This window comes from Palleronia aestuarii (assembly GCF_003253995.1).
GTDB lineage: Bacteria > Pseudomonadota > Alphaproteobacteria > Rhodobacterales > Rhodobacteraceae > Palleronia > Palleronia aestuarii.
Window position 1 is genome coordinate 57,672 of sequence record NZ_QKZL01000010.1, and the last position, 55,366, is coordinate 113,037.

Genomic DNA, 55,366 nt, shown 5'->3' on the forward strand with positions numbered 1-55,366 from the left:
CCCCCCGCCCGCGCCCCAGGGGACGATCATCTGGATCGGGCGGTCGGGATAATCCTGCGCATAGGCGGCACCGGCAACGAGGCTGAACCCCGTTGCGATCGCGGCGAAACGGTTCGGCATGTCTTCTCCTCCCAGGTAGACGTGCGGGGGCTGTCACGGCCCCATCCGATGCCGCGAGCTTAGGTCATGTCGAATCCGAGATCAACGTTTGGTATACCAGACGGATGGAGCACCGCCGCGTCGGATCGGGGAAATCGCGACGCGGCGGCGGGGTCGCGGCGAGCGTTATTCGCCCACGACCGTGATGCGGCCATCGGTCATCGGCGTGTAGGGCGTGTTCGCCGAAAGATACTCCGCCGTCACGTCGGCGAGGTCGGGCCCGAAATCGTAGGCGTTCTGGGCATCGACGAACATCTCGTAGCCATCGCCGCCGTTGCGCACGTAATTGTTGGATACCACGCCGTAGGTCGTGGCGGTTTCGATCGGCTGGCCGCCCACCATGACGTCGCTGATCCGCGAACCCGGCTTCGCCGACGGATCGACGGTATAGCTCATGCCCGCGACCTGCGCGAAGCGCCCGCCTTCCTCCTCCATCTGGCTCGCTCCGTTCTCGAGCGCGTCGAGAAGGGTCTGTCCGCTCACCTCGAAGGTCGACAGCGTGTTCTGGAAGGGCAACACGGTCAGCACTTCCCCCATCGTGACCTCGCCCGCGTCGATGGAGGCGCGGATGCCGCCGCCGTTCTGCAGCGCGATCTCGATACCCTGATCCGCGACCCGGTCGAGCATGGCGTCGGCGATCAGGACGCCCATGGTGCATTCCCGCGCCCGGCAGACGGTGCGGTCGCCGTCGACCGCCTCCGCGGCCTCTCCGATCACCTCGTTGCGGATCTCGTCGAGCGGCTCGGCGGCCATGCTGATCCGCTCGACGGTTGCGGCGTCCTCCTCGACGGAGGCGTCGAGCAGGATCGGGGCCCCCTGTGCCTCCGTCAATTTGCCGTCATCGTCGAAGGTCACGTCGAGTTCGCCCAGGTACTTACCGTAGCCGTAGGCCTGCACGATGGCGGTCTCGTTCACCATCGTCGGATAGGGACCTTCCGCACCCTCCATGTCGCCCAGAAGCGTGTGGGAATGCCCCCCGACGATGATGTCGACACCGCTCGTCGCCTGCGCGATCCGTTCGTCGGCCTGGTAGCCCGAATGCGACAGGAGAACGATCTTGTTCACGCCCTCCCCGGTCAGACGGTCGACCTCGGCCTGCACCGCCTCCGAAGGATCGGTGAAGACGATGTTCGGTCCCGGCGAGGCCAGTTCTTCGTTGTTCTGCGGCGTGAGCCCGATGATGCCGATCCGCTCCCCATTCTTCTCGAGGATCACCGATTTCTCGATGCCCTCCCGCAGCGCCTCTTCCCCGGTCAGATCCGCGTTCGCCATCAGAAGGGGCGCCTCGAGCGCCTCCGTGAAGGTCTCGAGCACGTCCGGCCCGTCGTCGAACTCGTGGTTGCCCACCGCCATCGCGTCGTAGCCCATGGCGTTCATCATCTCGGCGGCGAGCGCACCCTTGTAGTAGGTGTAGAAGAGCGAGCCCTGGAACTGGTCGCCCGCATCCACCAGAAGGGTGTTCTCGTGCCGCTCGATCGCATCCCGGATCGCCGTGACCAGTCTGGCGGAGCCGCCGAAGCACTCGCCCGCCTCGTTGTCCTCGGGCGCGCAGGACCCGTCGGAGCTCGTGATCGGCTCGAACCGCGCGTGGAAATCGTTCGTGTGAAGGATGGTGATCTGGTAATCGGCCGCGGCCCCTCCCGCCGTAAGGGCGAGAAACGCGGCGGAACTGGCAAGTCTCGAGATCATCGTCATTTCCTCAAAAGAAGTTCGGCGTCAGACTGCGCCGCACCCGGTGTGTTGTCAAAGCCCCGCGCGCCACGGAGGACTGGCGGCGTGATGCGAGGAATGCGATGAACGCGCCCATGATGATCTACAAGGTTCTCCGCCCGGCCGAATGGTCGGAGCTTCACGAGCGCGGCGAGAGTGCGGGCGCACCCGTGGACCGCTCCGACGGGTTCGTCCATTTCTCCACCGCCGAACAGCTTCCCGAAACCCTGTCGAAACATTTCGCGGGCGCGACGGGCCTGATCCTCCTCGCTTGCGAGGCGAACGATCTCGGCGACGATCTGAAATGGGAGCCGTCGCGCGGGGGCGCGCTGTTCCCGCATCTCTACCGCGCGCTCTCGATGCGGGACGTCCAGTGGCATACCGATCTGCCCCTGGAGGGCGGGCGGCACGTCCTGCCGGAGGAACTCGAATGAGCACCGTCGAGCGGATCGGGCTCGCGGCTCTCCGGCGGTTCGATCCCGAGCGGGCCCACGCGCTGGCGCTCCGCGGGTTGCGCGCGGGCCTCGTCCCCCTGCCCGGCCCGGTCACCTCCGACAGGCTCGCCGTGACGCTAGCCGGGCTCGCGCTCCCGAACCCCGTCGGCATGGCCGCGGGCTTCGACAAGAACGCCACCGCGCTCGATGCGCTCTCCCGCGCGGGGTTCGGCTTTCTCGAACTCGGCGCCGCCACGCCGCGCCCGCAGCCCGGCAATCCCGCGCCCCGTCTCTTCCGGCTCGCGGAGGATCGCGCGGCCATCAACCGCTTCGGCTTCAACAACGAGGGGGTCGATCGGATCGCGGCCCGTCTTGCCGCGACGCCGACCGCGATCCCGCGGGGCCTCAATCTCGGCGCGAACAAGGACAGTGCGGACCGTGCCGCGGATTTCGCCGAAGTCCTGCGCCGCGCCGCGCCACATCTCGACTTCGCGACGGTCAACGTCTCCTCACCCAATACCGAGCGCCTGCGCGATCTCCAGGGCGCGGCGGCGCTCGAGGCCCTCCTCGGTGGCGTGATGGAGGCCAATGCTGCGCTCGCGCGACCGTTGCCGGTCTTTCTCAAGATCGCCCCCGATCTCGACGGTGCGGCCCTCGCCGACTTGGTCGCGGTGGCGGAGAATGCCCGCGTCTCCGCGATCGTGGCCACGAACACGACCCTCGCGCGGGACGGGCTCCAAAGCGCTCATCGCGGCGAGGCAGGCGGACTTTCCGGTGCGCCGCTCTTCGAGCGGTCGACGAGAGTTCTCGCGCGGCTGTCGCGGCTGACGAGGATCCCGCTCGTCGGCGTGGGCGGGATCGGGTCGGCGGCGGACGCACTCGCCAAGATCCGCGCCGGAGCTTCCGCCGTGCAGCTCTACACGGGCATGGTCTATAACGGGCTCTCGCTCGCCGCCCGGATCGCGGAGGGGATGGATGCGGAGCTCGGCCGGTTGCGCGCGACGACCATCACGGAACTCGTCGGCACCGACCGCGCGGCATGGTCATGACACCGAACGTTCGAGCGGGCCGTAGCGCAGACCGAGCGTCGCGCCGCGGGCGACGAAGCTGACGAGAAGCGCCATCCACAGGCCGTGATTGCCGAAGCCCGGCACCAGGGCCAGCACCGCCACGACGTAGATCGCGGCCGAAAGCACCGTCATGTTGCGCATGTCGGCGGTGCGGGTGGCGCCAATGAAGATCCCGTCGAGCATCCAGGCCGCGGTACCAAGAATCGGCGCGGCGACCATGTAGGGCAGATAGTCGCGCGTCTCCGCCCGCACCCCAGGCGCCGTCGTCATGATATCGATGATCGTCGTTCCGAAGATCGCGAATACCAGCGCCAGCAGAACGCCCGTCGCCGCCCCCCAGAGGCTCGTGACGATCGCCGCGCGGCGGAAGAGGTCGCGCCGCCCCGCGCCCAGCGCGTTGCCCACCATCGCCTCCGCCGCGAAGGCGAAGCCGTCGAGCGCATAGGCCGTGACCTCGATGAATTGCAGCAGGATCTGGTTCGCGGCGAGGGGTACGTCGCCGAATCGCGCGCCGAGGAAGAGGAAACTCACGAAGACACCCTGGAGCGCCAGCGAGCGCAGCAGGATGTCGCTGTTGACGCTGGCGAAGCGCTTAAGCCGCGCGGGATCGGTCAGCCGGGACAGGTCGCGCCAGGCGGGCGTCGCGAAGGCCGCGCGGCAAAGCCAGAGCCCGAGCGCCAGGCCCGACCATTCGGCGATGAGAGTGGCCGTGGCCACCCCCTCGACCCCCCAGCCGAGACCGAGGACGAACCAGAGATCGAGCACGATGTTGACGCCGTTCATCCAGAGCTGGATCACCAGAACGCCGCGCGTCCGCTCCGCCGCGATGAGCCAGCCGGTGATCGCGTAGAGCCCGATGAGCGCCGGCGCCGACCAGACGCGGATGCCCATGTACCCGCGCGCCAGCTCCTCCACCTCCGCCGAGGCAGGCGATACGAGGAAGGCCAGCCGGAACAGGGGCCATTGCAGCACGATGATCGCGAGACCCGCAACCGCGGCAAGCCCGAGCGCGCGGCCGAGGATCGCGGCCCCTTCGTCGAGATCGCCCCGGCCGAGCGCCTGCGCCGCAAAACCCGTCGTCCCCATCCGCAGGAAGCCGAAGATCCAGTAGAGCGCGGTCAGGATGATCGCCCCGATCCCCACGGCTCCGATCGGCGCGGCCTCCCCGAGTTGTCCCACGACGCCGGTATCGACGACGCCTAGGATCGGCACGGTGGCGTTCGAGAGCACGATCGGCAGCGCGACCGCCAGGACCCGGCGATGCGTGATCGGGCGGGGCTCAGCCATCCGGCGCTTGCGGCATCAGGAAATGCCCCGTGGCCTGCGCGAAGAGCCGGTCGCGGTTGTCCTGCCAAGCTTCCACGTGGACACTGGCGTAGCGTCGGCCGGAGCGGTTGATCCGCGCACGCGCATAGGCATCGCGCGGCAGACCCGAGCGCAGGTAGTCCACGGTGAAATCGATCGTCTTCGGCATCCGCGGCATCCGGGTGGCATCAAGGGCCTGCGGATCGATGCGTTTGGCCTCGACCTCGCTCCAGAGGCGCGACCAGCTCAACTCGATGATCGCCGTCGTCTCGAGGAAGGCCGCCGTCACCCCGCCGTGCAGCGCTGGCAGGACCGGATTGCCGATCAGCATGTCGGAATAGGGAAGCGTCGCGGTCAGCTCGTCGCCACGCCTCTCGAAGCGGATGCCGAGGAAGGCAACGTAGGGGATCCCGCCGACGAGCTTCGCGAGCGCCGCGTCGCGACGCTCCTTGATCACCTGAACGGGTTCGGGGCGCGGCCTCATTCCGGCCGTTCCGCACGTTCGAGGGTGAAGGCACCCGTGGCACTCGCGACCGGGGTGTCGGCCTCTCCGTCATGGGCCTCCGCTCGCACGAAGGCGATGGAGCGGGTGACGTGGTAGCAGGTGGCCCGGGCACGTATCGACTTTCCCGGCGCGGCCGGTCGCATGTAGTCGATCCTGAGATCGAGGGTCGCGGTTCCGGCGGGCGCGCTTGCATGCGCCATCACCGCCGCACCGCTGCAGGTATCCATCAGGGTGGAAACCGCACCGCCGTGGATCACGCCCGTCGCGGGGTCGCCGACGAGGCGCGCATCATAGGGCATTACGATCTCGGCCTCGCCCGCCCCGATCGTCTCGAGGCTCAATCGAAGCGCCCGGGCATGGGGGATCGCCTCGATGAATTGCCGCGCGATCTCCGCCAATCGCTCCGTCATGCCTGGCTCCGGTTCTGTCACGGTCCTCTATCCCGTCGGAACCGGCGCCGGACAAGTCGAAAAGAGGAATCCAGCGCGCCCTGCCCGGATACCAGCGGCGTGCCTTCGAAGACGACCGGCGGGCGACCGCCGGGTCTCGAATTCTCGGCCCGGTCGTCGGACCCGGGAGGGAACCGGGGGCTTCGATCGTCGGTTGCACCCGCATCAGGAGTAAACGCAATGGACGACGTCAAAACCTTGGCAATCTTCGGCGCGGCCGGCACGACGGGAAAGCATCTCGTGAAGCAGGCCGTGGCGGCCGGACACCGCGTCCGTGCCTTCGAGCCGAATTGGCCGGGGAATGCCGACATGCCCGCCGGTGTGGAGAAGCGAACCGCCGACATCATGAAAGGCGGTTTCGCCGATGCGCTCGACGGATGCGACGCGGTCCTGTCTGCCATTGGACTGGGCATCGGTCCGAAGACCGCGATAGCACCGCCACCGATCTATACCGAAGGGGCGGTCAACCTCGTCCGGGAAATGCAGCGCGCGCAGGTGCGGCGCCTCGTCGTGATCTCCGCGAGCTTCGTGGCAAGCCGGCGTCGCGGGCCGTTGTGGTTCCAGATGACGAGCAGCGCGGCGCTCGACCGGGTGTTCACCCAGATGGCGGAGATGGAACGCATCTTGCGGGCGGCCGACGACATCGACTGGACCGCGGTGCGTCCCGGATGGCTGATGGAGGGCGAGCTCACCGCGGACTATGTCGTAACGCCGGATGTGATCCCACCAGACCTGATCCGCACGCGGCACGCCGATCTTGCCCATTTCATGCTCGATTGCGTCGTCAGGAACATGTGGGTGAACGCCACACCCGCCATCGCGCGTGCGGAGCCCAGATCGGCCAGCACGCCCGGGCGTCTCGTTTCGGAAGTGCTGAACTCCTGAGCTGAATTTGGCTCCGGTCCGTCCGGGGCGTAGAGACGGCCGGAAAGGATGCCGACATGACCGAGGCACGCGTGTCTTTCAAGGATATGTGCGCGCGGTTCGACGTGACTCCACGCACCCTTCGCTATTACGAGTACATCGAACTGATCGCGCCCGAGCGCGAAGGCCGCGCCCGGTTCTATGGACCGCGCGAGATCGCGCGCCTGACCCTGATCCTTCGGGGGCGGCGTTGGGGCTTCAGCCTCGAAGAGATCCGGCAATGGCTGGAAATCTACGATCAGCGCGGAACGGTGGCCCAGTTGCGCGAGACGCTGACCATGGCGGATCGCCAGATCGAGCACCTGCGATCGGAAGTCCGGCAGACAGAGCGTGCGATCGCCGAGTTGCAGGAGATGCGCGACGGCGTCGCAAAGCACCTCGAAGAACACGGGGACGGCGCGGATTAACACTCTGTAAACCGCATGGCGCGAACTTACGCTACGTTCCGCTGACGCGGACGTAAGGCCATATTGAAACGCGCCCGAATGCCTTGCATGTGCTAGCGGCGCCGCAGACCGAGGTTCGTATCATGTCAGACGAGGTGATGACCATCCGCCAGATGTGCGACAGGTTCGACGTCACACCACGTACCCTGCGCTTCTACGAAGCGAAGGAACTGCTCGCTCCCATCCGGGAGGGGCAAAAACGCCTTTTCACCCGGCGCGACCGCGCGCGCCTGACCCTCATTCTCCGGGGCAAGCGTTTCGGGTTTTCCCTGGAGGAGATCCGCCAGCTCCTAGATCTCTACGAAATCGACGACCAGCAGGAGACGCAGCTCACGAGGGCGGTCGAGGTCGCGCAACGGCGCCTTGCCGATCTGAAGCAGCGCAGAATGGACCTCGACGGTGCCATCGTCGATCTCGAGGGACAGATCGCCTGGGGCGCGGATGCGCTGGAGAAGTTGCGGGGAACCCGGGCGGCCTGACACGGCCCTCACAACACGGAGGAGAGACATGCCCCATTACCGCGCGCCCGTGGATGACACGCAATTCGTGCTCCACGATGTCCTGCGCATCGCGGATAGCGGCGTTCCCGGATACGAGGATCTCGATCGCGACACGACGCGAGCGGTTCTGGAGGAAGCCGGGAAGCTGGCCGGGGATGTTCTCGCGCCGCTCAATTCCATGGGCGATGCGGAGGGATGCCGGCTCGAGAACGGCGTCGTCCGGACGCCGGAGGGGTTCAAGGCAGCCTACGACATGATGCGTGAGGGCGGCTGGATCGGGCTCGACTGCGATCCGGAATACGGTGGGCAGGGCATGCCGCATCTGCTGAATTCCGCGGTGGGGGAATACTTCGTCTCCGCCAACATGGCGTTCAACATGTATCAAGGCCTGTCGCACGGGGCTTACAACGCGATCCACACGCACGGATCCGCGGCCCAGAAAGAGACCTATCTGCCGAAGCTCGTCGAGGGGAGCTGGTCGGGCACGATGAACCTGACGGAGCCGCAATGCGGCACCGATCTCGGCCTGATCCGGACGAAGGCGGAGCCGCAGGAGGACGGAACCTACCGCATCACTGGCCAGAAGATCTGGATCTCGGCGGGCGAGCATGACCTCACCGACAACATCATCCACCTCGTCCTCGCCCGTATCCCCGGCGGTCCGGACGGCGTAAAGGGTATTTCCCTTTTCATCGTGCCCAAGTTCCTGGTGGAGGAGGATGGCACCACTGGTGCCCGCAACGCGGTCTCCTGCGGCGGGCTCGAGGAAAAGATGGGCATCCACGGCAACGCGACCTGCGTGATGAATTACGATGGCGCGACGGGCTTTCTCATCGGCGAGGCCCACAAGGGGATGCGGGCGATGTTCACGATGATGAACGAAGCCCGCCTCGGCGTCGGGGTGCAGGGCTATGCCCAGGGGTCCGTGGCGTACCAGAACGCCCTCGCCTTCGCGCGCGACCGGCTCCAGGGACGCGACCTGACCGGGCCGCAGAACGCCTCCGGGCCGGCCGACCCGATCATCGTGCATCCCGATGTGCGTCGTAACCTGCTCGATCAAAAGAGTTTCGTCGAAGGCGCGCGTGCTTTCGCCCTATGGGGCGCGTTCCTCATCGACAGGGCCGCGCGCGCGGAGGATGCAGAGGCCGAAGCCCTCGTGTCGCTCCTTACTCCGGTGCTGAAGGGGTTCCTGACCGACAAGGGGTTCGAGACGACGGTCTTCGCGCAGCAGACGCTCGGCGGGTCCGGCTTCACCCGTGAATGGGGGCTCGAGCAATTCGTCCGCGATGCGCGGATCACGATGATCTACGAGGGGACGAACGGCGTACAGTCGCTCGACCTCGTGGGCCGCAAGCTCGGTCATGCGGGCGGCAAGACGATCATGGGGTTTCTCGATCTCGTGCGCGGTTTCATGGCGAGCCACCAAGACGATGCCGCGTTGAAGGAAGAGTTTCTCGACCCTCTCGATCAGGCCACGGCAGACCTTTCGACGGCCTGCACATACTTCATGCAGAACGGGATCAGGGAGCCGATGAACGCGCTCGCCGGGTCCTACGACTTCATGCACCTCTTCGGGCATGTCTGCCTGGGCTACATGTGGGCACAAATGGCGAAAGCCGCGCAGGACGCGCTCGCGAACGGCAGTTCCGACGCGGTCTTCCACGAGACGAAGCTGTCGACCGGTCGCTATTACATGTCCCGCCAGCTTCCGGCCACGGCCATGCATCTTGCGCGAATCGAGAGCGGGGCGGAGCCCGTGATGAGCCTCGACGCCGCGAACTTCTGACGCCCCGTGCCTGGGGAAGGAGAAGGCCCCCGATTGCAGTTTCCTCCGCCGGTCCGGCTCCCTATCGTGCCATCGGAACAGGATACGAAACGGAGACGGCATGACGATTGAACTCCATTGCTTCGGCGAATCGGGCAATGCCTACAAGGCGGCGCTCGCGATGGAACTCGCCGGGCTCGACTGGCGCCCGGTCTTCGTCGACTTCTTCAACGGCGAGACGCGAACGGAAGCCTGGCGCGACGAGGTCAACGGGATGGGCGAGGTTCCCGTTATGGTCGATGGCGACCTCCGCCTCACGCAATCGGGCGTCATCCAGGATTACGTGGCCGAGCGATCGGGGCGGTTCCGCGGTGCGCCGGGTGAATGGCGCGAGGTGCTGCGCTGGATGTTCTGGGACAACCACAAGCTCAGCTCCCAGGCGGGGATGACGCGGTTTCTCATGAACTTCCTGCCCGAGGAAAAGCGGCCGGCGGAGGTCATCGACTTCATGCAGGGGCGACTGCGGTCCACCTATCAGGTGCTCGATACCCATCTTGAGGGGCGGGACGTGATCGTGGGCCGCGACGTCACACTCGCCGATCTGAGCTGCTGCGGGTATCTTTTCTACGAGGAGCCGTTCGGCTTTGATCGCGCCGAATGGCCCGCGATCGACCGGTGGCTCGGCAACATCCAGTCCCTCGACGGCTGGAAGCATCCCTACGACCTGATGCCTCGGTCGCGGGAAGGAACATGACGGCCGGCGGACGCGCCGCCCGGAGAGGAGCGATACCATGCCAGACGCCTTCATCTACGATGCGGTCCGCACCCCGCGCGGCAAGGGCCGCAAGGACGGCGCGCTCCACGAGGTGACCTCGGTCCGGCTGAGCGCGTTGGTCCTCGACGCGATCAAGGCGCGCAATGCCCTCGAAGGCCACGCCGTGGAGGACGTGATCTGGGGCAACGCCACGCAGGTCGGCGAACAGGGGGGCTGCCTCGCGCGCACGGCCGTCCTCGCCTCCTCGCTCGACGAACGGATCCCCGGGCTCAGCATCAACCGCTTCTGCGCCTCCGGCCTAGAGGCGGTGAACCTCGCGGCCAATCAGGTGAAGGGCGGCGCCGGCGACGGGTACATCGCGGGCGGCGTGGAGATGATGGGCCGCGTGGCGATGGGCTCCGACGGGGCGGCCATCGCCGTCGATCCCTCCGTCGCGATGAAGACCTATTTCGTGCCGCAGGGCATTTCCGCCGACATCATCGCGACGGAATACGGCATCACCCGCGACGACGCGGATGCCTATGCGGTGGAGAGCCAGAAGCGTGCCGCACGGGCCTGGTCGGAGAACCGCTTCGCCCGCTCGGTCATCCCGGTGACGGACATGAACGGCGTCTCGATCCTCGAGCACGACGAGCACATGCGGCCCGAGACCGACATGCAGAGCCTCGGCGCGCTCAAACCCTCCTTCAAGGAAATGGGCGAGACGATGCCGGGCTTCGACCAGATCGCGCTGATGAAGTATCCGCATCTAGAAGCGATCTCCCACATCCACCACGCCGGCAATTCCTCGGGGATCGTGGACGGTGCCGCCGCGCTGCTCGTCGGGAGCGCGGAATACGGCGAGCGCATGGGGCTGAAGCCTCGGGCGCGGATCCGCGCCACCGCCCGAATCGGCACCGACCCGACCATCATGCTGACGGGCCCCGTCCCGGCGACGGAACGCGTGCTGGCGCAGGCAGGCATGGACATCTCCGATATTGATCTCTTCGAGGTCAACGAGGCCTTCGCCTCCGTCGTCCTGCGTTTCGCGCAGAGGTTCGATGTCCACGAGGATCGGCTCAACGTGAACGGTGGCGCGATCGCGATGGGACATCCGCTCGGCGCGTCGGGCGCGATCATCCTCGGCACGCTCCTCGACGAAATGGAGCGCAGCGATCGGCAGACCGGGCTCGCCACGCTCTGCGTCGCCTCCGGCATGGGCGCGGCCACGATCATCGAACGGGTCTAGCAGTCGATGCCGGCGGTACCGTTCCAGGAATGGCTCGATAAGGTCGGGGATTGCTATCTCACCGGCGATTTCGACGCCTATTGCAGCTGCTTCGAACTCCCGATCGCCTTCATCACGGATCAGGCCCTGACCATGATCGCCGACGAGACCTCGCTCAGATCGGGGTTCGACGCCTGGCGTCGAATGCTCGAAAGCCAGCGCATGACGCACATGATTCGCATCGCGCGCGATGTCCATGTCCTCAGCGGCAGCCTCATCTCCGGGGTCTACGTCACGCACCTCATGAAGGATGCGAACCGCATCTGTCCGGAGTTCAATTCTTCCGCGACCTTGAGGCTTGTCGACGGCGAATGGCGAGCCATGGGCGTCACCTGGGGTCTCTCGAATGCCTCGTTTCCGATCGTCGTGCCCCGCGTGAAGCCCTGAACGCGCCGGCGCCACGCACATGAAATTTCCGGAGGACAACATGGCCGACTTCACGATGACGACCGACGCGAACGGGATCGCGGTGATCTCCTGGGACGCCGAGGGACGCTCGATGAACGTGCTCACGCGGGAGGCGTTCGAGGTTGTCGAGGGCCTGATCGACGCGGCGCTTTCCGACGACGCGGTCAAGGGGATCGTCATCACCTCCGCCAAGAAGGAATTCGCGGGCGGAATGGATCTGGGCGTCCTGTCGCGGATCCGCGAGGAGGCGGGGGAAGATCCTGCGCAGGCGCTCTTCGAGTTCACGATGAATGGCCATCGCATCCTCCGCAAGCTCGAACGCGCCGGGATGGACGAGCGCAACCGCGGCGGCAAGCCCGTGGCCTGCGCGATCAACGGGACCTGCGCGGGCATCGGGACGGAGATCGCGCTGGCCTGCCACCGCCGGTTCATGACCGACGCGCCGCGCGCCCGGATCGGCCTACCCGAAATCCTCGTGGGCCTGTTCCCCGGAGCGGGCGGCACAACGCGCGTCAGCCGGATGCTGGGCATCATGGCAGCTGCCCCGATCCTGCTCGAGGGCAGGATGTTCGAGCCCGCGAAGGCACGTTCCGCAGGCCTCGTGGACGAGGTCGTCCCGGCGGATGAACTCGTCGAGCGGGCGAAGGCTTGGGTGCGTGAGGCAAGCGGCTCCGATATCGTCAAGCCCTGGGACGAGAAGGGATGGAAGATGCCCGGCGGCGCCCCCTACACTCCGCAAGGTTTCATGACCTTCGTGGGCGCGAACGCGATGGTGGGCGGTAAGACGAAGGGCGTCTATCCTGCGGCGAAGGCACTCCTCTCCGCGATCTACGAAGGCGCGCTCGTCCCCTTCGACACGGCGCTACGGATCGAGGCGCGGCATTTCACTTCCGTCCTTCTAAACCCCTCCTCGGCCGCGATGATCCGGTCGCTCTTCCTGAACAAGCAGGCGCTCGAGAAGGGCGCGAACCGCCCCGACGCCCCCGATCAGGCGGTCCACCGGCTTGGGGTCCTTGGCGCGGGGATGATGGGAGCCGGTATCGCCTATGTCGCGGCCAATACCGGCATCGAGGTCGTGCTCCTTGATCGCGAGCAGGCGGCGGCGGATCGCGGCAAGGCCCATGCCGAAGGGCTTCTCGATAAAGGGATCCAGCGTCGCAAGGTGACCGAAGAAAAGAAGGCGGAGGTACTCGGACGGATCACCGCCACGACCGACACCGCGGCGCTCGACGGATGCGATCTGATCGTCGAAGCGGTGTTCGAGGATCCCGCGATCAAGGCGGAAGTCACGCAGGCGGTCCAGGAGGCCGTCGGGGCAGAGGCCGTCTTCGCGACTAATACCTCGACGCTGCCCATCGGCGATCTCGCCCGTGCAAGCGCACGGCCCGACCGGTTCATCGGCATCCACTTCTTCAGCCCGGTCGACAAGATGATGCTCGTGGAGATCATCAAGGGCGCGGAGACGGGCGATGTCGCCGTGGCCAAGGCGCTCGATTTCGTCCGGCAAATTCGCAAGACGCCCATCGTCGTCAACGATGCCCGCTTTTTCTACGCCAATCGCTGCATCATCCCTTACATTAACGAGGGCGTCCGGATGGTCGCCGAGGGGGTCGCGCCGGCGCTCGTCGAGAACGCCGCGAAGCTTCTGGGATTTCCGCTCGGGCCGTTGCAACTCATCGACGAGACATCGATCGACCTCGGCGTGAAGATCGCCAAGGCCACGCGGGCCGCGATGGGAGACAATTATCCCGATGGGGCGGTCGACGACGTGCTCTTCTGGATGGCGGACGCGGGGCGTCTTGGCCGGAAGGCGCAAGCGGGCTTCTACGCCTACGATGAGGGCGGCAAGCGGCAGGGGCTCTGGGACGGTCTCGCCGAACGTTTCCCGCGCGCGCAGGAACAGCCCGACCTCTCCCGCGTGCAGCAGCGCCTAATGATGGCACAGGTGCTTGAGGCGGTCCGCGCCTTCGAGACGGGCGTGCTCGAAGACATTCGCGAAGGCGATGTGGGCGCGATCTTGGGCTGGGGCTTCGCACCCTGGTCCGGGGGCCCGTTCGGCTGGCTCGACATGATCGGCGCTCCGCGGGCCGTCGAGATTTGCGAGACGCTCGAGACGGAATTGGGCGAACGCTTCGCCTGCCCCGAAATCCTGCGCGGGATGGCCGCGTCAGACGGAACGTTCTACGAGCGGTTCGGCGACGGGGCCGCCGCGGCCTGATGCGGACGCCATGGCTGGCGCAGTCGTGCCTCTTCCCGCCGGGAGGGATTGCCGCCTCGCGCCGGGCCTGTCGCGAGGAACTTCGAGACCGTTGAAGTTGCGTACGCACCTCCCCGGATCATCGAGAAACCTTGACCCAGGAAGGTCGCGCGATATTCAACTTGCGGATGTAGCTCCTCAGGAAATGAGTCTCATCGCGGCGAGATGACGGTTCTCGAAGAATACGATCGCCTCGAAGCGCCGGCGATCTGGCGTCGGATGACGTCGCGGGAGGACCGGGATGTCGTCGTGTCCTTCGGTGAGGCGACGCTCGCCATCCTGGACGGGAAGGATCGTCCGCTCGCGCATTGGTCCCTGCCGGCGGTGATACGCCGCAATCCGGGTTCTCACCCCGCCCGGTTCGCGCCGGGGCTCGATGCGCGGGAGGAAATCGAGATTGACGACGAGCCGATGATCGAAGCGATTTCCCGCATCCAGCGTGCTCTGTCCCGCCGCGACCGGGCAACGTCTCGACGCCGTGGGGCATTCCTGTGGATGGCGGGGGCCGCCTTGTTCGCGGCAGCCCTATGGGCACCGGCAGCGATCGAACGCTCCGCGGCCTCCTCGATCCCACCTGCCGTCAGCGACGAGCTGGGAGTGAAGCTCACGAAGGTTCTGGCGGATCGGATCGGTCCGGTCTGCGCCGCGCCTCAAGCGCGTGGACCCCTTGCACGTCTGTCGCGCCGGGCGCTCGGACAGGCCGGCGACCGGATCGTGGTTCTTGGCGGATCGTTCGACAACGTCATCACCCTTCCCGGCGGCATCACCGTCATCAGTTCCGATCTCATCGAGCAGGAAGATGATCCCGAAGTGGTCGCGGGCCATATCCTTGCAGAACGGCTCCGCATTGCCCAAACCGACCCGATCGATGCTCTCATCGATCACGCGAGTATTTGGTCCGTCACGAGATTGCTCGCCACGGGCGAGACCTCCGACGCACTCATCCGCTCCTATGTCAACGATCTTCTGTCGTCGTCACCACCGCACGGTCCGATCCGACCGTTGCTCGATGCGTTCACCGATGCCGGCCTCGGTGCCGCACCCTACGCTCTCACGATCCTGAACCGCGACCAGACATACGCGACCACGCTCCTCGAAAGCGATCCGCCCAGTTCCGATCCCGCCCGACCGGTCCTGTCGGATCGTGACTGGGTCGCCCTGCAAAGTGTCTGCGAAGGATGACGCGGGATCAGATCGTGCCGAACATGCGGTCCCCCGCATCGCCGAGACCGGGCACGATGAAGCCCTTTTCGTTCAGCCGTTCGTCGAGCGCGGCGGTCACGATCGGCACGTCGGGATGCGCTTCCCGCATCCGCGCCACGCCCTCAGGGGCGGCAAGGAGGCAAAGAAAGCGGATGTCCCTTGCCCCAGCACGCTTCAGCCGTTCCACGGCGGCGGCAGAGGAATTGCCGGTGGCGAGCATCGGATCGACCGCGATCACCACCCGCTCGGCAAGTTCCGTCGGAACCTTGAAGTAGTATTCCACCGGCTCGAGCGTCGTCTCGTCGCGATAGAGTCCCACGAAGCCCACCCGGGCGGACGGGATGAGTTCGAGCATCCCGTCCAGCAGGCCGTTCCCCGCCCTCAGGATCGAGACGAGCGCGAGCTTGCGACCGGCGAGTGCAGGTGCGTCCATCGGCATGATCGGCGTCTCGATCCGCCGCGTCGTCATCGGCAGGTTCCGCGTCACCTCGTAGGCCAGAAGCTGGCTGATTTCCCGCAGGAGTTGCCGGAAAACGGCCGTCGGCGTCTCCCGGTCGCGCATGATCGTCAGTTTGTGGCGGACCAGCGGGTGATCCACGATCGTCAGGTGCTCGCTCATGCGGTGATCCTTTTCAACAGCTTCTCCCTCGTGGCGTCGTCGCAGAAGGCCGCCCGCGCGGATGTCCGGGCAATCTCCAAAAAGATTTCGTCGTCCCACTCGAACGCCTCGGCCAATTGGTCGTATTCACGTGCCATGTCCGTGTGGAAGAAGGGCGGATCGTCGGTGGAGATCGTGACGGGCACCCCCGCGGCACGCAGCCGCTCGACCGGATGCTCCCGGAACGAGCCGTAGATCCCGAGCGCGACGTTCGATCCCGGACAAACCTCGAGCGTGATCCCGTCCTCGGCCAGTCGGTCCACGAGCGCGGGATCCTCGATCGCGCGCACCCCATGCCCGATCCGCGCGACCCCCAGCGCGACCGCGTCCCGCACCGAACTCGGCCCCTCCCATTCGCCAGCATGGGCGGTCAGCCGAAGCCCTGCCTCTCGCGCCAAGTCGAACGACCATGCGAAGTCGCGCAAAGCCCCCATACGTTCGTCGCCGGCGATGCCGAAGCCGGTGACGAAATCCCCTGCCGTCTCAGCCGCGCAAAGCGCGGCCTGCCGCGCCTTTTCCGGACCGAAATGACGGATGCAGGTGACGATGCCGCGCATCGCGATCCCCTCCTCCCGATCCGCGGCCGCGGCGGCTTCCCGGATCGCGTGCAGGTATTCCCGCCATGCCGCCACATCGCGGCCGCCGCAGAAATCGGGCGAGAGGAACATCTCCGTATAGATCACCCCGTGCGCGGCGCTCTCCGACAGGACCACCCGCGTCAGCCGCGCGAAATCCTCCGGCGTTCTCAGGATCCCGGCCGCCGCCTCGTAGACCCGGAGGAACTCGCGGAAGCCCTTGTACGAATAGCGCCCGCGCTCGTCGAAGATCCGCGAAAGATCGACGCCCTTCTCCTGCGCGAGCCCCCGGATGAAGGCTGGCGGCGCCGCCCCCTCGAGATGGAGGTGCAGCTCGATCTTCGGCATGGCGGCGAGGGTCACAGAAAGCTCCTTCCCGGGCCTGCATTCGGGACGCCCAGATGTGCGGCCACGCTTGCCGCGACATCGGCGAAGGCGCAATGCCCGATCTCTCCCGTCCCGGCGCCCGTGACGAGGACGGGCACACGCTCGCGGGTATGATCGGTGCCGCGCCAGGTCGGATCGTTTCCGTGATCGGCGGTGATGACGAGAAGGTCGTCCGCCCGCAATCGACGCCACAGGTCCGGAAGCTTCGCGTCGAACCATTCGAGATGCCGCGCATAGCCCGCCGGATCGCGCCTGTGGCCGTAGACGCTGTCGAACTCGACGAAATTCGCGAAGATCAGGCCGCCATCGGACGCCGCCTCCATGCGCCCCGCCAGCGCGTCGAAGAGCTCCCGGTCCGTCCCCTTGGCGAATGTGTCGATGCCGCGGCCCGAGAAGATGTCGCGGATCTTGCCGATGGAATGGACGTCCCCACCGGCCTCGCTCACCCAGTCGCAGAGCGTCGGCGCGGGCGGCTCGATCGCGAAGTCCCGGCGGTTGGACGTCCGGATGAACGCGCCCTCCTCTCCCGTAAATGGCCGCGCGATGACGCGCCCGACCCTCATCGCGTGGAGTTCCGGCGCGAGTGTTGCGCAGAGATCGAGAAGCCGGTCGAGACCGAACACCTCTTCATGCGCCGCAATCTGGAACACGCTGTCGGTCGAGGTGTAGCAGATCGGCCAGCCCGTCCGCAGGTGCTCGGCCCCGAGCCGATCGACGATGAGCGTGCCCGATGCATGACAATCGCCGAGGATGCCGTCCGTCCCGGCACGTGCCGCGACCTTTGCCGACAGTTCCGGCGGGAAGGCCGGATCCCCGGCCGGAAAATAGGTCCAGTCCCACGGAACGGGGACGCCCGCGAGTTCCCAATGGCCCGAGGGCGTGTCCTTGCCGCGCGAGATTTCCTCCGCCGCACCCCAGAGCCCGTCCGGCACCGCGTCGAGGCCCGGTGCATCGAGGCCCGAGGCCAGCCGCACGGCCGCGCCGAGGCCCATGGCGTCGAGATTGGGCAGGCGGAGGGGCGCGTCGGACCCGGCAAGCGCCTCTGCGATATGGCCGACCGTGTTCGCGCCCCGATCGCCGAAATCTCCCGCATCGGGCGCCCCGCCGATACCGACGCTGTCGAGGACGACGAGGATCGCCCGGCTCACGCGACGCGCTCCAGAATGAGCGGCGGGGTCTCCATCGCCTCCATCCGGACCGTCAGGGCGGCACGCACCGTCTCTTCCGCCCGGTCCGCCTCCGCCTCGGTTCGCGCATGGATGCGGGCGAGCGGCACGCCGCGTGTGACTGGCGCCCCGAGCTGCGCCACGTCCGCAAGACCCACGGCGGGGTCGATCGCGTTCCCCTGGCGAAGCCGGCCACCACCCAGACGCAGGACGGCCTCACCGAGCCTGCGTCCGTCGACAGCGACGAGTGTCCCGTCCGTGGTGCTCGTCACGTCACGGATGACCGGAGCCGTGGGCAGGTCCGTGTCCCAGGTGGCAGCGAAATCGCGCGGGCCGCCGAATGTCGCAACCATGCGGGCGAACCGGTCCGCCGCCGCGCCGGATCGAAGCTTTTCGATCAACTCCTCCCGGACATCTGTCGTCATCCGGTGGGGCATCGCCAGAACGATGAGCTCCGCCCCGAGCGCCAGCGCGACCTCCTCGAGCGGGGTGCCCGTCGCCTGCCCGGTCAGCACCTCCATCACCGCGCGGATCTCGACGGCATTGCCGACGGACGGGGCGAGCGGGCCGTCCATCGCGGTCAGGAGTGCGGTGGCTGGACAACCCGCGGCACGGGACGTTTCTACAAGCGCGCGGCCAAGCGCTTCCGCCTCCTCGCGGGTCAGCATGAAGGCGCCTGTTCCGACCTTGACGTCGAGGACCAGCGCCTGGAGGCCCGCCGCGAGCTTCTTCGACAGGATCGAGGCGGTGATGAGGTCGATCTGATCGACCGTCGCCGTGATGTCGCGGATGGCGTAGAGGCGGCGATCGGCCGGTGCGATTTCCGCGTTCGCCGCGACGATAGCGCAGCCGACCTCCGCCACCACGCGCCGGAAGGCCGTGCCATCCTGTTCTGTCGAAAGGCCAGGGATCGCCTCGAGCTTGTCGAGCGTGCCGCCGGTATGGCCGAGGCCCCGGCCGGAGATCATCGGGACGTAGCATCCCGCCGCGGCGAGGAGCGGTGCGAGAACGAGGGAGACGGGATCGCCGATGCCGCCCGTCGAATGCTTGTCGAGGACCGGGCCCGGCACGTCCCAGCGGAGTGTCTCGCCGCTTTCCGCCATCGCCTGCGTCAACATCGCACGTCCCTCAGCCCCGAGCCCCGGCCCGCGGCAGACCCCCATTGCGAAGGCCCCGGCCTGCGCATCCGAAATGCTCCCGTCTGCGAGGCCGCGCGCGAATGCGGCGAGGGCGTCCGGACCGGGCGTCCGTCCCGCGCGCAGGTCGCCCAGAAGCTCGATCACGTCCCGGACGACGCCATGTGGCCTGTCCCGAATGCGCCGGGAAGGAGCGCCGCGACGCGTGTGACGAGCGTGGCGCCGCCCGTCGTGGCGAGCGTCACGGTCACGTCGCCGTCGGCGAACTCGGCGAGCTTCTGCCGGCATCCGCCGCAGGGCGGAACGGGGTCGGGGGAATCGGCGATCACCGCGACCTCCCGTATCCGCGTCTCTCCCGCGGCGATCATCGCGGCGATGGCACCGGCCTCGGCACAGGTCCCCTCAGGGTAGGCCACGTTCTCCACATTGCAGCCGACATAGATCGCGCCCCCTGCACCGAGGATCGCCGCACCGACCTGGAAGCCGGAATAGGGAGCGTATGCACGCTCGCGAACCGCGCGGGCCGCATCGAGAAGGTCGTCCGTCATGGGACGCATGGTGATCCCCCTCGGGACGCCATGCAAGCGGAACCCTCGCGACGAGGCGGGCATTGTCCAGAAGGCAATGCGGGAGGAGTGACATGGCCAACGATACCGAACCGAAGACGAAGGGCGATCCCATGGCCGCGGCGGAACTTCCGATCGGGGGCGCCGTGGTGACCGGCGACAGTCCCTCGAGCGACGAGCCGATGACCGAGGCGCAGGCCGCGAAACTTCGCGAACTCTGCGAGGCGCGCGACGAGCCGTTCGACGGCAACCTGACCCAGGAACAGGCGGCCGAACGGATCGAGGCCCTCGAAAACGGCGAGTGAGCCGCTTGGCAATCTCGCCTCATGCACTAGATACTGAGAACATTGCAAGAACGGATGGGTGCGATATGGATGATACGACCGAAACCCCGAAGAGCGATGCTCCCGGCAATGCTGACAAACCGGTCGACGAATGGACGACCGGTGGCGAGGCGATGACCGGGGCGCAGGCGTCCTATCTCAAGACCCTCTGCGAGGAGGCCGGCGAGGAATTCGACCCCGACATGACGAAGGGCGACGCCTCCAAGCGGATCGACGAACTCCAGGGCAAGACCGGCCGCGGCACGTGAGTCTCGCCAATTCCGTCCGGATGCGCTTTAGAGAGGAAAAGCGCGTCGGAGGGTAAGATCGTGGACGAAGAACGAAAGGCCGCATTGAGGGCCGCGGCACTGGATTATCACCGCTATCCGAAGCCCGGTAAGCTCGAGATCCGCGCCACGAAGCCGATGGCGAACGGTCGCGACCTCGCACGGGCCTATTCTCCCGGGGTCGCGGAAGCCTGCCTTGAGATCAAGGACGATCCGGAAGCCGCGCGCGACTACACCGCGCGCGGAAACCTCGTTGCCGTCGTTTCCAACGGGACCGCCGTGCTGGGCCTCGGCAACATCGGCGCGCTGGCCTCCAAGCCGGTGATGGAAGGCAAGGCCGTCCTCTTCAAGAAATTCGCCAACATCGATTGCTTCGACATCGAAATCGACGAGACGGATCCCGAGAAACTCGCCGCGATCGTCTGCGCGCTCGAGCCGAGCTTCGGCGCCATCAATCTCGAGGACATCAAGGCGCCCGACTGCTTCACCGTGGAGCGGATTTGCCGCGAGAAGATGAACATCCCCGTCTTCCACGACGACCAGCACGGCACCGCGATCGTGGTGGGCGCCGCGGCCACCAACGCGCTGCGCGTCGCGAAGAAGACCTTCGAGGAGCTAAAGATCGTGTCGACGGGCGGCGGTGCGGCCGGGATCGCTTGCCTCGACATGCTGCTGAAGCTCGGGGTGAAACGGGAGAACGTTTGGCTCTGCGACATCCACGGGCTCGTCCACGAGGGCCGCGAGGAGGACATGAACCCGCAGAAGGCCGCCTATGCCCAGCCCGGCGGCGCGCGATCCCTCGGAGAAGTGATCGACGGCGCGGATCTGTTCCTCGGCCTGTCCGGGCCCGGCGTGCTGAAGCCCGAGATGGTGGCGAAGATGGCCGAGAACCCGATCATCTTCGCGCTCGCCAATCCCAATCCCGAGATCGATCCGACGGAGGCGCGGGAGGTGGCGCCCGGCGCACTCATCGCCACGGGGCGGTCGGATTTCCCGAACCAGGTCAACAACGTCCTCTGCTTCCCGTTCATTTTCCGCGGCGCGCTCGACGTCGGCGCCACGACGATCAATGACGAGATGAAGATCGCCTGCATCGAGGGGATCGCGGCGCTCGCCCGGATCACCACGTCGGCGGAGGCCGCGGCGGCCTACAAGGGCGAGCAGATGAGCTTCGGCCCCGATTACCTGATCCCGAAGCCCTTCGATCCGCGCCTCATGGGCATCGTGGCCTCCGCGGTCGCGAAGGCGGCGATGGAATCGGGCGTCGCGGCCCGTCCGATCGAGGATCTCGCGGCCTACAAGCGCAAGCTCGACGGATCGGTCTTCAAATCGGCCCTCATCATGCGCCCGGTCTTCGACGCGGCCGCCAAGAATGCACGCCGGATAGTCTTCGCCGAAGGCGAGGACGAGCGCGTCCTGCGGGCAGCCAACGCGATGCTGGAGGAGACGACAGACAAGCCCATCCTGATCGGCCGACCTGAAGTGGTGGAGCAGCGCGCGGAACGCGCGGGCCTCACCATCCGGCCCGGCCGCGATTTCGACCTCGTCAATCCCGAGAACGATCCGCGTTACCGCGATTACTGGGGGACCTACCACGAGATCATGCAGCGCCGGGGCGTGACGCCCGACATCGCGAAGGCGATCATGCGCACGAACTCCACCGCGATCGGCGCCGTCATGGTCCACCGCGACGAGGCCGATTCGATGATCTGCGGCACCTTCGGGCAGTATCTGTGGCATCTCAACTACGTCCATCAGGTGCTCGGCACGAAGGATCTCTATCCGGTCGGCGCGCTTTCTCTGATGATTCTCGAGGACGGCCCGCTCTTCATCGCGGACACCCATGTCCATCCCTCTCCCTCACCGCAGCAGATCGCCGAGACGGTGATCGGCGCGGCAAGGCACGTCCGGCGCTTCGGGATCGTGCCGCAGATCGCGCTCTGCTCCCATTCGCAATTCGGCAATTTCGACTGTGACACGGGGCTCAGGATGCGGGCCGCGCTCGAGATTCTCGACCAAGAGGAGCGCAGTTTCTGCTACGAGGGAGAGATGCACGCCGACGCGGCGCTCGATCCCGAACTACGCGCGCGGATCTTCCCCAATTCGCGGATGGCCGGCGCCGCGAACGTGCTCGTCTTCGCCAATACGGACGCGGCCTCCGGGGTCAGGAACATCCTCAAGATGAAGGCGGGCGGGCTCGAGGTCGGCCCGATCCTCATGGGAATGGCCAACCGCGCCCATATCGTGACGAGCTCGATCACTGCGCGGGGGCTCCTCAACGTCTCGGCCATCGCGGGCACGCCGGTCGCCGAGTACAGCTGATCCGGCGAGCGTGGCGCGAATCCCCGCGCCACGCTCGTCCTTAAAGGATCAGGAAGACGCGCTCTTCTTCGCGGCGGGCTTCGTCTTGCCGCGCGGGGCCTCCGGCGCCGCGGCCTCGACTTTCGGCGCGGGCTTGCGCTCCTTCATCTTCTTCTTCGGATTCTTGTCGCCCATGGCAACGTGACCTTTCGATGGAACGGCGTCCTGCCGCCGGGTGAAGCCTGTCGCGTGCCGCCCGCCCCTGCCCGTCCGTTTTCGACGGCGATGTCGATTTCGGGCGGTCCGTCCGGTTTGCTTGTCGGTCGCGCCTCGTGCGGTGTATCAGATGACGTCAGGGAGGGAGATCACGATGCGATACGCGGACGTCTATGCGGACTGGCAGGCCGATCCCGACGGCTGGTGGATGGCTCAGGCTGAAAAGGTGCATTGGGACAGGTTCCCGACACGCGCCCGCGCCTCCGACGATCCGACGAATCCCGGCTGGTTCGCCGACGGGCTTCTCAATACCTGCTACAATGCCGTCGACCGGCATGTCGCGGACGGACGCGGAGAGCAGGCGGCGCTGATCTGGGACAGCGCGGTCACCGGGACGATCGAGCGGATCACCTTCGCCGAGTTGCAGGAAAGCTGTGCCCGGCTCGCCGGAGCGCTCCGCGCCCGAGGGATCGAGAAGGGCGACCGCGTCGTCATCTACATGCCGATGGTGCCTGAAGCGATCGTCGCGATGCTCGCCTGCACCCGGATCGGCGCCATCCATTCCGTCGTCTTCGGCGGCTTCGCGGCGTCCGAACTCGCGATCCGGATCGACGATGCCCGGCCGAAGGCCATTCTCGCGGCCTCCTGCGGGATCGAGCCCACGCGCGTGGTCCCCTACAAGCCGCTCATCGACGCCGCGATCGATCAGGCGGAGGCGAAGCCCGAATTCTGCGTCGTGCTGCAAAGGGACGCCGCGAAGGCCGACCTCGTCGCGGGGCGGGACCACGACTGGCACGACTTCGTGTCGGACGCGGAGCCCGCGGACTGCCTGCCGGTCGAGGGCGACCATCCCTGCTACATCCTCTACACGTCTGGGACGACCGGGCGGCCCAAGGGTGTCGTCCGCCTCACCGGGGGGCATGTTGTGGCGCTCAACTGGACGATGAAGGCCATCTACGACGTCGATCCGGGCGATGTCTTCTGGGCGGCCTCCGACGTGGGGTGGGTCGTCGGCCATTCCTACATCTGCTACGCGCCGCTCTTTCACGGCAACACCTCGGTCGTTTTCGAGGGCAAGCCCATCGGCACGCCCGATGCGGGCACGTTCTGGCGGGTGATCTCGGATCACGGGGTGAAAAGCTTCTTCACCGCGCCGACGACGTTCCGCGCGATCCTGCGCGCCGATCCGGAGGCGGCGGAACTGGCGAAACACGATCTGTCGAAGCTCAATGCGATCTACCTCGCGGGCGAACGCGCCGATCCCGCCACGATCGAATGGGTCCGCGAGAAGACGGGCAAGCCCGTCTACGATCATTGGTGGCAGACGGAGACGGGATATACGATCGCGGGCAACCCCACGGGGATCGAGGTCCTGCCCGTCAAGATCGGCTCTCCCACCGTTCCGATGCCGGGCTACGATATGTGCGTCCTCGACGATGACGGGCGAGAAGCCGATCCGGGGACGCTCGGCTCCATCGCGATCCGCCTGCCGCTGCCCCCGGGTTGCCTGCCCACGCTCTGGAACGCCCGGGCACGGTTCGAGGAGGCCTATCTGGAACGGTTCCCCGGTTACTACACCACCGGCGATGCCGGAAAGATCGATGCGGACGGATATGTCTGGATCATGGCGCGCACCGACGACGTGATCAACGTGGCCGGGCACCGCCTCTCCACGGGCTTGATGGAGGAGATCCTCACGACCCATCCCGATGTGGCCGAATGCGCGGTCGTGGGCGTCGCCGACGCGCTGAAGGGGCAGCTTCCCATGGGGTTCCTCACGCTCAAGGCGGGATGCACGACGCCCGAGGCGGAAATCGTCGCGGAATGCGTCGCACTCGTGCGCGACCGGATCGGCCCCGTCGCGGCCTTCAAGCTCGCCGTCGTGGTCGAGCGACTGCCGAAGACGCGTTCAGGCAAGATCCTGCGCTCGACGATCGCAGGCGTCGCGGATGGCGGTGCGGTGAAGGTGCCGGCCACGATCGACGATCCCGCGATCCTCGACGAGATCCGGGAGCGGATCGCATCCATCGGCTATCCCCTGCCCGAGGGTCAGCGACAGTAGCTGCCCGATCGATATCGGGCGGTGTCGAAGTGGAAGTGGTCCTGATGCATCGCGTCGGATTCAGGACCCAACACCGTCCCGAAGGGCCCGCAGGCCGCCTCGTGAAGCTGATGCAGGAGCGGGCCGTGCTGTTCGTCCTCCCATCCCTTGAGGACGCTGATCTCGACCCCGTTCCTGAGCCGGATCGCCGCGATGTCGATCGCGCGGCCCCGCCCATGCTCCGAGATCTTCGCACCCGGCACGTTGTTGCGGGGGCGGCAGGCATAATGGGCCACGACACGCAATCCGACCGCTCCGCCGCCCAGGCGCCCGACCACCGGCCCGACCCCGTCCTCCACCCAGGTCTTGAGCGCCCCGGCCGTCCGGCAATCCACCGTCGCCGCTTGGCTGAGACGGAGCCCGGCGACGGAGACGAGGCGGACAGGCTCGTCCACGCCGCATCCGGCGATGCGTCCGGGGATGGCGGGCAGCGTGGTGCCGAGTATCTCGGGATCGCCGCAGATCGAATGCGGACCCGCCTGCCGATCGACCGGGAAGCCCGCGCGACGGACGGCGCCCCGGCGGCGCACGTTCTGCGGACGGCTCTCGGGACGGGGCGAGCGGGCGATGCGACCGATGCCGCTCCCGCCCTCGACGACGCGGGCGGGGAACGGCGCGCGCCGCCGTATCACCTGCGCGACCGTCTCCGCGATCGCGTCGGCCGTGGTCTCGACTTCCGGGAAGGAGAGGATGGGCCCGGGTCGGTATCGCGGCAGCGGGGAGCGTTCCGGGGCCTCGGCCGCAGCGAGCCCGGCGAATGCCAGCAGCAGAAGCGCCGCGAGCGCCCCGGCCCTCACGCCTTGCCCGAGCCCCGTCCGAAATCGGCCGCGTTCGTGTCCTGCCCGGCCTCGATGATACCCCGACGGATGGCGCGCGTCCGGGTGAAATAGTCGTGGAGATGATCGCCGTCGCCCTTCCGGATGGCCCGCTGGAGGGCGAAGAGCTCTTCCGTGAAGCGGCCCAGGATCTCCAGCGTGGCATCGCGGTTGTTGAGGAACACGTCGCGCCACATGGTCGGGTCGCTCGCCGCGATACGGGTGAAGTCGCGAAAGCCCGCGGCGGAGTAACGGATGACTTCGCTGTCCGTCACGCGGCTCAGATCGTCGGCCACGCCCACCATCGTGTAGGCGATGAGGTGCGGCGTATGGCTCGTCACGGCGAGAACGCGGTCGTGATGGTCCGCGTCCATTACCTCCACCCGCGCACCCATGCCCTCCCAGAGCCGCGTGAGCCGCGCGAGGGGCTCGGCCTCCGCCGCATCGTCGATGAGCAGGCAATAGCGGTTGTCGAAAAGCTCGGCGAAGCCCGCATCGGGGCCGGACCGCTCAGTGCCTGCCAGGGGATGTCCGGGGACGAAGTGGACGCCGTCCGGAACGTGCGGTGCCACCGCCTCCATCACGGAGCGCTTCACGGAGCCCACATCCGTCAGCGTCGCGCCGGGCGCCAGATACGGCCCGATCGCCTCGGCGATCTCGCCCATGACGCCCACGGGGACGGCGAGGACGACGAGGTCGGCGCCCGTCACCGCCTCCTCCGGGGTCGCGACGATCCTGTCGCAGAGGCCGCGCGCCGCCGCCGCCTCGCGCGTCTCCGCCGATTTCGCGGTGCCGACGATCTCGCCCACGAGGCCGCCGCGGCGCATGGCGAGCGCCATCGACCCCGCGATGAGGCCGAGCCCGATCAGGGCGACGCGGGAATAGATCCGGCTCACACCCCCTGCCCCCGGAACCGCGCGATGTTGTCGGCCACGCGGCGGCAGGCGGCCTCGTCGCCGATGGTGATGCGCAGGCATTCGGGCAGGCCGTAGCCTGCCACCTTGCGCACGAGGAGGCCTTCGGCCCTCAGATGCGCCTCGCAGGCCTCCGCCTCGGCCTGATCGGCGAGGCGGGCGAGGACATAATTCGCGCTGGAGGGATCGCTGGGGATGCCCAGCGCTGCCAGAGCCTCTGCGAGCCAGCCCCGCAACCTCTTGGTTTCACTCACTGTTCGGGTGACGAAGTCGCGGTCGTGGAGGGCGGCCTCGGCGGCGGCGAGCTGGAGGTCGCCCAGGTTGAAGGGGCCGCGGACTCGGTTCAGCACGTCGATCACGTCGGGCGCGGCATAGGCCCAGCCGACACGCAGGCCGCCGAGGCCGTAGGCCTTGGAGAAGGTGCGTGTCATCACGACGTTCTCCCGCTCCGTCACGAGCGCCGCGCCGCCGTCGTAGCCGTCGTCGGCATATTCGGCATAGGCCCCGTCGAGAACAAGGAGCGCATCGGCGGGCAGGCCGTCGGCAAGGCGCACGAGCTCGTCCGGGGTCAGCATCGTGCCCGTGGGATTGCCCGGATTGGTGACGAAGACGAGCCGCGTGGCCTTTCCCATCGCGCCCAGAAGCGCGTCCACGTCGACGCGGCGGTCCGTCTCCGGCACGTCGACGGGCGTCGCGCCGGCGGCCAAAGCACTGATCTTGTACATGGAAAATCCGTGCCGCGTGTGGAGCACCTCGGTGCCGGGACCGGAATAGGCCTGGCACAGGAGCGCGATGATCTCGTCGCTTCCCGCCCCGCAGACGATCCGTCCGGGGTCGAGATCGTGCACCTCGCCCAGGGCGGTGCGGAGGGCGAGATGGTCGGTGGACGGATAGCGGTTGAGCGTGCGGGCGGCGCGTTCGAGCGCCGCGACGGCGGAGGCGGGAGGGCCCCACGGATTCTCGTTGCTCGAGAGCTTCACGATCTCGGCCACGCCGTCGGCATGGCTGGCGCCGCCGATATAGGGGGCGATGTCCAGGATGCCGGATCTGGGGGCGATGGCGTGGGTCATGAACGTTCCTCTCTCCGCGCCGTTCTAGCCGTCCGCATCCGTGGAGACCAGATCGGAGGCGCGTACACAAGGCGTGCAGTTAACGTGCGCGGGACGTGCACCGTGCGTGCGGCGGGCGTGCCGACAGCGTGCGGCAGGTGTCGGGCGAACGTACACCGTGCGTACACGGGATGTGCCGACACGGGCGAACGTTGCGCGCGCGGAATGAATGCGGCGCGCGGTCGTCGCATCGGGCGCGGGTTACGACATTCGCCCGGAATGTGTCGCCCGACCAAGATCGCGTCACCAATGCCGCGACCCGCTTGAAAATCCTGCGATTGCACGACGGGGACCGGACTTCCCCTGACATCCTCATCGGAGCGGCTTGAGCGGTGGGGGAAACCGCTATATGCGCGGCCGGGATTGGCCAGACCGTCGAGATTCAACTGCGCCCGGAGCCTCGGATTGCCCCACACCTTCCCACGCCATGGCGTTCCGCGCGACGCATCCGCATCCGCCCTTCCGCATCGGGCCTCGTATTCCACCAATAGCCGAGAACGTCGGAGGTTCGCGTCGCCGGACCGGGCGAGCCTGGTGGCGCGGTCATCGGCGGGGTCCGATGGAACGGAGTAGCGCCGTCTCGACGGCGGGCGCCGGCATCTTCGGGGCCCGCGCGGTCTCGCTGGCGATCGCCGCGGCGGGGGCGCTCTTCTATGCCCTCCTCGGTACCGGCATCGGGCCGCACGCGACGGAGGACGCGTTCGGTGCCGATATTTACGATCTCTATTATCTGGCGATCCTCGACGGGCGGTTCGACCTGCCGGTGCGCGTCCTGCGTTTCGAGGGCCATTACGCGCCCGACGGGACGGGGTATCTCTATCACGGCCCCGCGCCGCTCCTGACGCGGTTCGCCCTTGGTTGGGCCTGGCCGCTGCCGCAAGTCTCGATGGCCCATCTGTCGGTCTGGTTCTGGGCGGCCGCGGGCACGGCCTGCTTCCATCTCGCGCTCGCCGATATTGCCCGGCGTCTCTGGCCGGAGGAGAGCCGTTCGCGGACGCTCTGGGCGGGGCTTCTCGCGCTCGTCGTCTGGTTCGGCAGCCCCGGCGTGCTGCTCGCCGCGGGGCCGTCGCTCTACCACGAGACGATCGCTTTGGCCTACGGTGTGACCGGGGCGTTCGTCCTGCTCTGGACCCGGATCGCGCTCTCGGGCCGGCCCTGGGGCTGGACGCTCGCGGGTCTCGCGATCTGCGCCGCGCTCGCACTCCATGCCCGGCCGAACGTCGCCGTCGGCCTCTATCTTGGCGCGATGATCGCGATCGGCCTCGCGCTCTGGAACGACCGCCGCCGCGCCGTGCTGCCCGCGCTTCTCGCCATAGCGATCCTAGGGGCGGGCGGGGCCGGCTATCTGGGCTTCAACGCGATGCGGTTCGGCTCGGCGATGACGGTGCACGGCTCCTACGACGCATCGAGCGTACGCTACGGCCCGGTCTTCTGGGGACGCGAGGAACCCGACTCGCCCCGCGCGTCGGCATTCCTCGAACACGGGCGGTTCAACGTCCAGCGCATCCTGCCCAACCTGGCACTCTATACCGTCGACATGCCCGCGGGCTATTTCCTGAGATCGACGTCCAGGGCGATCGAGGCCGCGTATCGCCGGGCCACGGCCGATCTGGGCTATATCCGGATCGGGGGGCCGACGGTCGGGATGCTGTGGCTCTGGACGGGGTGGATCGCGCTTTCCGCGGCCGCGCTCTTCGCGAGGAACATGCCCCGGCGCCTCGTGGCGCTCCTCGCCGCGACGGGCGGCGCGGCGCTGCTCACCCTCTCCTACGGGACGGTGGAGCTTCGCTACCGCTTCGATCTCTGGCCGGCGCTGGCCACGCTGGCGGCGCTTGGCCTCTACGCGGTCGTCCCGCGCCTGTCGCGTCCGGGTGGCGCCCCCGTCGTGACGGCCCTGCTGTCCGCGACGATGCTGGCCGGGCTGCTGGTGAGCGGGCTGACCACCTACGCGTATCGGGACGATTTCAATACGATCTATCCGCCGGATGCAGAAACGACGTTCTACGCCCATTGGTCCGAGGAGGAGTGCCGGGAGAAGGGCCGCGACCTCGACCTGTCGCCGGACCGCCTCGCGCAGATCTGCGCGACGCCGTCCCTCGGCGGGCGCGCGGACTGAGGCCCCTCGCGGCTCGGTTCGACCCGGACCGGGGGGCTTTCAGCCCGGCGTTTCGCGCATCTGCGCGGCGGGTTTCTTCACGGCGCCCAGCGCGTCGATGAAGCGGTTCCCCCATTCGAAGATATCGGTGTTGCGGACGACCTCCATGAGCGCGGCGTGGCGGGAGCGGCGCTCCTCGAGGGGCATGGTCAGTCCCTTCTCGATCGCATCGCCGACATCCTCCGCGTCGTAGGGGTTCACGATCAGCGCGTCGGTCATCTGCTCGGCCGCCCCGGCCCCGCGCGACAGGACGAGGACGCCCGGATCGTCGGGATCCTGCGCGGCGACGAATTCCTTCGCGACGAGATTCATCCCGTCGGCGAGCGGCGTCACGAGGCCCACCGACGCCATCCGGTAGAGCGGCACGAGCGTTTCACGCGGGACGGACCGCACGACGAACCGGATCGGGGTCCAGTCGATCTCCCCGTACTGGCCGTTGATGCGTCCCGACAGGGCCTCGAGCTCCCGCGTGATCTCCTGGTAAGCCATCACCGATTCCCGCGAGGGCGGCGTGATCTGCAGGAGGGTGGCCCGTGGCGAGCAGGGATCGCGGCGCGCGAGATAGGTGCTGAAGCCGCGGAACCGATGGGGAATGCCCTTCGAGTAATCCAGCCGGTCCACGCCGAGGATCAGCCTCGCATCGGCCCGGATATGCACCGGGTCGTGCGCGGGGGGCGTCTTTGCGATGTCCGCGAATGTCTTGCCGTCGATGCCGATGGGGAAGGAGCGGACCTTGAAGATCGATCCGTCGAGCTTCACCCGGCCGTCGAGCAGCATCTCGCCCGACGGGTGCCGCCGGTAGGCATCGAGGCAGCGGGCGACATCCGCCTCGGTCTGCAATCCGACGAGGTCGAAGGCCGCGAACCACTGGTAGAACTCGTCGCTCTCCGTGAGAGCGGAGATGTCGGCGGCGGCCGGGAACGGGATGTGCAAGAACATCCCCACACGGGCCGCGACACCAAGCCGGCGCAATTCGAGCGCGAGCGGGAGGAAATGGTAGTCGTGGACCCAGATCCGGTCCTCGGGCCCGACGATCTGCGCCAGCATCCGCGCGACCCGCGCGTTGACGGCGCGGTAGCCGTCCGCGTACCGGCGCTCCATCGCCAGGAGGTCCGTGCGGTGATGGCAGAGCGGCCAGAGGACGGAATTGGCGTAGCCGAGATAGTAATCGGCATGTTCGTCCTCGGTCAGATCGAAGGTCGCCTTCTCGTACCGCTCTTCGCCCGCGACGGGCTGGAAGGTCTCGGACGGCTCGTCAGCGAAATCGCTCGCGGCCCCGATCCAGAGACCGCCGCGTTCGGCCAGCAATTCGTGCAGGGCCACGACCAGCCCGCCGGAGGGCGGCCCCTCGGTCGGTATGCGGTTCGACAGGACGATGAGGCGGCCCGGCATCAGGCGTCCTCCGCCCGGTCGGCCCAGCGCGCGAGGGTGTCGTGCACGGCCGGGACGTCGGGGACCCGGCAGGCGGCCGAGGTGTCGCCGTCCCCGACTTTAATCGCGAGACCGCCGAGCTCGTCGGCCACCGCGAACATCTCCTCGTCGGTCCGGTCGTCGCCGATCGCCACCGGCACGCGGCCCTGCCATGTCTCCATCAGGTGCCGCACCGCGTCGCTCTTGGAGACGGTCTCGGGCATCAGCTCCAGCGCCATCTTGGACGGGCGTACGACGAAGCCGGTCAGATGCCGCGCCATCTCGTCGAGCATCGCGGCGCAGTCGGCCTCGCGATCGGGGGCGGCGCGGTAATGCAGGACGAGGCTCGCGGGTTTTTCCTCCAGGAGGAGGCCGTCGTTCCGGTCCGTCCACGCGGCGAGCTCGTCGCGCACGGTGCGCAGCGTATCGCCCTGCCCGTGATCCACGACCGATCGCTTGCCCTCGATGCGCCGTTCGGCGCCGTGGGAGCCGACGAGGATGCCGTCGTAATCCGGCAGCATTCGCTCCAGATCCGCCAGTCCCCGTCCGGAGACGATGGCCGTGGCGTTTCCGGACGCGGCCCGAAGCCGGGCGAGGAGGGTTTCGGTTCCGGGGGGGAGTTCGACCGCATCGGGCCTGGCCGCGATCTCCACGAGCGTGCCGTCGAAATCGAGAAAGAGGGCCGTGCGATCGAGATCCGGCAGATCCAAGGGCTCGAAGTGCGGTGTCGACGTCCGCTCCGCTGGACCGCCATTGGCATCTCGCCGTCGGAACTCTTCCATTGCCTTCTCCTTGTTGCACAACCTCAACGCGGTTCGGGCGTTTATGTTCTCACCGGAATGGCCCGGTACACATTTGTACGCCGCGAGCGTTCGGTGCCGTTGCCGCAACCGCGGGGGTCTTTCTTCGGGACGCCGGAACCCGGGTGCAGACGGCGCGGGAAACTCCCTGATGCGCGGGCCGGATCGAGGTCTTCCTCAGCGTCCGTGGCAGTTCGGAAGCTGCCCATTCAGGGATCGCAGGGATCTTTTCTGGACGGCCCCTTCCCAGGGGACAACCACCCCGTCACGGCCTGATTAAAAGGGGGAATGGGACCGTCACGCCCGATCCCGCCGGTCCGCGACATGGCCGGATGACACCGGGCGACAAGACATCGCGGACATTCAAGGTGGAACCGATGGGGTGTGATGACGTAGGGTAACAGAGATGTGAAATGAACCGGGAGGTACGACGACGATGATCGATCGACATTTTGGCAGATCCTCCCGCCGCGGATTTCTCGCGGGAATATCGTCCCTGGCGATCACGCTCCCCGTGTTTGCGCGCGAGTACAGCGGCGCGGTTCCCTGGCATCCGAAGGAAGCGGTCCCCCCGAACGCCTTCGATCCCGCGGCCCGTTTCCTCGACGATGAGGAGCGCGCCTTCGTGACCGCCGCCGTCGATCGCCTGATCCCCGCCGACGAGTTCCCCTCTGCCTCCGAACTCGGTGTCGTCGATTTCATCGACGCGCAACTGGCCGGCTTCTACGGCCGGGGCGAGATCTACTACATGGAGGGGCCGTTCGAGGACGGACTGCCCACGCAGGGTTATCAGGCCGAGGCGCCCGCCCTGCTCTACCGGCAGGCCATCGCCGATATCCGGGCCGGCCTCTCGCAGGCCGGTCAGCCCGACTTCGTCGATCTCTCGCCTGAGGACCAGGACGAGTTGCTCACCAACCTGTCGGAAGGCGCGGGAGACCTGGAGCATACCGACGGCAAGACCTTCTTCGACACGCTCTGGCAGAACACGCTCGAGGGCTATTTCGGGGACCCTGTACATGGCGGAAACCGCAACATGGAGGCGTGGCGCATGATCGGATTTCCCGGAGCCCGCTACGATTACCGGCCATGGGTCGATCATGGCGGCAAGCCCCTGACCTTCGAGCCGGTCTCCGTCGGCGGGAGGTTGACGCAATGAAGACGCTTCCCGAACGCGACGTGGTCATCGTGGGCTTCGGCTGGACCGGTGCCATCGTGGCCGAGCAACTGACGCTCGAAGGGCTCGACGTGCTCGCGCTCGAACGCGGCGTCTGGGCCGATACCTCCACCGATTACGCGGTGAACAACGCCCAGGACGAGGTCCGCTATCGCTACCGCGACGAGCTGTTCGAGGACCTGTCGCGCGAGACGCTGACGTTCCGCAACACCACGGACCAGAGCGCGCTGCCGATGCGGATGCTGGGCTCCTTCCTGCCCGGCACCAACGTGGGCGGCTCGATCACCCACTGGAACGGGCAGGCCTGGCGGTTCCTGCCATCGGACTTCCAGGCGCGCAGCCACAACCTCGAACGCTACGGCGAGGGGATCTTCGGCGAGAACATGACGGTGCAGGATTGGGGCGTCACCTATGACGAGCTCGAGCCGCATTACGACACGTTCGACAAGATCTGCGGGATCTCCGGCAAGGCCGGAAACCTCAACGGCGAGATCCAGGAGGGCGGCAACCCGTTCGAGGGCGCGCGGTCGAGCGAATATCCGAACCCGCCGATGGAGATGGTGGCCGCGCCGCTGAAGTTCGCGGCCGCGGCGCGGGAGCTCGGCTACAAGCCCTTCCCCGGCCCCTCGGCCAACATGAGCCAGGCCTACACCAACCCTCTCGGCGTGCAGCTCGCCCCCTGTTCCTATTGCGGGTTCTGCGAGAAATACGCCTGCGGCAACTATTCCAAGGCCACGGCGCTCACCACGATCGTCCCGGCCCTGATGCGGCGGGACAACTTCACGCTCCGGACGGGCGCGATGGTGCTCAGGGTCGAGAAGGACGCCCAGAACACGCGGGCAACCGGCGTCACCTATATCGATTCCGAGGGGCAGGAATACTTCCAGCCGGCGCAGATGGTGGTTCTCTGCACCTACATCACCCACAACGTGAACCTGCTTTTGCAATCGCAGATCGGCGAGCCCTACGATCCCAGCACGGGCCGCGGCAATGTCGGGCGCAACTACGCCTACCAGGCGATGTCGGGCGCGGACGTCTTCTACGACGATTTCGCCGTGAACCCCTATATCGGGGCAGGCGCGCTCGGTCAGGTGATCGACGAGTTCAACGGCGACAATTTCGACCATACCGGTCTCGGCTTCATCGGCGGCGGCTACATCGCGCAGTGGCAGACGAATGGCCGGCCGATCGAACACCATCCGGTCCCCGAGGGCACCCCGAAATTCGGCGCCGGCTGGAAGAAGGCCGTGCGCGAGAACTACAACCACACGATCGGCGTGGGCGCGCACGGGGCGGTGATGAGCCACCGGGGCAATTACCTCGACCTCGATCCGACCTACAAGGACGCCTATGGCCGGCCGCTCATGCGGCTGACCTTCGACTACAAGCCCAACGAGATCGCCATGTCGGCGCACCTGACCGAGAAGGTCGCCGGGATCGCGCGGGCGATGGGCGGCCGCGAGGTCAAGGTGAGCGAGATGAAGGTGCCCTACGACATCGCGCCCTACCAGACGACGCACAATACGGGCGGCCACATCATGGGCGAGACGCCCACCGACAGCGTGACCAACAAGTACAACCAGAGCTGGGACCTGCCCAACCTGTTCCTGATGGGGGCGGGCAACTTCCCGCAGAACCCCGGCTACAACCCGACCGGAACCGTCGCGGCGCTGGCCTATCACTCGATGCAGGCCGTTCGCGAACGCTATCTCCGCGATCCCGGACCGTTGGTGCAGGCATGAAGACACATCTCTCCGCCCTTTGCCTCGCGACCGCCCTGCCCGCCGCGGCCGTCGCGCAGGACGCCAATACCTGGTCGACGATCGAGCGCGGCCTCTATCTCACGCGGATCGGCGATTGCGCCGCGTGCCACACGGTCGAGGAGGACGCGCCCTATGCCGGCGGGCTGGGGCTGCCCACGCCGTTCGGGACGATCTATGCCGCGAACCTCACGCCCGACGAGGACACGGGCCTCGGCGACTGGACCGCGGACGATTTCCACACCGCGATGTCCCGAGGCATCCGCCCCGACGGCACGCGTCTCTATCCAGCCTTCCCCTACACGCATTTCACCTACGTCACGCGGGACGATACCGACGCGATCTATGCCTATCTGCAGACCGTCGATCCGGTGCGCGACCGTGTGCCCGAGGCCGATATTCCCTGGCCCCTCTCCGTGCGGACCGCCATGCGCGGCTGGAACATGCTGTTCTTCGAGGAGGGCGAGCTCGCGCCCGTCGCCGACAAGTCCGACACCTGGAATCGCGGGCGGTACCTCGTCGAGGGGCTCGCGCATTGCTCGGCCTGCCATTCGCCCCGCAACATCGCGGGCGCGGAGAAGGACGGCGCGCAAAGCTATACCGGCGGGGTGATCGAAGGCTGGTTCGCGCCCTCCCTGCGCGACGGCACGGGCGGCGAGGGTCTCGGCGACTGGAGCGAAGAGGAGCTGGCGGACTTCCTGCGCCACGGGCGCAACGGGCGAACGGCGGCCTTCGGCCCGATGGCCGAAGTGGTCGACCTGTCGACGCGCTGGCTCACCGACGACGATCTCGAGGCCGTCGTGACCTACGTGAAGGACCTGCCCTTCGACGCGGTCGACGCGGAGGCGCCGGAAGCGCTTGCCGCGGACGATCCGACGATGACGCAGGGCGAGGATATCTACGCCACGCAATGCGCGGCCTGCCACGGGATCGAGGGCGACGGCATCGAGAACCAGTTCGGCGCCATCGCGGGATCCTCGCTGGTGCAATCCTCGAACCCACGGACCGTGGTCAGGATGGTACTCGAGGGCGCGCGGTCCGTCCCGACCGACGCGTATCCGACGCCGCACGCCATGCCGGCCTTCGACTGGAAGCTGACCGACGAGGACGTGGCCGCCGTCACGACCTATGTCCGCAACGCGTTCGGCAACGCCGCCTCCCCCGTCGATGCCGATACGGTGGCCGATATCAGGTGAGCGCTCTACAGGTTGCCCGACGGGGACTTCCGGGAACCCGGACACTGACGGAGGCTACGGCCGGGAGGTCGTGACTTCCGGAAGTTCCCGCCCCCGGCGGGCCGACCCGCTCCGGGATCAAGCGCCGGGAATGCGGGCGACGACCTTGATCTCGAAGTCGAAGCCCGCCAGCCACGTCACGCCGACCGCGGTCCAGGCCGGGAACGGCCGGCTCGGGAAATAGCGCTCCTTGACCGGCATGAGATCGGGAAATTGTGCCTCCGGATCGGTGTGGAAGGTCGTGACGTCGATGACGTCGTCGAAGCTGCACCCGGCCGCGTCGAGCACGGCCTCGAGGTTCCTGAAGGCCCGATCGACCTGCGCGGGATAGGTTTCCTCGGGGGAGCCGTCCTCGCGGCTTCCGACCTGGCCGGAGACGAAGAGCAGGTCGCCCGATCGCACGGCGGGAGAATAGCCGTGCTGATCGTAAAGCGCGTGGCGGGCGGACGCGGCGGGGTAGATCGGCTGACGCGGGTCCATCGGGGACTCCTTTTCCTGGCTTCATGCGATGCGCAGGCCGCGCGATGGCTTTCACGCGGCACCAATTTCACATACGCTATGTATGTCGGAGCTATTCACATACGTCGCGTATGTCAATGCGCCGCACGAGGCAGGTGTCGGTAGGGAGAGCGCATGGCCAGGCGAACGCGCGCCGAGATGCTGGACGAGACGCGGCGAAAGCTGCTGGCTTCGGCCCGTGCGGCCTTTGCGGCGAAGGGGTTCCACGAGACGTCGATGGACGATCTCACGTCGGCGGTCGGCCTGACCCGCGGCGCGCTCTACCACCATTTCGGGGACAAGACGGGCCTCTTCGCGGCCGTGGTCGATCAGATCGACGCCGAGATGGCGCAGCGCGCACGCAGCCTCGCCGCGGCCGAGGACACGTTGTGGCGCGCCCTTCTCGCGGAAGGCGGGGCCTATATCGAGATGGCCCTCGATGCGGAGGTGCAGCGCATCGTCCTGCGCGACGGCCCCGCGGTGCTGGGCGACCCGGCCCGTTGGCCCAGCCAGAACCGCTGCCTCGACGCGACCCGCGAGGCGGTCACGCAGCTTCTCTCCGAGGGGGTGCTGCGGGCGGTGGATATCGAGGCCGCCTCGCGCCTCCTGAACGGCGCCGCGCTCAATGCGGCCCTCTGGATCGCGTCCTGCGACGACCCGGCGGCGGTGCTGCCGAAAGCGCAGGAGGCGTTCCGGATGCTCGCGGAAGGCCTGCTCGCCGAGACCGTCCGCGAAGCCGGCGCGTGATCCGGGCCGCTCGCGGGGACGCGCGCCGGTGCCCGCCTCGGTTGCGACGGGACGCCAGTAGGTGCCGGGCGGATCAGGAGCATGCCGACGAAGACGATCGCCCCCGGTGCATTTCACCCGTGCTCCGTGCCCGGAAGGCCCCGGCAAGGAGCGCGATCCCGGCGAAACACGTCACCGCCGGCCCGGCGCCGAAACCCGCATTCACCAATCCGAAGAGCGGCGCACCCGCGGTCTGCCCGACGGCGATGGTCAGGAAGCCGACCATGAGCCCGGTCGCGGGACGGTCCGGCAGGGCATGCGTGCCCCAGACGAGGTAAACACCGGTCAGCATTACATAGGCCGCGCCGAACACGGCCCCGCCGACCAGCGTCGGGACGGAACCGAGGCCGAAGCCGACCATCGGGATGCTGGCCGCCATCAGGCCCAGGAACGCCCAGTGCACGCGGTCGAGACCGAACCGGCCGACGAGCGTTCCGGCGAGGCCCCCGGAGATCCCGCCGAGGCCGATGCAGGTCCACAGAAGGCCGGTTCCGGTCGGCCCCCAGCCCATCCGCTCGGAGACGAGCTGGCCGCCGAAGGACCAGAGCGCCGTGCTCGCCGCCCCCATCAGGAAGGACGCGCAGATCAGGCGCACCACCGGACCGTTCATCGGGGGCAGCCCGCCCGCGCGATTGCCGCCACGAGAGGCGGGGAGCGAGATCGCGGACGCGATGGCGAGGATGAGCGCAACGGCGGCGAAAGCGCCGAAGGCCAGCCGCCACTGCCCCGTGATGGCGAGGGCAATCGGCCCAGAAAGCGCCACGCCAGCGCTCACCCCGGCATTGATCACGGTATTGGTGAGGTCCTGGCGTCCCTCCTGCACGGCGGCGGCCACGGCGGCGGCCATGGGCGGAGAGGCGAGACCCGTACTCGACCCGGCCACCACCACGGCGCAGGCGAGGATCAGGGGCGACGGTGCGAGCGCGATGCCGGCCATGCCGATGGCGGCGACGAGGGCCGCGCCCACCGCGACCGCCCGCGCGCCGAGCCGTTCGGTCAGGATGGCCGACGCGACGATGGCGACGCAGTAACCGGCGAAGGAGCCGCCGGAGATGAGGCCGCTGATCGACGGGCCGAGGCCGAGCTCGCCGTCGATCTGCGGCAGGAACAGGCCGAAGGCGAAGCGGGCGAAGCCGTAGCAGACCGCGATGAGGGCGAAGCCCGTGGCGCCGATGCGAAGGGCGGGGCTCATGTCCGCGCCCTCTCCATCAGGATCCCCGCGGCCGCCCGCGCGGCGGAGACGGCCTCCGCGCCGCGATAGACCGCCGCGTGGGTCGCGCCCTCGAAGAGGACCAGCACCTGTTCGGCAAGCCCCGGATCGTCGTGCCCGAGATCGGCGGAGACGACCTCCGTCACCCGCTGGTGGAAGGCAGTCTTGTGCGCCGCCACCGCCTCCGCGATCTCGGGCGTGTCGCCGCCCGTCTCGGCGCGCGAACGCAGGAACAGGCAGCCCCGCGCGCCCTCCACCCGCACCCAGTCCTCGAGCGCGGCGAAGAGCGCGTCGACCGTCCGAACCTCGAGCCGGGCCATGAAGCGCCGGTCCCGCTCGGTCAGGACGCGCGCCATGAGCTCGGCCTTGCTGCCCGCGTGCTTGTAGAGCGTGCGGCTCGACATCCCCGCGGCCTGCGTCAGTCGGTCCATGCCCGTCGCCATGTAGCCGTGCCGGTCGAAGAGCCGCTCCGCGGCGGCGGTGAGTTTGCTGGTCATGTCCATGGTGAGTCTCCTTCATCCATGAACGGGAATGTAAAACGATCGTTTTACATTGCAAGCCCCCAGGATCGATTGGGCCGGATCGCGCATCGTCGACCTCGCGGGATGGGTGGGGCCGCGCGACGGTCTTTAGGCTCGGAAGCATGGCACCGGGAGGCCGCGCGGGATCCGGGCGGGGCTGGGCATACCGCCGACTCGGCCGCGTCGATGGGGGTTTCGTCGGGCCGCAGCCCTATCCGGGGCTTTCCTGCCGCGTGACACGGGCCTGCATCTCGTCGAGCGCGTCCGCGTTCCTCCGCCCCCAGTCGTAGACCAGATCGACGAGGTCGACGAAGCGATGGCCGAGCGGGGTCAGTTCGTAGCGGACGGCCGGGGGGACGGCGCTCTCGACATGGCGCACGATCAATCCGGCGGCTTCCATCTCACGCAGGGTCTGGACGAGCATCTTCTTCGAGATGCCGGGGAGGCTGCGCTGCAGGACCCCGGTGCGCGCCTGTCCCCCGTGCAGGGCGTGCAGCGTGTGCAGGATCATGCTCGTCCACTTCGTCGAGAAGATCTCGAGCACCCGTCGCGGCGCGCAATCCTCGCGCCATTCCCGTTCGTCGCTCCCCGACCGCATGGTTACCACCTGGTGCCTACGTCCCAATCCGGTGCCGTCTAGCGCAGGATCGCCCGCGGGCCTAGGTCGGATGCGACACGCAACGGAGAGAACGACATGACACATCGCGCATTGGTGGTCGGCGTCACCGGCATCCAGGGCCGCGCCCTCGCGGACAGGCTCGCAGCCGAGGGGTGGGAGGTCCACGGCCTCGCCCGCACCCCGAAGGAGCAGACCGGGGTGCGCCCGGTGGCGGCCGACCTGCTGGACCCCGACGCCCTGGGCACGGCCCTGCAGGGGATAGACCCCACCCACGTCTTCCTGACGACCTGGCTCAGGATGGACACCGAGGCGGAGAACATCCGCGTCAATTCGGAGATGCTGCGCAACCTCTTCGACGCCCTGCGCCCCGCGGGATCGGTCGAGCATGTCGCGCTGGCGACGGGGCTCAAGCATTACCTCGGCCCCTTCGAGGCCTACGGCAAGGGCGAGCTGCCGAAGACGCCGTTCCGCGAGGATCAGGGCCGGCTCGACGTGAAGAACTTCTACTACGCGCAGGAGGACGAGCTCTTCGCCGCCGCCGAACGGGACGGCTTCACGTGGAGCGTTCACCGGCCGCACACGGTCATCGGACAGGCCGTGGGCAATGCGATGAACATGGGCCAGACGCTCGCCGTCCATGCCACGATCTGCCGCGAGACGGGGCGGCCCTTCCGGTTCCCCGGATCGCAGGTGCAATGGGATGCGCTGACCGACATGACCGATGCGCGGCAACTCGCGGCGCAGATGGCTTGGGCCGCCCTGAGCGAAGAGGCGCGGAACGAGGACTTCAACGTGGTCAACGGCGACGTCTTCCGCTGGAGCTGGATGTGGGGCCGCATCGCGGAGTGGTTCGGGATCGAGGCGGAAGAGTTCGACGGCATCGAGCGACCGCTCGAGGAGCAGATGGCCGGCGACGCAAAGACTTGGGCCGAGATCGCCGACCGCCACGGCCTCGTCGAGCGCGACCTCGACCGTCTCGCCTCGCCCTGGCACACGGATGCCGATCTGGGCCGCCCGATCGAGGTGGTGACCGACATGTCCAAGAGCCGCAAGCGCGGCTTTACCGGCTATGTCGCGACGGACGAGGCGTTCTTCGACCTCTTCGACCGATTGCGGGCCGACGGGATCCTTCCCGGGGCGTGACGCCAAGTGGCGAGGGGCGCCGCGAGATGCCGCCGCCCCCTACCCGCGTCCCTCGCGACGGAGTGACACGGGCCTGCGATCGGCAGAGGGGCGCGGCAGCGGGCTCCAGTGCCGATCGAGGCGCCTGGCGCCATCGATCCGGTCGATCACGACGAGCGGCCCTGCCCCGGCATCATGCGCCGCAACACGTCGGTCCGGAACCAGAAATGCTCGGCGAGCGCGCCCACGACGTGCAGCGCCGCCACGATCATGAGGGCCGTCCAGCCCCATTTGTGCAGGGTCGCGACGGTCTCGGAACCCGTGAACCACGCCGCGGCGCCTGCGATAGGCATGGCGAAGAGTAGCGCGTAGAGCGCGGCGTGGGTGAGGCGTGCGAGGCTCGACGCCCAGCCCGGCTCACCCGACCGGTGCGCGGGACGTCCATGCGTCTGCCGATCCCAGAGCCGAAGGGCGATCGCGAGGAAGATGAGGCCGCCGAGGATCATGTGCGTGTAGCCGAGGATCAGGGTCGCCCCGGTCGCGGACTTGCCCTCGTTCGAGGCGTCGAAGAGCGGGCCCATCCATTCGCTGTCGAAGAATTGCGCGATGAGCAGGACGACGATCAGCCAGTGGAGCGTGATGTTGAGGTGGGTCCAGCGGTCGTGCCGGGCGGTGGGCGCCACGGTCGTGTCGGTATCGGTCATGTCGGGTCCCTTTCGATCCCGGGGTGAAGAAGATTGGTGATGGCGTCGGAGGGCGATGGATCGGGCATCATGCGGAACGCCCGGCCCGGCGGTCGGTCGCGGCGTCCGTTTCCTTCCGCACCCGCTTGCCGAAGGTCGCGACGCGGTAGAGATAACCGATGACGAGAGCGGCGACGATGATGTCCGAGACCGGGTTCACCCAGGCGGAGACCTTCTCGTACTGGCCCTCCAGCAGGTATCCGGCGAACGTCAGGAACGCCGTCCAGAGCGCCGTGCCGACGGCCGAATAGACCAGCATCCGGCCCAGCGACATTCCGGAGATGCCCGCGGGGACCGAGATCAGCGTTCGCACGCCCGGGACGAGTCGTCCGATCAGGACGGCCTTCCCGCCATGCCGGTCGAACCAGCGATCCGCGGCCGCGACGTCGCCGGGAGTCATGGTGAGCAACCGGCCGTATCGCCCGGCCCAGCGCTGCAACCGCTCCGTTCCGACCCAGCGGCCGATGTAGAACCACAGCAGCGCACCCGCGAGCGAACCGATGGTTCCCGCCACGATCGCCCCCCAGAGCGAGATCGCCCCCTGCGCGGCGGTGAAACCCGCGAGCGGCATGATGAGCTCGGACGGGATCGGCGGAAAGACGTTCTCGGCGAACATCAGGAAGGCGATGCCGGGATAGCCCCACTGCCCGACCAGGGATGCGATCCAGTTGAACATGCGTGCCCCTCGAAACCAGATGGCGGGATTCGCAATACGGCCCCGCATGGAGCCCGTGTCGATGACGAACCTGACGGCTCGCTGACGCCGGCATCGATTTCATCAAAAATCTGCACGCTTGGCCCGCAGGGAAAATGGCGGCGGGGCAAGAGTACGAACCGGATCGAGGCGGTCCCCGCGCGGCGATGTCAGGGACAGGCGGCGTCTGCCGCAGGCGGCCGCACTGCGATGCGGCTCTCCCGGATGAGGGCCTCCGTCGTTACGCGCCGGCGGTGAGAATGGGGGTTAGGGTGGCTCCGTTCGTATGGGCCCGGGCATGTCGGGCGGGGCGTTCCCGTCGATCCCGTTGCGACAGAACTCGATGAACGCTCGCAATGCCGGGGAACCGAAGCGGCTGGGATAGTAGAGCCTCGGGCCATCCATGCGCTGCCAGAGATCGGGCAGGACCGGCACGAGCGAACCGGTGGCGAAGTCCGCCCGAAGCCAGTTGTGGAAGGCGCCGATGATGCCGATCCCCGCCCGGGCATAGGCGCGGCCCGTGTCGAGCGCATCCACGCTCAGAACGAGGCGCGTGACGGGCTCGACGGTGATCGTCCGCGCACCGTCGCGCAAGGTCCACGGCAGGAAGGGGCCGCCGGGCAGGCGGTAGCGGATGGCATCGTGCCGGGCGAGGTCGGCCGGCGCTCGCGGGGTCCCGTGCGCCTCGAGATAGCCCGGTGCCGCGGCGAGGGCGATCTGCTGCGTTCGCGGACCGATTGGGATGGAGACCATGTCCTTCGCGACCACATCGCCGTAGCGGATCCCCGCATCGCAGCCCGCCGCGACGATATCGACGAGGCGGTTTTCCACGACGATCTCGGTCTCGACCTCGGGGTGACGCGAATGGAACGCGGCGAGGAGCCTCGGCAGGATGTCGGGCATCACCGCTCCGGGGACGTTCAGTTTCAGGCGCCCGCGGACACGGCCCGCCGCACCGGCGGTCTCGGCACAGGCCGCGTCGAGCCCCGCCAGATGGGGCGCGATGCGCTCCGCCAGCGCCTCGCCCGCCTCAGTCATCCTCACGCTGCGCGTGGTCCGAATGAGGAGCGGCAGCCCGAGCGACGCCTCGATCCGCGAGATGGTCGTGCTGACCTTGGACGGCGCCAGACCGAGCTGTCGGGACGCCGCGCGGAAACCGCCCTCCCGGACGACCGTGAGAAAGACGGACAGATCGTCGTGGGAAACACTGTTCTTCATGGAGAACACGGTATTCGCGGAACCGCGTCTTATCAATCTTCCGGAGAACAGTAGCTGGTCGATGACACTGACCGCCGCGCCGATCCGGCCCGGCATCTCATGGAGGAACGACCATGTTCATCGTCACCGGAGCCAACGGCCATCTCGGCCGCGACATCGTCCGGCATCTCTCGACCCGTGTGCCAGCGGGAGAGATCGCTGCCAGCGTCCGCGATCGGGACAGGGCGGTCGACCTCGCGGATCTCGGCGTCGAGATCCGTCACGGCGATTTCGCCGAGCCGGAAACCCTTGGAGGCGCGTTCGCCGGGGCGACGCAGGTCCTGATCGTGTCGGCCGACAAGCTCGGCGACGAAGCTCTGGCCCTGCACCGCGCCGCCATCGACGCGGCCGTGGCGGCCGGCGCGCATCGCATCCTCTATACTAGCCACATGGGCGCGCGGTCGGATTCGCCCTTCGCCCCGGCGGCGCAGCATTGGGGCACCGAACGCGACCTCGACAACTGTGGCGTGCCTTTCACGGCCCTCCGCCACGGGTTCTACGCCGAGAGCTGCCTGCACCTGATCGGCGACGGGCTGAGAAGCGGCGAGCTAAGGGTGCCCGAGGACGGCCCGGTGAGTTGGACGTCGCGCGCGGACCTCGCCGAGGCGGATGCGGCGATCCTCGCTTCCGACGGACGCTGGGACAGCATCACCCTGCCCCTGACCGCGACCGAGGCGGTGACGATGGCCGAGATCGCGGCGATGGCGTCAGAGGTGATCGGGCATGAGGTCCGCTACATTGTCATCTCGGACGAGGAGTGGGTGAGCGAAAGGATAGCGGGCGGCATGCCGGCCATCTACGCCGAGATGCTCGTCGGCACATTCCGCGCCGCGCGCCGGGGAGACTTCGCCCAAGTGGATCGGGCGCTTGCAGGGTTGCTGGGGCGCGCGCCGGCCACGATGCGCGACGTCATCGCCGCGACGGTATCCTGATCGCATAGCGTCGTTCGTCGGACCGAGAGCGGGATGACCTTCGCTGTCGAAGCGTGCGATCGGCGGGCAGCTTCCCTGTTCCCAATGGCTTACAAAGTGTTCAAACGGCCCGAAGGTTCGGCACCGGCAGAGAGGGTTCCACGCTCGGGCCCTCGTGGCCGGGCGCGAGTTGACAGATTCGTGAAAAGCGGGGAGCCTCGGAGCGACGCTGCGTAAAGCGCGAGACTTACGGGGAGATCCGAACCGATGGACAAGCTTGCGAAAAAGTTGGGGCTGAAGACCGACCCCACGATCTTCTTCGTCTCGGCGGGTTTCATGATCGCGTTCGTGCTGGCCCTCGTCGTCGCGCCGGGGCCGATCGAGACCGCCTTCGCGGCAGGGCGGAGCTGGATCGTGACCAATCTCGGCTGGTTCTTCATCATGGGCGTGAATGTCTGGCTGATCTTCCTGTTGTGGATCGCGTTCAGCAAGTTCGGACGGGTCCGGCTCGGCGGGCAGGACGCAAGGCCCGACTATACCAACCTCTCGTGGTTCACGATGCTCTTCGCGGGCGGGATCGGGACCGTCCTGATGTTCTGGGGCGTGGCCGAGCCGATCTACCACTTCTCCGACCCTCCCCTCGCCGGCGTGGAGCCCTATTCCGCCGAGGCCGCGACCGACGCGATGAGTTTCGCACTCTACCATCTGGGTCTGCACACCTGGACGATCTTCGCGCTTCCCGGTCTGGCCTTCGCCTATTTCATCTATCGCTACGATCTTCCCGTCCGGGTCAGCTCGGTCTTCTACCCGCTGATCGGCGACCGGATCTACACGGGTCTCGGCAAGACGATCGACATCATCTCGATCCTCGGCACGCTCTTCGGTGTCGCGGTGTCGATCGGACTTGGGACGCAGCAGATCAATGCCGGTCTGACCGAGTTGCTCGGAGTGTCCGACAGCGTCGGAACCAAGCTCATCATCATCCTGGTGCTGACCACGGTCGCCGTCTCCTCCATCGCCGCGGGGCTCGACAGCGGGGTCAAGCTGCTGTCGAACATCAATATCGGCATGGCGACGGCACTGATGATCTTCGTGCTGGTCACCGGATCGACCGTGTTCCTGCTGCGCGCGATCATCGAGACGGTCGGGATCTACGTGGCGAACATCGTTCCGCTCGCATTCTGGAACGACACCCTGGCCGACTACCGGGGCGAGGACGGCGACTGGGGCTGGCAGGGCAGCTGGACGATCTTCTACTGGGCGTGGACCGTGACGTGGTCGCCCTTCATCGGCATCTTCGTGGCGCGCATATCCAAGGGACGGACGATCCGCGAATTCGTGCTGGGCGTGCTCTTCGCGCCGTCGGCCTTCACGCTGGTCTGGTTCGCGATCTTCGGTTGGTCGGCCATGCAGATCGACGGGATCGGCGAGGAGGCCCGCACCGCGCTCGGCGACCAGGCGGGCAGCCTGTCGCGGGCGGTCGCCGACAGCGTTCCACTGGCCATGTTCGCCTTCTTTGAGAACTTCCCCGCGACCAACCTCATCCAGGGGCTCGCCGTGGTCATCGTCGCGATCTTCTTCGCCACGTCGTCGGATTCCGCGTCGCTGGTGGTCGACATGCTCTGCACCGGCGACGCCGATGCGGGCCCCGTCCGCCAGCGGGTCTTCTGGGGCGTCTCGGAGGGCGCGGTCGCGGCGATGCTGATCGTTCTCGCGGGCGAAGCGGGCCTGACGGCGCTGCAGCAGGTGATCACGGTCGTGGGGCTGCCGATCTTCGCGATGGTTTTCCTGATGATCTTCGCCCTGATCAAGGGGCTGCAATCGGAAGAGATCGAGGTCATTTCGGTCGGCACGGCCCCGGAAACCTCGGAACTGAAGTAGCGGTACCGCATCGAACGGGGTCGCAGCGACATTCGAGGTCCGCGCGGTCGAGATCGCATGCAGCGGTATCGGCGACGCGCCTCGGTCACCGAGCCTGCCGACGCGGACCCCCATGGGCGATCCGGTCTCTGACGTCCACGAACTTCAACCGTCAGGCAGCCGACCGGCCGATCATGGACCGGAACAGGCAAGGTCCGGCCTTCGGCCCTTCCGCGCGGAAAGATCATGCGTCTTCCGTTCGAACTGGACGCCACCGGCCCTATCTGATCCCGCGAGAGCGAAAAGCGTACCGGTCGGGATCGTGGTCACACGTCCATGGCTCGACGGTCGCCCTGCATCGCAAGATCGAAGCATTGGAGATCCCGCCATGGCGACTACCGGCAAGCAATTGTTCACGACGCTGGACGCGGACGGAACGCTCACCGTCGCAATCGAGGACGTGACCTTCCCCGAGCCTGTCGGCAACCAGGTGCTGGTGAAGATGGAGGCGGCGCCGATCAATCCGTCGGATCTCGCCATCCTGGTCGGGGCGGCCGATCTCGAGACCGCGAGCTACACGCCGGGCAAGTTCGTCGCGACCGTGCCCGAGCCCTACAACGCGGGCGCGAAGGCCCGCCACGGGCTCAAGCTGCCCGCCGGGAACGAAGGGGCCGGTACGGTCGTCGCCGCCGGTGAAAGCGACACGGCACAGGCACTGGTGGGGCAGCGGGTCTCCTGCGTCCCGGGCCATGCCTACAGCCAGTACTGCATCGGCGACGCGGCCATGTGCCTGCCATTGGGGGACCATCCGGCCGAGGACGGCGCGAGCGCCTTCGTCAATCCGATGACCGCCCTGGGCTTCGCCGAGACCGCAAGGATGGACGGGGCGGACGCGATCCTCCACACGGTCGGGGCGTCGAACCTCGGCCAGATGCTGACCCGGATCTGCAAGGAAGACGGGATCGGCCTCGTCAACATCGTCCGCAAGGACGATCAGGCCGAATTGCTCGCGGGAATGGGGTCGACCCACGTTGTCAACTCCGCGAGCGACGATTTCCAGCACGCGCTTGCCGCCGCGATCGAGGAGACGGGCGCATTCTACGGCTTCGATCCGATCGGCGGCGGTCGATCCGTCGACACCGCCTTCAAGGCGATGGAGCAGGTGGCGGCGCGCAGGATGACCGCGTACTCGCGGTACGGGTCGAACCAGCCCAAGCGCATGTTCATATACGGACGCCTCAGCACCGATCCGACCATCCTGACGCCGAGCTACGGGTTCGGCTGGACGCTTTCGGGCTGGCTGCTGTTTCCCTTCCTTCAATCGGCCGGGGAAGACGTCGTCGGGCGGATGCGAAACCGCGTTCGGGAAAACCTCACGACCACCTTTGCCAGCTCCTACAAGCGGCGCGTCGATCTCGACCAGATGCTGACCAAGGACGCCCTGACGGAGTACAGCAAGATGAAGACGGGCGAGAAATACCTCGTCACGCCCTGGTCGTGATGCGCGGACCGAGCTGCTGATGGAGCGACGGCCTCGAGCAGTACGGAGCAGCTCGACTCCCGGCCCCGACCGGTCGGCAGCCGCTCTGTTCGAGGCCATTTCGTAGGCGATCGAGAACTAGCTTGCTTCGCCTTGTCTGGCATGCCGGGTCGCCGCGTCGCGGACCATGGAGAGAAACGCGCTGAACCCCGCGGCGGGGTTTCGCCTGCCGGGGTAATAGAGGCTGAAACCGGGGCGTGGCGGAGTCCAGTCTTCCAGCAGGCGGACCATCCGGCCGGCGGCGATATCCTCCGCCACGTCCTGTTCGATGAAGAAGCCGATGCCGGCTCCGTCGAGGACGGCGGCGCGCGCGATCGCGGCCTCGTCGAGGCTCAGGCGACCCCTGGCCTCGATCTGGACGATCTCGCCGTCGCGTTCGAAATGCCAGCGAAAGACCGCCCCGTTGGGCAGGCGGACGCGAAGGCAATCCTCCAGGGGGAGATCGGCCGGGGTGAGCGGCACGGGACGGGCCGCGATCCAGTCCGGCGCAGCCACGACGGCATAGCCCTGCGGCCGGCCCAGTGGGATGGCGATCATGTCGCGCGGCACCAGATCGGCCGGCCGGATCCCGAGGTCGAACCCCTCGGCCACGATGTCGACCAGCCGCCCCTCGGTGACCAGGTCGATCCGCATGTCGGGGAAGCGACGCAGGAAGGTCAAGATCAGCGGCGTGATCTCCCGCCCCGCCTGAACAGAGGCGTTGATCCGCAACAGGCCCGATGGTGTGGATCGCTGGGATTGCGCGGTCTCCATCGCCAAGCGGATTTCCGACAGGGCCGGACCGATGCCATTAACGAACGTCCGCCCGGCATCGCTCAGCGAAACGCTGCGCGTCGTGCGGTTGAAGAGCCGCACGCCGAGAGTGGTCTCGAGACGCGAGATCGCATGGGACAGCGCCGTGGTCGACATGCCGAGATCGAGCGCTGCTGCACGGAACGACCCGAGCCGGGCGATCGCCATCACGGCCTCAAAAGTTTTCAGCCCGGCTTCCATTATCCCGATCCTGTCATCGTCTGATACCGATTTATCCCGATTATCTGCATGGCGGTCCAGTCGTATGTTGCCCCTGACCAAGAACCGAAAGGCCAGCGCAATGCATCTCCCACCTCCGATCCAGACCTATTTCACCGCTCGTGCGCCGCGGGACCGGGACGCGCTCGCCGCGGCCTTCACCCGGGATGCCGTCGTCCATGACGAGGGTCACATCCACCATGGCCCGCAGGCGATCTCCGAGTGGTGGCTCGCCGCGAAGGCGAAGTATCGCCATCACGCAGAGCCAATCGACATGACCGAGGCAGGCGGAAAGACCGTGGTCCGGGCGACTGTCACCGGCGTTTTCCCCGGAAGCCCGGCGGTACTGACCTTCGCCTTCGGGCTGGACGGCGACCACATCACGGATCTGGAGATCGGATGATGTCGGATTTCCTGACCCTCGAGGGCAAGCGCGCCCTCATCACCGGCGGAACGCAGGGCGCGGGCGCGGCGACCGCAGACCTGTTCCGCGACCTGGGCGCCCGGGTCGTGACGGCGGCGCGCAAGCCGCTCGACGGCCCGTCGGACGACCTGTTCGTGGCCGCCGACCTGACCACGCCGGAGGGTTGCGAAACCGTGGCCAGGGCGGTTCAGACCCGGATGGGTGGCGCGGATATCATCGTCCACATGCTGGGCGGCTCGTCGGCGCCCGGCGGGGGCTTCGCAGCCCTAGGCGAGGCGGAATGGCAGGCCGAACTGGCGCTGAACCTCCTGCCCGCCCTGCGCCTCGACCGCGCCCTGGTACCGGGCATGGTCGCGCAGGGCGCGGGGGTGGTTGTCCACGTCACGTCGATCCAACGACTGCTGCCGCTGCCCGAGGCGACCACCGCCTACGCCGCCGCCAAGGCGGCTCTGTCGACCTACAGCAAGAGCCTCTCGAAAGAGATCTCGCCCCACGGCGTCCGCGTGGTGCGCGTGGCCCCCGGCTGGATCGATACCGAAGCCTCGGTCCGCCTGTCGGAACGCGTGGCCGAGGAGGCGGGCACCGACCTCGCCGGAGGGCGACGCATCATCATGGACAGCCTGGGGGGCATCCCGATCGGGCGTCCGTCAAAACCCGTCGAGATAGCGAACCTGATCGCGTTTCTCGCTTCCGACCGCGCAGCCACCATCACCGGGACGGAGTACACCATTGATGGCGGGACCGTGCCGACTGCGTAGGAAGTTGCGGCGCATGATATATCGAGCAACGCAGCAGTGATCTGGAGCGCCCCGCGGACCGAAGGTTTCGGGGCGTCTTTGCCGGGGAACTTCCCAGCAGACGATCCGGGCGACGGCATCCAGACCGCGGCCTTAGTTTGAAGCTTTGCTCCTTCCGGGTCACGGGCGGGACGATGAAGGGCTCCGAAATCAGATCCCGTGCGAAGCGGGTCTCCATCATGGATGCCCGCGTGAAACGTGCATCCCCCTCGGGCCGGATCCGTTCGGTGACACGGCCTTGCTGGCTGGGGACGTCATATCGTCTCGTCAGGATCGGCTGCCGATTTCCCCTGTTCTCTCGATTTCACGCCTTGGAATCGATCCCGCTTTCGTCTTGGCTGCCTCGGGACGTGATCGCATGTCGCAGCAGGCACGATCACCGAAGAATACGTACCGGTCGACCATTGCCGGCCAAGTCGAAGGGCGTCTGCGTGAGGGCATTCTGCATCACACTCGTAGCGGCGGCGCACCCGACGGCATCGCCGCCATGTCGCCTAGCCGCTTTTACCCGGGCGAGCTCGCTCTTCCGCTGGTCGAGATCGTGGCGGCTCTGCCGAGCGGAATCGTGATATCGGTTGGAACGCCGAGTTCCGGCCCTCCGGGCACGTCGTACGAACCAGCGCGCGCCATCTGCCGCCCGACCGCAGACCCTTTCGAGCAGGAGACGATATGAAGTCGATCTATGTCCTCAACGGACCCAACCTCAATCTGCTGGGCAAGCGGCAGCCCGAGATCTACGGCCACGAGACGCTCGAGGATGTGGAACGTCTTTGCGAAGGCGTCGCCACCGACGGCTTCGAGATCCGGGTCCTGCAATCCAACCACGAGGGGCAGATCATCGACTGGATCCACGAGGCCCGCGAGAATGCCTGCGGCATCGTCATCAATCCCGCCGCCTTCACGCATACCTCCGTCGCGATCCTCGATGCGCTCAACACGTTCGACGGGCCGGTGATCGAGGTGCATATCTCGCAGGTCCACAAGCGCGAGTCGTTCCGCCACCATTCCTACGTCTCGCATCGTGCCGACGGGGTGATCGCGGGACTCGGGCTCGAAGGCTACGCGGCGGGGGTACGGCGTATCTGCCAGCTCGTCGATGCGCACCGATGAGGGGGAACGCCCGTTATTGCTGCCTCGGGGGCGCCGGGTGCCGGATCCACGATGTGCCGGGCGCGAGGGATCATCGATTGCTCCACATTGGCCGTCCGGCAGATCGTCGACGCCATCGCCGACTTCGGCACCATCGTGACGGGCGGAAACTCGAGATCGTGCCAGACGGATCCTGCATGAGAACGGTGAATGTCTCCGCGGGCAGCGTCGTTCTCGCCGATCACGGCCCGTTCGACGGCAACGGGATCGCCTCCGCATGACGGGTCTCGTTTCGGGACATACGCGCGTCATCGCGCATCTCGGCGTCCCGACCGGGAGTTTCCGAGCGCCGATGATCTACAACCCCTATTTCGAAGCGAAGGGGATCGATGCGCTCGTCGTGCCGATGGGCTGCGAGGCCGCGGATTATCCCGCCTTCCTCCCGCTCGTGGCGCGGCTCCGGAATTTCGCCGGCGCGCTCGTCACGATGCCCCACAAGATCACGACCGTCGGGCTTCTCGACCAGGCGAGCCCGGCGGTCGAGATCTGCGGCGCCTGCAACGCGGTCAGGCGCGATGCGGAGGGGCGGCTCGTCGGCGACATGTTCGACGGGGAAGGTTTCGCGCGCGGCGTTCTGCGCAAGGGTCGCGAGATCCGCGGCGCGTCGGTGCTCATCGTCGGATCGGGCGGCGTGGGGTCGGCCATCGCGGCCGCACTCGCCCGTGCGGGCGCGGCGCGGATCGGGCTTCACGACATCGATCCTGCCCAGTCGGAAAGGCTGGCCGCACGGCTGACCCGGCACTATCCGGATCTCGAGATCGAGATCGGATCGACGGATCCCACGGCTCGCGACATCGTCGTCAACGCCACCCCTCTCGGCATGAAGGTGGGCGATCCCATGCCCCTCGACGTGGACCGCATACGATCCGAGAGCTTCGTGGGTGAAGTCGTCATGTCCGACGCCGAGACGCCATTCCTCGCCGCCGCCCGTGCGCGGGGCTGCGTCACGCAGGAGGGAACGGACATGCTCTTCGAACAGATCCCGGCCTATCTCGAATTCTTCGAGCTGCCATCGACCACCCCCGAGGAACTACGCCGCCTGGCCCGCCTCCGCGTCTGAGGGGCCTCCGCAGGGGCCTGCGCGTGACCCGACCAGAGGCCGCGTTAAGGGAGGTTCGGCGATAGAAAGTCGGCCAGGGTAAGGCGCGCCGACCTACCAGTTGATCTGCTCGATCCCGGCGAAGGACACGCTTCCTCCCTCGTCGAACGTGATGATACCTGCGGCATCCTGCGACAAAGTCGCGTTTCCGTCCGACACGCCCGTGACGCTGTGGCCGTCATCGACGAGCACCGTCCAGCCCTCGCCGTCGATCGCGTTCCCGCTCCCATAAACCGGGCCCGAGCCGTCCATGATCCTGACGAGGTCGGTCCAGCCGATATCGCCGTCGACACGGTCGGCGCCCTCGCCCGATCCGATCCAGAACTGGTCCGAGCCGTCTGCGCCCTCCAGGGAATCGTCGCCGCGGCCACCGACGATCGTGTCGTCCCCGTGGCCGCCGAGGATCGTGTCGTTGTCGTCGTCGCCGTGGAGCAGGTCGTCTCCGTATCCCCCCCTGATCATGTCGTGCCCGGCGCCGCCGTGTACCGTGTCGTTGCCGTCCTCATCGGCGAAGGACCCCCCGGAACCGGCGTCGATCACGTCGTTGCCGTTACCGCCGGAGATCGAATCCGCCCCGATCCAGCCGAGGATGGTGTCGTCACCGCCACTTCCGGACAGCGTATCGTCGCCATTGCCGCCATCGACCCGGTCGTTGCCGTCCCCGCCATCGAGCACGTCGTCGCCGAACCAGCCGATCAGCCGGTCGTCCCCTGCCCCCCCGTCGAGCGTGTCGTTGCCGGTATCGCCGTCGAGCGTATCGGCGCCGTCGCCCCCTTCGATGTAATCGTGCCCGCTGCCGCTCCATAGCGAGTCGTCGCCATCGCCCCCGATCAGCGTATCCGCGCCTCCACCACCCTTGATCGTATCCCTGCCGGCCCCGCCGTCGAGCAGGTCATCGCCGCCACGGCCGATCAGCGTATCGTCGTTCGCGCCGCCCCGCGCGGTTCCTCCCGACGCGTGCGTCGTAATGTGGTCCGCTCCCGCGCCGCCGGAGATCTCGAATTCCGAAACGCCGATATCGTCGAAGACGACACTGTCGTCGCCGAGGCTCAGCCATTCCGCCGTATCGTCCGGGGCGCCGGTGATCTTTCTCGTCGACAACAGGCCGAACCGATCCGTCGCGGTCACGTCCAGCGTCAGGGGGACTTTCTCGAAATCGAGGCTCTGTCCGTCGGCAAGGCGTAAAAGGCCCGCCTCGTCGACGAAGACGCGGCTGTCGTCGACCGACCAGCGCAGCGTATCACCCTCATCCGGATCGTCCGCTGAAAGCTGCCCCAAGACTGCGCCGATCGCATTCTCCTCGACCGCCGCGGCGGCGAAAGCGATCTCTCCAGGCGGACGGTTCAGCGCCTCCTCCATCGAGATCTCCGTATCCGAGAAACGCAGGGTCTTGATCCCGCTCAGCGTATCGGTTCCCTCCGGCGCGCCCTCCCGCAGATCGCGGACGATCACCGTTTCGTCCTCGGCCTCTTCGACGGCATAATCGGCCCCAGCGCCATCGTAGACCGCCGTTTCGTGTCCCGTGCCGTCCTCGATCGTGTCGTTGCCCCTCCCGCCCGCGATCGATCCGCCGCCGGTCTCATGGGTGGAGATAACATCGTCGCCATCGCCGCCGGTAACGGACAATTCGGCGATTCCGGCGTCCACAAAACCCACGCCGCCATCCGCGAGCGTGACATGTTCCGCCACATCGGCAACGCCGATCGTGTAGGATTGCGACGTCGTCGATCCGTCACCGGATTTCGCCGTGACGATTACATCGTGAGCGATCGCCGTCTCGGCATCGAGGGGGGACGCGACCCTGATCTCGCCCGTTCGCGGATCAATCGAGAAGCGCCCGCCCGCATCGTCGATCAGGGCGTACACGACCTCGTCCGCGGCATCCGCATCCGTCGCCATCGCGGTTATCCCGGTGGGGCTTCCGATCGCGGCGTCTTCGGCCACGATGTCGGCGGACGGATCGGCGTCCGATTGCTCGGATATCTCCGAATTCGGGGGGGTGAAATCCCGTGGCGGGTCGGCCGGTTCAGGCGTCGGTTCGGATGACGGAGATTCGCCCGCGGGAGATGAGGGCGTTTGAGGAGCAGCCTCTGACTCGAGTCCAAGTTCGAGTTCGGGCGCCGGTTCGGGCTCCGGGTCTGTAACCGGCGAGGATCCTTTGTCCGACGGGATCGGGTCAGGAACCGGGTCGCGTCCATGTTCGGGCCCGGCGGGCGGGACGATCGGATCGGTTCCGGGGCGCGGGGCGGGCTCTGGCTCGACTGGCGGGACGGTCGAATCGGTTCCCGGCTGCGGCGCGGGCTCTGGCTCGGCTTCGGGTTGCGGGTCGATCTCCAACGCCGCATCCGGGATCACGGTGGGCTCCGACGGCTCGGAGGGCGCATCCGCGACCGGCACCGGTTCCTGCCCGGCCAATTCCGGAGAAGCCGTCTCTTCCGGGCCAGGCCGTTCCGGGTCGGACGGATCGTCTCCATCGGACTGCGACGGCTCATCGGACGGTGACGAAGTCCTCGTCGGAGGTTCGATCCGCGACATAACCGGGGCGGAGGGGGCATAGGCGGCTCCGCGACAGGCGCAGTTGAACGCGCGACCGTACCCTCCGCCTCGACGAGCGGAACGTCCGCACGATCGGGCTCGGAGCGCTGTTCAGCCTCGGAGGGAGCGTTGGCAGGTTTGGCCGGTTCTGTTGCACGGAGCGCCTGAAGGCCGCGCTTCCCCTTTTTGTTGCCGATGTCAGCCGACGGGTTGCGTGACGGGGATGCCGAGGGCGGCGAAGCGGTTCGGGATGGCAATGCGGATTTGAAGCTCGGCGGTCTTTCGGTCGAAGGTGAGGCATCGAGCTGCCATCGGTCCGAGGCCG

General features: G+C 67.4%; 55 protein-coding genes and 1 pseudogene (2 of these 56 only partly in view). 30 read left to right on the top strand and 26 right to left on the bottom strand.

The features are described 5' to 3' along the window. Together LX81_RS12515 and LX81_RS12520 are read right to left on the bottom strand one after the other, a co-directional pair. Window positions 1–120, bottom strand: the beginning of a protein-coding gene (locus LX81_RS12515) for a Bug family tripartite tricarboxylate transporter substrate binding protein (RefSeq protein WP_111537671.1). 849 nt of this gene lie to the left of the window's left edge; 120 of the gene's 969 nt are visible here — the first part of the coding sequence; it begins with the start codon at window positions 118–120; its stop codon lies beyond the left edge, outside the window. Window positions 121–285: 165 nt separating this feature from the next. After that, on the bottom strand, window positions 286–1,848 hold the full coding sequence (locus LX81_RS12520) for a bifunctional metallophosphatase/5'-nucleotidase (protein ID WP_111537672.1): 1,563 nt from the start codon (window positions 1,846–1,848) through the stop codon (window positions 286–288). Window positions 1,849–1,964: 116 nt separating this feature from the next. Between LX81_RS12520 and LX81_RS12525 the strand changes: the two genes are divergently transcribed. Together LX81_RS12525 and LX81_RS12530 are read left to right on the top strand one after the other, a co-directional pair. After that, window positions 1,965–2,303, top strand: coding sequence for a DUF952 domain-containing protein (locus tag LX81_RS12525; RefSeq protein ID WP_111537722.1), 339 nt, complete (start codon window positions 1,965–1,967; stop codon window positions 2,301–2,303). Further along, window positions 2,300–3,352 carry a quinone-dependent dihydroorotate dehydrogenase gene (locus LX81_RS12530; protein WP_111537673.1) on the top strand — a complete coding sequence of 351 codons (1,053 nt, stop codon included), beginning with the start codon at window positions 2,300–2,302 and terminating at the stop codon, window positions 3,350–3,352. The genes LX81_RS12525 and LX81_RS12530 overlap by 4 nt, the downstream gene beginning before the upstream one ends. Here the strand turns inward: LX81_RS12530 and LX81_RS12535 are convergent. Genes LX81_RS12535 through LX81_RS12545 form a run of 3 tightly spaced genes read right to left on the bottom strand, consistent with a single transcriptional unit; the run spans window position 3,347 to window position 5,593 of the window. Continuing rightward, window positions 3,347–4,660, bottom strand: coding sequence for an MATE family efflux transporter (locus LX81_RS12535; protein ID WP_111537674.1), 1,314 nt, complete (start codon window positions 4,658–4,660; stop codon window positions 3,347–3,349). The two genes, LX81_RS12530 and LX81_RS12535, sit on opposite strands and share 6 nt — an antisense overlap. Continuing rightward, entirely contained in the window at window positions 4,653–5,162 is a 510-nt protein-coding gene (locus tag LX81_RS12540; protein ID WP_111537675.1) for a PaaI family thioesterase, read from the bottom strand. Before LX81_RS12540 ends, LX81_RS12535 begins: the two co-directional genes overlap by 8 nt. After that, window positions 5,159–5,593 carry a PaaI family thioesterase gene (locus LX81_RS12545; protein WP_111537676.1) on the bottom strand — a complete coding sequence of 145 codons (435 nt, stop codon included), beginning with the start codon at window positions 5,591–5,593 and terminating at the stop codon, window positions 5,159–5,161. Before LX81_RS12545 ends, LX81_RS12540 begins: the two co-directional genes overlap by 4 nt. A gap of 219 nt (window positions 5,594–5,812) precedes the next feature. On the opposite strand from LX81_RS12545, the gene LX81_RS12550 reads away from it, so the two are divergent. From LX81_RS12550 to LX81_RS12590, 9 genes are all read left to right on the top strand, one after another. After that, window positions 5,813–6,517 carry an NAD(P)-dependent oxidoreductase gene (locus LX81_RS12550; RefSeq protein WP_234822596.1) on the top strand — a complete coding sequence of 235 codons (705 nt, stop codon included), beginning with the start codon at window positions 5,813–5,815 and terminating at the stop codon, window positions 6,515–6,517. 56 nt (window positions 6,518–6,573) lie between these two features. After that, window positions 6,574–6,963, top strand: a complete 390-nt coding sequence (locus LX81_RS12555) for a MerR family transcriptional regulator (RefSeq protein WP_111537677.1) — start codon at window positions 6,574–6,576, stop codon at window positions 6,961–6,963. A gap of 122 nt (window positions 6,964–7,085) precedes the next feature. Further along, the gene (locus LX81_RS12560; protein WP_111537678.1) at window positions 7,086–7,481 is read left to right on the top strand and encodes a MerR family transcriptional regulator; all 396 of its coding nucleotides are present in this window, start codon (window positions 7,086–7,088) and stop codon (window positions 7,479–7,481) included. A 28-nt stretch (window positions 7,482–7,509) separates the two neighbouring features. Then, window positions 7,510–9,288, top strand: coding sequence for an acyl-CoA dehydrogenase C-terminal domain-containing protein (locus LX81_RS12565; RefSeq protein WP_111537679.1), 1,779 nt, complete (start codon window positions 7,510–7,512; stop codon window positions 9,286–9,288). Window positions 9,289–9,388: 100 nt separating this feature from the next. Further along, window positions 9,389–10,021 (top strand): glutathione S-transferase family protein, encoded by a 633-nt coding sequence (locus LX81_RS12570; RefSeq protein ID WP_111537680.1) that lies wholly within the window; start codon window positions 9,389–9,391, stop codon window positions 10,019–10,021. Between the two features lie 37 nt (window positions 10,022–10,058). Then, window positions 10,059–11,270 (top strand): acetyl-CoA C-acetyltransferase, encoded by a 1,212-nt coding sequence (locus tag LX81_RS12575; protein WP_111537681.1) that lies wholly within the window; start codon window positions 10,059–10,061, stop codon window positions 11,268–11,270. Between the two features lie 6 nt (window positions 11,271–11,276). Continuing rightward, complete coding sequence (locus LX81_RS12580; RefSeq protein WP_111537682.1) at window positions 11,277–11,696, top strand: hypothetical protein; 420 nt, start codon at window positions 11,277–11,279, stop codon at window positions 11,694–11,696. Window positions 11,697–11,736: 40 nt separating this feature from the next. Next, window positions 11,737–13,935 carry a 3-hydroxyacyl-CoA dehydrogenase NAD-binding domain-containing protein gene (locus tag LX81_RS12585; protein WP_111537724.1) on the top strand — a complete coding sequence of 733 codons (2,199 nt, stop codon included), beginning with the start codon at window positions 11,737–11,739 and terminating at the stop codon, window positions 13,933–13,935. Between the two features lie 204 nt (window positions 13,936–14,139). Then, window positions 14,140–15,156 carry a hypothetical protein gene (locus tag LX81_RS12590; protein ID WP_111537683.1) on the top strand — a complete coding sequence of 339 codons (1,017 nt, stop codon included), beginning with the start codon at window positions 14,140–14,142 and terminating at the stop codon, window positions 15,154–15,156. Window positions 15,157–15,163: 7 nt separating this feature from the next. On the opposite strand, the gene upp is transcribed toward LX81_RS12590, so the two are convergent. Genes upp through LX81_RS12615 form a run of 5 tightly spaced genes read right to left on the bottom strand, consistent with a single transcriptional unit; the run spans window position 15,164 to window position 19,656 of the window. Continuing rightward, window positions 15,164–15,796, bottom strand: a complete 633-nt coding sequence (upp, locus tag LX81_RS12595; protein WP_111537684.1) for a uracil phosphoribosyltransferase — start codon at window positions 15,794–15,796, stop codon at window positions 15,164–15,166. After that, a complete protein-coding gene (locus LX81_RS12600) occupies window positions 15,793–16,758 on the bottom strand; it encodes an adenosine deaminase (protein WP_111537725.1) in 966 nt (321 codons plus the stop codon). Before LX81_RS12600 ends, upp begins: the two co-directional genes overlap by 4 nt. Window positions 16,759–16,769: 11 nt before the next feature. Further along, entirely contained in the window at window positions 16,770–17,945 is a 1,176-nt protein-coding gene (locus LX81_RS12605; RefSeq protein WP_111537685.1) for a phosphopentomutase, read from the bottom strand. Further along, window positions 17,942–19,246: a thymidine phosphorylase gene (locus tag LX81_RS12610; RefSeq protein WP_111537686.1), complete on the bottom strand. Its 1,305-nt coding sequence runs from the start codon at window positions 19,244–19,246 to the stop codon at window positions 17,942–17,944. The genes LX81_RS12605 and LX81_RS12610 overlap by 4 nt, the downstream gene beginning before the upstream one ends. After that, window positions 19,243–19,656 carry a cytidine deaminase gene (locus LX81_RS12615; protein ID WP_373280284.1) on the bottom strand — a complete coding sequence of 138 codons (414 nt, stop codon included), beginning with the start codon at window positions 19,654–19,656 and terminating at the stop codon, window positions 19,243–19,245. Before LX81_RS12615 ends, LX81_RS12610 begins: the two co-directional genes overlap by 4 nt. 83 nt (window positions 19,657–19,739) lie before the next feature. Between LX81_RS12615 and LX81_RS12620 the strand changes: the two genes are divergently transcribed. The 3 genes from LX81_RS12620 (at window position 19,740) to LX81_RS12630 (ending at window position 22,597) form a co-directional block, all read left to right on the top strand. Next, a complete protein-coding gene (locus LX81_RS12620; protein WP_111537687.1) occupies window positions 19,740–19,970 on the top strand; it encodes a DUF3072 domain-containing protein in 231 nt (76 codons plus the stop codon). A 65-nt stretch (window positions 19,971–20,035) separates the two neighbouring features. Next, on the top strand, window positions 20,036–20,257 hold the full coding sequence (locus tag LX81_RS12625) for a DUF3072 domain-containing protein (protein ID WP_111537688.1): 222 nt from the start codon (window positions 20,036–20,038) through the stop codon (window positions 20,255–20,257). A 60-nt stretch (window positions 20,258–20,317) separates the two neighbouring features. After that, entirely contained in the window at window positions 20,318–22,597 is a 2,280-nt protein-coding gene (locus tag LX81_RS12630) for an NADP-dependent malic enzyme (protein ID WP_111537689.1), read from the top strand. Window positions 22,598–22,645: 48 nt separating this feature from the next. On the opposite strand, the gene LX81_RS23135 is transcribed toward LX81_RS12630, so the two are convergent. Further along, window positions 22,646–22,771: a hypothetical protein gene (locus tag LX81_RS23135; RefSeq protein WP_272939482.1), complete on the bottom strand. Its 126-nt coding sequence runs from the start codon at window positions 22,769–22,771 to the stop codon at window positions 22,646–22,648. Window positions 22,772–22,946: 175 nt separating this feature from the next. On the opposite strand from LX81_RS23135, the gene LX81_RS12635 reads away from it, so the two are divergent. Beyond that, on the top strand, window positions 22,947–24,854 hold the full coding sequence (locus tag LX81_RS12635; RefSeq protein ID WP_111537690.1) for an AMP-binding protein: 1,908 nt from the start codon (window positions 22,947–22,949) through the stop codon (window positions 24,852–24,854). On the opposite strand, the gene LX81_RS12640 is transcribed toward LX81_RS12635, so the two are convergent. The 3 genes from LX81_RS12640 to hisC are packed head-to-tail and all read right to left on the bottom strand — an operon-like array spanning window position 24,842 to window position 27,692. Further along, entirely contained in the window at window positions 24,842–25,690 is an 849-nt protein-coding gene (locus LX81_RS12640) for an extensin-like domain-containing protein (RefSeq protein WP_111537691.1), read from the bottom strand. The genes LX81_RS12635 and LX81_RS12640 overlap by 13 nt on opposite strands. Next, window positions 25,687–26,604 carry a prephenate/arogenate dehydrogenase family protein gene (locus LX81_RS12645; protein ID WP_234822597.1) on the bottom strand — a complete coding sequence of 306 codons (918 nt, stop codon included), beginning with the start codon at window positions 26,602–26,604 and terminating at the stop codon, window positions 25,687–25,689. Before LX81_RS12645 ends, LX81_RS12640 begins: the two co-directional genes overlap by 4 nt. Then, window positions 26,601–27,692 carry a histidinol-phosphate transaminase gene (gene hisC, locus LX81_RS12650; RefSeq protein WP_111537693.1) on the bottom strand — a complete coding sequence of 364 codons (1,092 nt, stop codon included), beginning with the start codon at window positions 27,690–27,692 and terminating at the stop codon, window positions 26,601–26,603. Before hisC ends, LX81_RS12645 begins: the two co-directional genes overlap by 4 nt. A 598-nt stretch (window positions 27,693–28,290) precedes the next feature. Between hisC and LX81_RS12655 the strand changes: the two genes are divergently transcribed. Further along, complete coding sequence (locus tag LX81_RS12655; RefSeq protein WP_111537694.1) at window positions 28,291–29,847, top strand: hypothetical protein; 1,557 nt, start codon at window positions 28,291–28,293, stop codon at window positions 29,845–29,847. Window positions 29,848–29,886: 39 nt separating this feature from the next. On the opposite strand, the gene LX81_RS12660 is transcribed toward LX81_RS12655, so the two are convergent. Continuing rightward, a complete protein-coding gene (locus LX81_RS12660) occupies window positions 29,887–31,278 on the bottom strand; it encodes an alpha,alpha-trehalose-phosphate synthase (UDP-forming) (RefSeq protein WP_111537695.1) in 1,392 nt (463 codons plus the stop codon). Further along, window positions 31,278–32,078, bottom strand: coding sequence for a trehalose-phosphatase (gene otsB, locus LX81_RS12665; RefSeq protein ID WP_111537696.1), 801 nt, complete (start codon window positions 32,076–32,078; stop codon window positions 31,278–31,280). The genes LX81_RS12660 and otsB overlap by 1 nt, the downstream gene beginning before the upstream one ends. 454 nt (window positions 32,079–32,532) lie before the next feature. Between otsB and LX81_RS12670 the strand changes: the two genes are divergently transcribed. The 3 genes from LX81_RS12670 to LX81_RS12680 are packed head-to-tail and all read left to right on the top strand — an operon-like array spanning window position 32,533 to window position 36,226. Continuing rightward, on the top strand, window positions 32,533–33,252 hold the full coding sequence (locus LX81_RS12670; RefSeq protein ID WP_111537697.1) for a gluconate 2-dehydrogenase subunit 3 family protein: 720 nt from the start codon (window positions 32,533–32,535) through the stop codon (window positions 33,250–33,252). Beyond that, window positions 33,249–35,012, top strand: a complete 1,764-nt coding sequence (locus LX81_RS12675) for a GMC family oxidoreductase (protein WP_111537698.1) — start codon at window positions 33,249–33,251, stop codon at window positions 35,010–35,012. Before LX81_RS12670 ends, LX81_RS12675 begins: the two co-directional genes overlap by 4 nt. Beyond that, entirely contained in the window at window positions 35,009–36,226 is a 1,218-nt protein-coding gene (locus tag LX81_RS12680) for a c-type cytochrome (protein ID WP_111537699.1), read from the top strand. Before LX81_RS12675 ends, LX81_RS12680 begins: the two co-directional genes overlap by 4 nt. 117 nt (window positions 36,227–36,343) lie before the next feature. Here the strand turns inward: LX81_RS12680 and LX81_RS12685 are convergent, their stop codons facing one another. Next, window positions 36,344–36,745: a RidA family protein gene (locus tag LX81_RS12685; RefSeq protein ID WP_111537700.1), complete on the bottom strand. Its 402-nt coding sequence runs from the start codon at window positions 36,743–36,745 to the stop codon at window positions 36,344–36,346. Between the two features lie 153 nt (window positions 36,746–36,898). On the opposite strand from LX81_RS12685, the gene LX81_RS12690 reads away from it, so the two are divergent. Then, window positions 36,899–37,510, top strand: a complete 612-nt coding sequence (locus tag LX81_RS12690) for a TetR/AcrR family transcriptional regulator (RefSeq protein ID WP_111537701.1) — start codon at window positions 36,899–36,901, stop codon at window positions 37,508–37,510. A 73-nt stretch (window positions 37,511–37,583) separates the two neighbouring features. On the opposite strand, the gene LX81_RS12695 is transcribed toward LX81_RS12690, so the two are convergent. From LX81_RS12695 to LX81_RS12705, 3 genes are all read right to left on the bottom strand, one after another. Beyond that, complete coding sequence (locus LX81_RS12695) at window positions 37,584–38,741, bottom strand: MFS transporter (RefSeq protein WP_111537702.1); 1,158 nt, start codon at window positions 38,739–38,741, stop codon at window positions 37,584–37,586. After that, window positions 38,738–39,262 (bottom strand): TetR/AcrR family transcriptional regulator, encoded by a 525-nt coding sequence (locus LX81_RS12700; protein ID WP_111537703.1) that lies wholly within the window; start codon window positions 39,260–39,262, stop codon window positions 38,738–38,740. Before LX81_RS12700 ends, LX81_RS12695 begins: the two co-directional genes overlap by 4 nt. A gap of 229 nt (window positions 39,263–39,491) precedes the next feature. Then, on the bottom strand, window positions 39,492–39,878 hold the full coding sequence (locus tag LX81_RS12705) for a winged helix-turn-helix transcriptional regulator (RefSeq protein ID WP_111537704.1): 387 nt from the start codon (window positions 39,876–39,878) through the stop codon (window positions 39,492–39,494). A gap of 96 nt (window positions 39,879–39,974) precedes the next feature. Here LX81_RS12705 and LX81_RS12710 point away from each other — a divergent pair, with 96 nt between their 5' ends. Next, the gene (locus LX81_RS12710) at window positions 39,975–41,042 is read left to right on the top strand and encodes an SDR family oxidoreductase (RefSeq protein ID WP_111537705.1); all 1,068 of its coding nucleotides are present in this window, start codon (window positions 39,975–39,977) and stop codon (window positions 41,040–41,042) included. Window positions 41,043–41,188: 146 nt separating this feature from the next. On the opposite strand, the gene LX81_RS12715 is transcribed toward LX81_RS12710, so the two are convergent. The 3 genes from LX81_RS12715 to LX81_RS12725 form a co-directional block, all read right to left on the bottom strand. After that, window positions 41,189–41,725, bottom strand: a complete 537-nt coding sequence (locus tag LX81_RS12715; protein WP_111537706.1) for a cytochrome b — start codon at window positions 41,723–41,725, stop codon at window positions 41,189–41,191. 67 nt (window positions 41,726–41,792) lie between these two features. After that, complete coding sequence (locus tag LX81_RS12720) at window positions 41,793–42,440, bottom strand: DedA family protein (protein ID WP_111537707.1); 648 nt, start codon at window positions 42,438–42,440, stop codon at window positions 41,793–41,795. Window positions 42,441–42,725: 285 nt separating this feature from the next. Further along, window positions 42,726–43,676 (bottom strand): LysR family transcriptional regulator, encoded by a 951-nt coding sequence (locus LX81_RS12725; protein WP_111537727.1) that lies wholly within the window; start codon window positions 43,674–43,676, stop codon window positions 42,726–42,728. A 113-nt stretch (window positions 43,677–43,789) separates the two neighbouring features. Here LX81_RS12725 and LX81_RS12730 point away from each other — a divergent pair, with 113 nt between their 5' ends. The 3 genes from LX81_RS12730 (at window position 43,790) to LX81_RS12740 (ending at window position 47,987) form a co-directional block, all read left to right on the top strand. After that, entirely contained in the window at window positions 43,790–44,647 is an 858-nt protein-coding gene (locus tag LX81_RS12730) for an NmrA family NAD(P)-binding protein (protein ID WP_111537708.1), read from the top strand. A gap of 246 nt (window positions 44,648–44,893) precedes the next feature. Further along, window positions 44,894–46,507 carry a BCCT family transporter gene (locus LX81_RS12735; protein ID WP_111537709.1) on the top strand — a complete coding sequence of 538 codons (1,614 nt, stop codon included), beginning with the start codon at window positions 44,894–44,896 and terminating at the stop codon, window positions 46,505–46,507. 367 nt (window positions 46,508–46,874) lie between these two features. After that, window positions 46,875–47,987 (top strand): zinc-binding dehydrogenase, encoded by a 1,113-nt coding sequence (locus LX81_RS12740; protein WP_111537710.1) that lies wholly within the window; start codon window positions 46,875–46,877, stop codon window positions 47,985–47,987. A 117-nt stretch (window positions 47,988–48,104) separates the two neighbouring features. Here the strand turns inward: LX81_RS12740 and LX81_RS12745 are convergent, their stop codons facing one another. Next, window positions 48,105–49,019 carry a LysR substrate-binding domain-containing protein gene (locus LX81_RS12745; protein ID WP_111537711.1) on the bottom strand — a complete coding sequence of 305 codons (915 nt, stop codon included), beginning with the start codon at window positions 49,017–49,019 and terminating at the stop codon, window positions 48,105–48,107. A 100-nt stretch (window positions 49,020–49,119) separates the two neighbouring features. On the opposite strand from LX81_RS12745, the gene LX81_RS12750 reads away from it, so the two are divergent. The 5 genes from LX81_RS12750 to LX81_RS12765 all read left to right on the top strand — a co-directional run bounded on the left by LX81_RS12750 (window position 49,120) and on the right by LX81_RS12765 (window position 52,467). Beyond that, complete coding sequence (locus tag LX81_RS12750; RefSeq protein ID WP_111537712.1) at window positions 49,120–49,440, top strand: nuclear transport factor 2 family protein; 321 nt, start codon at window positions 49,120–49,122, stop codon at window positions 49,438–49,440. Then, a complete protein-coding gene (locus tag LX81_RS12755) occupies window positions 49,437–50,219 on the top strand; it encodes an SDR family oxidoreductase (protein ID WP_234822598.1) in 783 nt (260 codons plus the stop codon). Before LX81_RS12750 ends, LX81_RS12755 begins: the two co-directional genes overlap by 4 nt. Window positions 50,220–50,616: 397 nt before the next feature. Then, on the top strand, window positions 50,617–50,931 hold the full coding sequence (locus LX81_RS21900; RefSeq protein WP_146259424.1) for a hypothetical protein: 315 nt from the start codon (window positions 50,617–50,619) through the stop codon (window positions 50,929–50,931). Then, the gene (gene aroQ / locus LX81_RS12760; RefSeq protein WP_111537714.1) at window positions 50,928–51,368 is read left to right on the top strand and encodes a type II 3-dehydroquinate dehydratase; all 441 of its coding nucleotides are present in this window, start codon (window positions 50,928–50,930) and stop codon (window positions 51,366–51,368) included. Before LX81_RS21900 ends, aroQ begins: the two co-directional genes overlap by 4 nt. 256 nt (window positions 51,369–51,624) lie before the next feature. Further along, window positions 51,625–52,467, top strand: a complete 843-nt coding sequence (locus LX81_RS12765) for a shikimate dehydrogenase family protein (RefSeq protein ID WP_111537715.1) — start codon at window positions 51,625–51,627, stop codon at window positions 52,465–52,467. A 93-nt stretch (window positions 52,468–52,560) separates the two neighbouring features. Here LX81_RS12765 and LX81_RS12770 read toward each other — a convergent pair whose 3' ends face one another. Continuing rightward, a complete protein-coding gene (locus tag LX81_RS12770) occupies window positions 52,561–54,450 on the bottom strand; it encodes a cadherin domain-containing protein (protein WP_170133931.1) in 1,890 nt (629 codons plus the stop codon). Window positions 54,451–54,702: 252 nt separating this feature from the next. Between LX81_RS12770 and LX81_RS22215 the strand changes: the two genes are divergently transcribed. Then, window positions 54,703–55,008, top strand: a complete 306-nt coding sequence (locus LX81_RS22215; protein WP_170133932.1) for a hypothetical protein — start codon at window positions 54,703–54,705, stop codon at window positions 55,006–55,008. Between the two features lie 231 nt (window positions 55,009–55,239). On the opposite strand, the pseudogene LX81_RS23525 reads toward LX81_RS22215, so the two are convergent. After that, a pseudogene (locus LX81_RS23525) lies at window positions 55,240–55,366 on the bottom strand (transposase); its annotated part runs 355 nt beyond the window's last position; the annotation flags it as partial.

Excerpts from the sequence above, each read along its gene's own strand:
- LX81_RS12535 (WP_111537674.1), bottom strand. The coding sequence starts at position 4,660 with ATGGCTGAGCCCCGCCCGATCACGCATCGCCGGGTCCTGGCGGTCGCG.
- LX81_RS12615 (WP_373280284.1), bottom strand. The coding sequence starts at position 19,656 with ATGCGTCCCATGACGGACGACCTTCTCGATGCGGCCCGCGCGGTTCGC.
- LX81_RS12545 (WP_111537676.1), bottom strand. The coding sequence starts at position 5,593 with ATGACGGAGCGATTGGCGGAGATCGCGCGGCAATTCATCGAGGCGATC.
- upp (WP_111537684.1), bottom strand. The coding sequence starts at position 15,796 with ATGAGCGAGCACCTGACGATCGTGGATCACCCGCTGGTCCGCCACAAA.
- LX81_RS12570 (WP_111537680.1), top strand. The coding sequence starts at position 9,389 with ATGACGATTGAACTCCATTGCTTCGGCGAATCGGGCAATGCCTACAAG.
- LX81_RS12730 (WP_111537708.1), top strand. The coding sequence starts at position 43,790 with ATGTTCATCGTCACCGGAGCCAACGGCCATCTCGGCCGCGACATCGTC.
- LX81_RS12655 (WP_111537694.1), top strand. The coding sequence starts at position 28,291 with ATGGAACGGAGTAGCGCCGTCTCGACGGCGGGCGCCGGCATCTTCGGG.
- LX81_RS12725 (WP_111537727.1), bottom strand. The coding sequence starts at position 43,676 with ATGAAGAACAGTGTTTCCCACGACGATCTGTCCGTCTTTCTCACGGTC.
- LX81_RS12700 (WP_111537703.1), bottom strand. The coding sequence starts at position 39,262 with ATGGACATGACCAGCAAACTCACCGCCGCCGCGGAGCGGCTCTTCGAC.
- LX81_RS12555 (WP_111537677.1), top strand. The coding sequence starts at position 6,574 with ATGACCGAGGCACGCGTGTCTTTCAAGGATATGTGCGCGCGGTTCGAC.
- LX81_RS12710 (WP_111537705.1), top strand. The coding sequence starts at position 39,975 with ATGACACATCGCGCATTGGTGGTCGGCGTCACCGGCATCCAGGGCCGC.
- LX81_RS22215 (WP_170133932.1), top strand. The coding sequence starts at position 54,703 with ATGTTCGGGCCCGGCGGGCGGGACGATCGGATCGGTTCCGGGGCGCGG.
- LX81_RS21900 (WP_146259424.1), top strand. The coding sequence starts at position 50,617 with ATGTCGCAGCAGGCACGATCACCGAAGAATACGTACCGGTCGACCATT.
- LX81_RS12755 (WP_234822598.1), top strand. The coding sequence starts at position 49,437 with ATGATGTCGGATTTCCTGACCCTCGAGGGCAAGCGCGCCCTCATCACC.
- LX81_RS12620 (WP_111537687.1), top strand. The coding sequence starts at position 19,740 with ATGGCCAACGATACCGAACCGAAGACGAAGGGCGATCCCATGGCCGCG.
- aroQ (WP_111537714.1), top strand. The coding sequence starts at position 50,928 with ATGAAGTCGATCTATGTCCTCAACGGACCCAACCTCAATCTGCTGGGC.
- LX81_RS12550 (WP_234822596.1), top strand. The coding sequence starts at position 5,813 with ATGGACGACGTCAAAACCTTGGCAATCTTCGGCGCGGCCGGCACGACG.
- LX81_RS12520 (WP_111537672.1), bottom strand. The coding sequence starts at position 1,848 with ATGATCTCGAGACTTGCCAGTTCCGCCGCGTTTCTCGCCCTTACGGCG.
- LX81_RS12540 (WP_111537675.1), bottom strand. The coding sequence starts at position 5,162 with ATGAGGCCGCGCCCCGAACCCGTTCAGGTGATCAAGGAGCGTCGCGAC.
- LX81_RS12625 (WP_111537688.1), top strand. The coding sequence starts at position 20,036 with ATGGATGATACGACCGAAACCCCGAAGAGCGATGCTCCCGGCAATGCT.
- LX81_RS12580 (WP_111537682.1), top strand. The coding sequence starts at position 11,277 with ATGCCGGCGGTACCGTTCCAGGAATGGCTCGATAAGGTCGGGGATTGC.
- LX81_RS12705 (WP_111537704.1), bottom strand. The coding sequence starts at position 39,878 with ATGCGGTCGGGGAGCGACGAACGGGAATGGCGCGAGGATTGCGCGCCG.
- LX81_RS12560 (WP_111537678.1), top strand. The coding sequence starts at position 7,086 with ATGTCAGACGAGGTGATGACCATCCGCCAGATGTGCGACAGGTTCGAC.
- LX81_RS12715 (WP_111537706.1), bottom strand. The coding sequence starts at position 41,725 with ATGACCGATACCGACACGACCGTGGCGCCCACCGCCCGGCACGACCGC.
- otsB (WP_111537696.1), bottom strand. The coding sequence starts at position 32,078 with ATGGAAGAGTTCCGACGGCGAGATGCCAATGGCGGTCCAGCGGAGCGG.
- LX81_RS12675 (WP_111537698.1), top strand. The coding sequence starts at position 33,249 with ATGAAGACGCTTCCCGAACGCGACGTGGTCATCGTGGGCTTCGGCTGG.
- LX81_RS12750 (WP_111537712.1), top strand. The coding sequence starts at position 49,120 with ATGCATCTCCCACCTCCGATCCAGACCTATTTCACCGCTCGTGCGCCG.
- hisC (WP_111537693.1), bottom strand. The coding sequence starts at position 27,692 with ATGACCCACGCCATCGCCCCCAGATCCGGCATCCTGGACATCGCCCCC.
- LX81_RS12695 (WP_111537702.1), bottom strand. The coding sequence starts at position 38,741 with ATGAGCCCCGCCCTTCGCATCGGCGCCACGGGCTTCGCCCTCATCGCG.
- LX81_RS12720 (WP_111537707.1), bottom strand. The coding sequence starts at position 42,440 with ATGTTCAACTGGATCGCATCCCTGGTCGGGCAGTGGGGCTATCCCGGC.
- LX81_RS23135 (WP_272939482.1), bottom strand. The coding sequence starts at position 22,771 with ATGGGCGACAAGAATCCGAAGAAGAAGATGAAGGAGCGCAAGCCCGCG.
- LX81_RS12735 (WP_111537709.1), top strand. The coding sequence starts at position 44,894 with ATGGACAAGCTTGCGAAAAAGTTGGGGCTGAAGACCGACCCCACGATC.
- LX81_RS12565 (WP_111537679.1), top strand. The coding sequence starts at position 7,510 with ATGCCCCATTACCGCGCGCCCGTGGATGACACGCAATTCGTGCTCCAC.
- LX81_RS12585 (WP_111537724.1), top strand. The coding sequence starts at position 11,737 with ATGGCCGACTTCACGATGACGACCGACGCGAACGGGATCGCGGTGATC.
- LX81_RS12680 (WP_111537699.1), top strand. The coding sequence starts at position 35,009 with ATGAAGACACATCTCTCCGCCCTTTGCCTCGCGACCGCCCTGCCCGCC.
- LX81_RS12670 (WP_111537697.1), top strand. The coding sequence starts at position 32,533 with ATGATCGATCGACATTTTGGCAGATCCTCCCGCCGCGGATTTCTCGCG.
- LX81_RS12635 (WP_111537690.1), top strand. The coding sequence starts at position 22,947 with ATGCGATACGCGGACGTCTATGCGGACTGGCAGGCCGATCCCGACGGC.
- LX81_RS12525 (WP_111537722.1), top strand. The coding sequence starts at position 1,965 with ATGATGATCTACAAGGTTCTCCGCCCGGCCGAATGGTCGGAGCTTCAC.
- LX81_RS12660 (WP_111537695.1), bottom strand. The coding sequence starts at position 31,278 with ATGCCGGGCCGCCTCATCGTCCTGTCGAACCGCATACCGACCGAGGGG.
- LX81_RS12690 (WP_111537701.1), top strand. The coding sequence starts at position 36,899 with ATGGCCAGGCGAACGCGCGCCGAGATGCTGGACGAGACGCGGCGAAAG.
- LX81_RS12740 (WP_111537710.1), top strand. The coding sequence starts at position 46,875 with ATGGCGACTACCGGCAAGCAATTGTTCACGACGCTGGACGCGGACGGA.
- LX81_RS12765 (WP_111537715.1), top strand. The coding sequence starts at position 51,625 with ATGACGGGTCTCGTTTCGGGACATACGCGCGTCATCGCGCATCTCGGC.
- LX81_RS12575 (WP_111537681.1), top strand. The coding sequence starts at position 10,059 with ATGCCAGACGCCTTCATCTACGATGCGGTCCGCACCCCGCGCGGCAAG.
- LX81_RS12530 (WP_111537673.1), top strand. The coding sequence starts at position 2,300 with ATGAGCACCGTCGAGCGGATCGGGCTCGCGGCTCTCCGGCGGTTCGAT.
- LX81_RS12745 (WP_111537711.1), bottom strand. The coding sequence starts at position 49,019 with ATGGAAGCCGGGCTGAAAACTTTTGAGGCCGTGATGGCGATCGCCCGG.
- LX81_RS12600 (WP_111537725.1), bottom strand. The coding sequence starts at position 16,758 with ATGCCGAAGATCGAGCTGCACCTCCATCTCGAGGGGGCGGCGCCGCCA.
- LX81_RS12685 (WP_111537700.1), bottom strand. The coding sequence starts at position 36,745 with ATGGACCCGCGTCAGCCGATCTACCCCGCCGCGTCCGCCCGCCACGCG.
- LX81_RS12590 (WP_111537683.1), top strand. The coding sequence starts at position 14,140 with ATGACGGTTCTCGAAGAATACGATCGCCTCGAAGCGCCGGCGATCTGG.